Origin of the sequence: Paenibacillus sp. UASWS1643, assembly GCF_008693195.1 — a bacterium.
Taxonomy (GTDB): Bacteria; Bacillota; Bacilli; order Paenibacillales; family Paenibacillaceae; genus Paenibacillus; species Paenibacillus amylolyticus_B.
This window is the reverse complement of the sequence record NZ_VXKZ01000089.1, coordinates 1-57,671: the sequence shown is the minus strand read 5'-3', so window position 1 is coordinate 57,671 and position 57,671 is coordinate 1. Positions and strand designations below refer to the sequence as shown.

Here is a 57,671-nt window from a genome sequence, read left to right as displayed (position 1 = left end):
AATACACTGGATGAGTCGATTATGATTCGTGAAGGCGATTTGCGAGAACTGGTGAAGGAAACAGGACATGCTGTATACGATGCAATAACGGTTAATCCTCCATACATGCCTCTGAATGGCAGTGATCTTAAAATGAACACACATCAGGCAATGGCACGTCATGAGATCGGATGTACTCTGGAAGAAGTGATACAAGCTTGCAGTCGACTTGTACGTAATGGCGGCAAAGTATCGATGGTTCATCGTCCACAGCGCCTTGCAGAGATTATCTCGCTCATGCGCGAATATAAGCTGGAACCTAAACGGATTCGGATGGTACATCCCCGTGCTCATCTGGAAGCCAACATGGTGTTAATTGAAGGAATGAAAGATGGTAAACCGGAAGTAAGGATGCTTCCTCCACTCATTGTCTACAATGAGGAGGGGAAATACTGCGAAGAGATTATGGATATTTACTATGGTCAGCAACATGCTGAGCGTACTACGAAAGGAGGGCTTTAGATGACTTTGCATATTCAGAAAAGCTATGCGGAGCAGCCTGAAGGATCAGGCAAGCTATATCTGGTTGGAACACCCATTGGTAATCTGGAGGATATGACCTTCCGAGCCATCAAGACATTGCAGAGTTGTGACATCATTGCAGCAGAAGATACACGCCAGACCCGAAAGCTGCTTACCCATTTTGAAATTACACCTTCGATTCTGTTTAGTTATCATGAGCATAATAAGGGGGCGAGTGGACCTGAACTGATACGCTATATAATAGAAGGAAAAAATTTGGCACTTGTCAGCGATGCCGGTTTGCCAGCTATTTCGGACCCTGGTTCGGACCTTGTACAGCTTGCACTGGAGGCCGGAATAACGGTCATTCCCATCCCTGGACCCAACGCTGCGTTGTCTGCTCTGATCGTGTCCGGATTACCGACCGAGCGTTTTACATTCGGCGGTTTTTTGCCGCGGGAGAAAAAGGATATGCGAAAAGTGCTGGAGGCTTTTGACGAATCCAACGGGACTTTGTTATTTTATGAATCGCCTCACCGTATTCGGAAAACATTAGTCCACCTCGAAGAAATTCTGGGTGATCGCTCGATTGTCCTGGCTCGTGAACTAACCAAGCGTCATGAGGAATTCGCAAGGGGCACCGTGAAGGAATGTATAGACTGGCTTGAAGAACATCCGCCTCTTGGCGAGTACTGTTTGCTGGTAGAAGGCATTAAGGAAGAGGAGCGTAAGGCTGAGCGCGAAGCATGGTGGCAGCTCATGTCACTCGCGGATCATGTCAGCCATTATGAGAGTGAAGGACATAACCGCAAAGATGCAATGAAAAAAACGGCTACCGATCGCGGTCTGACGAAACGGGATGTATATAATGCATTAATCGAGTAGTAATCTAACCAAATATCTTCTGTTGTGGGGAACATAACCTGAAAAGAAGCTTATATCCAACCTTAGTGGAATATTAAAAAGAGCAGAGTGGCTCAAAAAAAATTCCAAACAAATTTCATTCTCTTCTAGGCAAAAAAAATACCTTCCGCGGTGGGGTTCACACCGGGAAGGTCATTAAGGAATATTAAAAAGGTTAGAAATAACAATTTAGATAAGTCCAGTATACCTGGTTTTTCTTATTTTGTCACAGGTGCAGGGATTTCGGAAATACATTCGTTACAAACAATTTTACCTTTGAAGTAAGTAACGTTCTCTGCATTACCACAGAAGATACAAGCAGGCTCGTATTTTTTCAACATGATGCGCTCGCCGTCAACGTAGATTTCCAGAGCATCTTTTTCACCAATACCAAGCGTACGGCGCAATTCGATTGGAATAACTACCCGTCCCAGTTCGTCCACTTTTCTTACAATACCTGTTGATTTCATCATTATAATCAGTGCTCCTCTCAGCTAACTATCATTGTCATTATTCGACATTATTTTATGTTTTATGATACTCATCATACCAACGATTCCCAAATCAGTCAACCTTAAAATTAGCTTAAAATTAAGGCTGTTTTTCACAAGGTTACTGGTGGTAAGGGATTGGAAGCTGTTTTTCGCATTTAAACCTCAATGTCAGCTTTGTCGATTTGGAAAACGACAAAACTACTTAATTCGACAAAGTTCGTCATATAGTGTCGAATCTTAGGTGAATCGTAGAACTCAAAGCATTAATATAAAAGAAATTAAAGGAGTGAGTCGACATGGAACAACGTTTAACGGAAGAGAAAGTATTCAAAGATCCGGTACATAATTATATCCACGTGCAAGATCCGGTTATATGGCAGTTAATTAACACCCCGGAATTTCAGCGTTTACGCCGGATTCGTCAGCTGGGTACTTCTTACCTTACATTTCACGGAGCAGAGCATAGTCGGTTCTCACATTCACTAGGTGTTTATGAAATCACACGCAAGATCATATCTCAATTTGAAAGAAGTCATTATTCGGATTGGCCGAAGGAAGAAAAGATTGTAGCTCTGTGTGCAGCTCTACTTCATGATCTCGGGCATGGGCCATTCTCTCACTCCATTGAGGAGGCTTTTGACATGAATCACGAAGATTGGACTTGTCGCATTATTACAGGTGATACCGAAGTAGGGGCGATCTTAAGACGGTATGCTCCTGATTTTCCTGAGAAAGTAGCGTCTGTCATTCAAAAAACGTATGAAAAGCCGATTGTGGTGAACTTGGTGACCAGTCCGCTTGATGCAGACCGAATGGACTATTTGCTCAGGGATGCCTATTTTACAGGTGTAAATTACGGCACGATTGACCTTGATCGTATCCTTCGGATGCTGCGTCCTTATCATGGGCGGATTGTAGTCAAGGAGTCAGGCATGCATGCTGTGGAGGATTACCTCATGTCTCGGTATCAGATGTATTGGCAGATTTACTTCCATCCGGTAACTCGTAGTTCTGAAATTATATTGCGGCAAATATTCAAGCGAGCAAAAACACTCATACAGCATGGTTTTCAATTTCGCTTCATGATTGATCCACTCCCTCAATTATTTGCAGGAGAATTATCTGTAGATGAATATTTGCAGTTGGATGAAGCATTAATCCAGACGGCATTTACGCAGTGGCGCAAGGAGGACGATACTGTTCTGAGTGAGTTATGCGAACGTTTTATGGATCGCAAGTTATATAAGTATGTAGAGCTCGAACAGGTCGACTTGACAATGATGGAAGAGATTCGGGAAGCTTTTGCACAGGCAGGCCTTGATCCCGAATATGATCTTGAAATTGATTTTCCTTCGGATAATCCGTATGATGTGTTTCGTCCGGATGAATCCACAGATAAGCAGATTCTTCTTCTGGATCGACAGGACAATTTACGTGAGTTGTCAGAAGTATCTGACATTGTCCGTTCTATCAGTGGGCTTCACCGAGGGAAACATCATTTGTATTACCCGCAAAACAAGGTGGATGCGATTATTCACGAATTACCGTCACATATACGCCCCTATTTCTTGTAATCGTGTGGATATAATCCGATGAAGAATTTCGATATCAAAACACTTTCTAAAAGAGCTATTTTTCATGATACAGTAATCTGCTTTAATGGGGAGTATATGTAGATCGACATAATTATGTAAATGCAAGTAGGCAAAAATAGCACAATCAGCAATATATAGATCAGAATATCCGTATATCTTCTATATATTGTAGTTGTGAAGAAACAAACGTAATGATGTAATACACAGATACCCAAAATCTTTTATGTATGAGTCATTGAATTATTGAATTTTACAAATTGGATTTTGAAAAAGAAGATAGTCGATATTTCGACATGAAGGGAGATACAGACATGATGCTGTTCGACACACATACACATCTGGATGCACCACAATTCGACGAGGACCGCGAGGACATGATTCAGCGTGCTGTGGATGCAGGAGTTGGTCGCATGATCAACATTGGTTTTAACCGGGAGACGATTCCAACCACAATGAAACTCGCTGAAACATATGACTTTATATATGCAGCTGTAGGGTGGCATCCCGTAGATGCGATCACAATGCAGGAGGGCGATTTGGAGTGGATTGCATCTTTATGCAAGCATGAAAAAGTGGTTGCGATCGGTGAGATTGGTTTGGATTATCACTGGGATACTTCACCAAAGGAAATACAGCATCGCGTATTACGACAACAAATTGCTTTGGCGCGTGAAGTAAACATGCCGATTGTCATCCATAATCGGGATGCACATGAGGATATCATAAGAATTTTGCGTGAAGAGAAAGCGGGTGAGGTTGGCGGTGTGATGCACTCGTTCTCGGGCAGCTGGGAAACAGCCAAAAGTTGTCTCGATATGGGCTTCCATCTCTCCTTCGGAGGACCGATCACATTCAAAAATGCAAAGCAGCCAAAAGAGGTGCTGGCAAAGGTTCCTATGGACCGGTTTTTCATTGAAACAGATGCTCCATATTTGACACCTCACCCTTATCGTGGAAAGCGAAATGAGACAGCGCATGTACGTCTGGTTGCAGAGGCAGCTGCGGAAATTAAAGGCATTTCGGTGGAGGAAATTGCTGCAATAACAACCAAAAATGCCATGGAACGATTTGGAATTCGTTAAAAAAACGAGCAAATGGGGCGAAAAAGGCAGGTAAGCGGAGGTAATTTGCCCTTTGATCCAAATAAATCAAGAATATTACAATATTTTAACCAAATATTCAGAAAAACGTACTTGATCAACGCTTTACAACATGCATCAAAACAGGATATCATCTTTTCAGTGAATTGTTGTGCGGAAAATTGGACAGATGTTCGGGGGATGAACAAAGGGACACTTTCCGATGAAACAACATTACTTTCATGAATCAGTCTCGCTGAGTCTCCGTTAACGGAGAGCGGGGGAACCAATAGGGCTTAAACATCGGTGTATTTGGCCGATGCGCAACGTTCGCTGACCCAAAAGCAGCGAAGGGAACTGCGAAGCCGTATTTGATTTCTTCTTTGGGTCTCGGGGTGAATTCAAGGGCGTCCGCCATGAGCGGGTGACCCAAGATAGGGCGGCTCTCTTTCGCCCGAACCCGACAGCTAACCTCGCAAGCGGAAAAAGAGAGGCAACCTCGTGCATGAATTTCCGATATTCAAAATCATTCGGAAGCCACGAAAGAGTTCCTCTTACACTCTTTCTTTGGCTTTTTTGTTTTTGAATAAAAGAAATATTGTCATCATACGGTAGGTATTCAGGAGGATGACATCATGTTGCGAAGATTGATTCATGGTGCAGAACCGGATTATGTTGGTCCAATCTGTGTTCTGTAGAAAATTTGGTATAGTCACGTCAAAGACATCATGCATTACTTTAGACGGCGAGGCTATGAAGGAGGACGGAGAAGTGGGCACATTCCAACCAGAAGAGACCCATGAGTCACGATCATCCAGTAAGTCTTTCGCGTTGCGGTGGAAGCATGAGAACATGCGTCAAATGGCATTGATCGCGATTTTCTCAATTGCGCTTACAATCATGATCTTGTTAGTCGTTTACGGTCAGGCCGGGAAACAAATTTCACTGGTTATTGATGGCAAAGCTCAGGTGGTAGAGACTCGTACAGGAATGCTTCAGGAAATGCTGGAGGAGCAGTCGATCACAGTCAGCCCTCACGATAAGGTATCCATGTCCATGAATGGAGCGATTACAGATGGAGACCGAATCGTTATTGAGCGGGCCGTTCCAGTTAACATTACGGCAGACGGAGACACCAAGACTCTGTATACAACGGATTCATCGGTAGAAGATGCAATTCAAAAATCAGGTATTCAAGTTGAAAGTAATGATAAAGTATATCCGGCGCTTGGAACTTCGATCAAAGCGGATATGAAGATTCGTGTAGTGCGCGTAACAAAGCGTACAGTGGATGTAGAACATCCGATCGCTTACAAAGTCATTAAAACGGCTGACCCTAGCTTGTACAAAGGAGATAACCGTGTCGTTGTGAACGGCAAAGAAGGCAAACTTGTACAGCACATCGAAAAGGTATTTCAGGATGGAGAATTGGTCTCCAAAAAAATGGTCGGCAAATCTGTCGCGAATAATCGTGTAGATAAAGTGATTGCTGTCGGCACCAAAGCAAAACCGGTCGTGAAAGAACCAGAGATTCAGACCGTATCAGCTCAGACTTCAACAACCAAAAAGGCTACAACAACGAACTCGAAGAAAACATCTGCCTCGGGCAGCAAAGTGATTACCGTATCCGGGACTTCTTTTAAATACTCCAAAGTACTTAAAAATGTATCCATGACTGCCTACTCTTCCGAAGAGCCTGGCATTGGAACTAAAACAGCTTCCGGTACTCGTGTAACGGAAGGACGCACCATTGCGGTTGATCCCAAAGTCATTCCAATTGGCTGGTGGGTATATATCGAAGGTCTGGGATTCCGTCGTGCGGAAGATACAGGCGGTGCCATTAAAGGCAACAAAATTGATGTGTATTATGACAGTGTGAAGCATGCCCTGAATTTTGGACGCAAGAAAGGCAAGACGGTCTACGTGATCGGTCCGGTGAAGCCGGAAGCGAACTAAAATCGTTTTACTTTGAAATGGGAATGCTATAAAATAGTTGCATGAATGATTCATGCGGAATATGCGGCGGAGGAGTCTGAATTTAGTCTCCCCCGCCGTTTGGCAGAGAAGAGGATATTCCTCTTCTTTTTGCGTTAGAAAGGAAGAAATGGAACATGATAAAAGAAGTCATTGTGGTGGAAGGCCGTGACGATACGGTAGCCATCCGTCGGGCCGTGGAAGCCGATACCATAGAAACAGGTGGATCAGCCATCAACCAACGCATTCTGAAGCGGATTGCGCTTGCTCAGGAGAGACGGGGAGTCATTGTACTGACAGATCCGGATCATGCTGGCGAGCGCATTCGTAAAATCATTGCGAATAAGGTGCCTGGCTGCAAACATGCTTTCATTCCGGAAGCCGATGCCACACGCAAAGGGGATATTGGGGTGGAGAATGCCTCACCGGAGGCGATCCGTCATGCTCTGGCACGCGTACATACTTCATACGAAGGCGCTCCTAGCCTGATCGATTGGGAGGACCTGATCGCGGCAGGACTTATTGTGCATCCGCAGGCTGCTGCACGTCGCATGGAGATGGGCAATCTGCTGGGTATCGGATATTGTAACGGTAAGCAGTTCCACAAACGTCTCGGTGTATTTCAGATTACACGGGAAGAGTTCTCTACAGCATTAGCGCAAATTGAACGTGAAGGATTGTGAGCATATGAAGGACATGGAAGAGACGATAGAAATTGCAACCCCCAAGCGAACCAAAGAAATTATTCAAAGACACGGATTCTCATTTAAGAAAAGTCTGGGTCAGAACTTTCTGATCGATCAAAATATACTGAACAAAATCGTTAATGCAGCCGATTTAGACGAGTCCAAGGGTGCACTGGAGATCGGTCCGGGTATTGGAGCCCTTACGGAACGACTCGCTCGGGTAGCTGGTCCTGTCACAGCCGTAGAGATTGATCAGCGCTTGATCCCAATCCTGGGAGAAGTGATGCAGCCTTATTCGAATGTACGTGTTCATCATGGGGACGTGCTGAAGCTTGATCTGGCTGAGTTGTTTAATACGGATTTTGCATCCGTGGACAAAGTCAGTGTCGTGGCTAATCTGCCTTATTATGTAACGACTCCAATCATGATGAAACTGTTGGAAGAGAAGCTGCCGGTAGACAGCATTGTTGTCATGATCCAAAAAGAAGTGGCTGAACGCATGGCTGCTGCACCGGGATCAAAAGACTACGGCAGTCTGAGCATTGCAGTTCAGTACTACAGTATGCCGGAGCTTGTGTGTATTGTGCCTCCTACAGTCTTCATTCCGCAACCTAATGTGGAATCAGCTGTTATTAAGCTGAAAGTGCGTGAGCAACCGCCAGTGGAGATTCCGGATGAAGCACACTACTTCGAAGTGGTACAGGCTTCTTTTGCCCAGCGGAGAAAAACAATCTCAAACAACTTGAAGGCACGCTTCTTCACAAAGGAGAACCGGGAACAGGCAGACATTCTGCTGGAGCAGGCAGGTATTCAACCGTCCCGACGCGGAGAGACATTGAGTCTGCAGGAGTACGCTACACTCAGCACCGTAATGTGGGAAGCAGGGGTACGTGCAGCGCTGTAAAATTTGAATGAACCAAACCGGGTCTCTGCCCATACGATGGGGTAGAGGTGATTACGTTGATGAATATCGGAGACTTGGTCGTTCGGAAGTCATACGGTGGCGATGTGACTTTTCGGGTGGAAGGCCTCCAGTTGGATGCTGCGGTCATTAAAGGGACTGAGTTCCGGCTGCTTGCCGATTCCCCAGTGGACGATTTGATACAGGTTCCCTATGAACCGCAAAGCGCCAAGACCAGACAGGCGCATGTTAAAGCACATCAGACCCTGTCCCGCCTGCAGCAGAATCGTATGGAACAGGCTGAGCGGAATCGCGAAGGTCTGGTACAGGATTGGTCTGCTCAGCAGGAACCGGCTTATTTTGAGATGCCTGGGAAGGTGCTTCATCTGGATGGAGATCCGAACTATTTGAAAAAAAGTATGGATCTCTATGAGCAACTTCGTGTTCCCGCAGAGGGACAATATGTTCATGAATCGGCAATGGCAGATACCTTATACCGTTTATTACCCAAAGTACGTCCAGATATCGTGGTCATTACGGGTCATGATGGGGTGCTAAAGACACGTCAGCCCTATGACTTATATAGTCTTGGTAGCTACAAGAACTCGCAAAATTTTGTGTCGGCCATTCAGGTGGCCAGACAATATGAACGCCATCTGGATGCACTCACTATTGTGGCAGGGGCCTGTCAGTCCCATTTTGAGGCCCTGTTGCGCGCTGGAGCAAACTTTGCCAGTTCTCCAGGCAGAATTCTCATTCATGCACTTGATCCGGTCTATGTGGCAGCCAAGGCCTCCTTCACATCTGTGCGTGATACGGTCAATATGAGTGATGTTCTGCACAATACCATCAGTGGTAGCCAGGGTGTGGGTGGTGTCGAGACACGGGGGAGTTACCGGGTAGGTCTGCCTGGGCTGAATGATTTATCTACGTTAAAAGTGAACCCGTCGGCAGTCTGATGTAGGCCATTTAAAGTCCCAATTTGGGGCTTTTTTTGTTTGCAAAAAAATTCATTGACAACAACTTTTTGATGCTGATATAATAATTAGTTTTGATTTGACAATGACTGTAAAATCCGGTATAATGGACAAGAAAAGAGGTGGTCGTCGACAATGGCTAAAAACACGCTGTTGGATATCAAACGCAATCTCGATGCACATATTGGTCAGAAAATTATGTTGCGGGCTAATGGTGGCCGCCGTAAGACCATTGAGCGTACGGGTGTATTGGAAGAAACGTACCCTTCTGTTTTTATTGTTAAGCTTGATGAGGAGCAAGAAACCTTCAAGCGAGTATCTTATAGTTATGCGGATATACTTACGGAGTCGGTGGAAGTCATGGTTTATGACCCGGGCAGCCAGACGCATAGCTCCTATATGGAGACGTAAGTATCGATTTACAGGCGATTCGCCCCACAAGGCGGATTGCTTTTTTGTTTTTTTAAACACCAATTCGTCCTCTAACGTAACCCATACATACTCAGGAATGAGCGAGGAACAGTCGCGGCATACTATATGGACAGGTGAAGGGACAGTTTCTTAAAGCAATGCAGGAAACTGAATATAGCCTGATGACAAGATGTCCAAAACGTGAACGAACTCATCACATTATGAAGGATACTTTGGAGGAGGATGGTTCATGAGTCGCAGAAGAAGAAGTGTCATGTCAGAGGATCTGAAGAATGAGCTTGCGAAAGACCTTGGCTTCTATGATACGGTCCAACAGGAAGGCTGGGGTGGAATCAAAGCCAAGGATGCAGGAAACATGGTGAAAAGAGCCATTCAACTTGCTGAGCAGGCTGCCCGCAAATCTTAATTCGGTTCAAACAGACTGAAAAGCGGGGAAATCCGTCAGGAACAACCCCGCTTTTTCCCCTTAGATGCGGAATAGAAATGACTTGACAGCCCCATTTTGATATAATATGTTAAGTTGTCTTAGGGAAAAGGTGAGGACGGGTGAACGCCTTGAAAATTTACGAAAAAGCGCCTGCTAAAATTAATTTGATGCTGGACGTTTTACATAAAAGAAGCGATGGATTCCATGAAGTTGAAATGATCATGACCATGGTCGATCTGGCTGATCGGCTGGAAATGTCGGAGCTGCCGCGAGATACCATTTTCATCTCCAGTCAGGCGGGTTATATTCCGCTGGACGAGAAGAATCTGGCTTTCCAAGCAGCCAGACTCATTAAGGAGCGCTATAACGTGCGTACGGGCGTCCATATTCATCTGGATAAAAAGATTCCAGTAGCAGCTGGACTTGCCGGGGGCAGCAGTGATGCAGCAGCAGCGCTGCGTGGATTGAACCGTCTGTGGCGGTTGAATATACCGGATCACGAGCTGCAGGAGCTTGGAGCTGAACTTGGGTCGGATGTTCCATTCTGTATCACAGGAGGGACTGCACTTGCTACAGGCCGTGGTGAGAAGTTAACTCCCATTCCTACTCCGCCGCAATGCTGGGTGATTCTGGCCAAACCTCCGATCAATGTGTCTACAGCCGATGTGTACGGACGGTTCCGCAGTGACAAGATTGTTCGTCATCCGAGTGCGGCTAAAATGGAGCAGGCTATTCGTAACCAATCATTTACGGAAGTATGTAACCAGATGGGCAATGTACTTGAAGATGTAACGTTGAAACTGTATCCGGAAGTTCAGCATCTGAAGGATGCCATGATTCGATTGGGTGCAGACGGCGTGTTAATGTCCGGTAGCGGTCCAACGGTATTTGGTCTGGTCTCCAAAGAATCAAAGGTTGCCCGGATATACAATGGTCTGCGTGGTTTCTGTAAAGAAGTGTACGCTGTACGTATGTTGACGTGAAATTCGCTTTTATAATGTACAAACACGTATAAAGGTGGTATATTTTTAAATAATTATTCGGATTTGGATGTTTCCGTGATCGTGAGGATGGATCTCTGTGAAGAAGTTAAAACGAAGCGCAAGGCTGGTTGAAATGACGCAATACTTATTGTCCAGACCGCATACGGTTATTCCGCTGACCACTTTTGCCGAACGTTATGGTGCCGCAAAGTCTTCAATTAGTGAAGATTTGGCTATTATCAAGGAAGTGTTCGAAGAAGGTGGGTCAGGAGAACTGCATACACTGGCTGGAGCAGCCGGGGGAGTAAGATGGATTCCGAAGGTATCCCGAGAACTGGCACTGGCATTTGCGGAGCGGCTCTCGACCCAGCTCGCGCAACCTGATCGGATCTTGCCTGGAGAATACCTGTACATGTCCGATTTGCTTGGTCAGCCCGCATTGATGAATGAAGCCGGCAAGATTTTTGCAACAGCCTTTGGCAATATGAATATTGATGTGGTTATGACGGTAGAAACCAAAGGAATTCCACTGGCTTATGCGACCGGAGCCCAGCTCAACCTGCCTGTCGTGCTCGTACGCAGGGACCATCAGGCTACAGAAGGATCGGCCGTAAGTATCAATTATGTATCCGGGTCCCATAAAAGTCTGCATACCATGTCCCTGTCTCGTAGGGCGATGCGTGAGCATTCCAGAGTACTTATTGTGGATGACTTCATGAAGGCCGGGGGTACGGTGCAAGGAATGATCGATCTTTTGGCCGAGTTTAATGCTACAGTTGCGGGGGTAGGGGTACTGGTGGAATCTGGTTCTGTAGATTCAGAAGAACGTCTGCTAACAGATTACGTATCTCTGGCGAAACTTACAGCGGTTGATGCCAAGAGCAGACAGATTTCCGTCAAGCCTGGCAACTATTTTGACCTGTAGAAAGATGACGAATGTTATGTCGTTAAAGGGTCTTTTCCATCGACCTGGCATGAACGTTGTCGAATTGTGTATTAAATAAAAAAATTCCTGAAATTAGGAAATTTTTGTGGTTATAAAAAGAAGGAGTTCGTATATGCTGTGTGGAATTATACACCAAGTTCTGATGGAAAAAGGTGGTGAACACACACATGCAAATTACGGATGTCAGACTCCGCCGTGTTAACTCGGAGGGGAGAATGAAGGCTATCGCATCCATTACCATCGATAACGAATTCGTCGTTCATGACATTCGTGTCATTGATGGTAACAACGGAATGTTTGTTGCAATGCCGAGCAAGCGTACTCCTGATGGAGAGTTCCGTGATATCGCCCACCCGATCTCTTCCGGTACGCGTGAGAAGATTCAGGCAGCAGTTTTGACTGAATACGATCGTGCGGCAACTGAGGAAGAAGTCATTGAAGAAGGTGCCTGAGAACATTATTGGGGTTCGAAGGAAAAGAGAGCCATGTCTTATGGCTCTCTTTTCTTTTTGACCGGAATAAGATATATTCAGTATTGAGTTTATTAGCAGAGAACAAAAAGCGCATCGTGCGCTTGGTGGCAGGGCGGCATCTTAGGAATCATTGGGATTCGGTTAAGCTCGCAGGTACACGGCGTATACATATAGGTCACGATTCGTTGGTGTCCGCGTTGTTACGTGTGATTACAGAGACAGCAGGCGATGAACAGGACCGGCTTGAAGCCGGCTGAACGATACTCATTGGATATAGATCAGCAATGCATTTCAATGGGATTTTCAGAACAGGAGGTCGTTAATTTTGAAACGAATGGCAATCGTTCTTGCCGCAGGGCAAGGAAAACGAATGAAATCAAAATTGTACAAAGTACTGCATCCCGTATGCGGTAAACCTATGGTTGGACATGTGCTGGATGCAGCACTCAGCGCAGGCGTTGAACGCAGTGTAGTTGTCGTCGGTCATGGTGCCGAAGCGGTGCAGTCATTTTTGGGTTCCAGAGCGGAGTATGCACTTCAGGCGGAACAACTGGGTACAGGTCATGCAGTGAAGCAGGTTAAATCTTTGCTTGGCGGAGAGACAGGTTCTACAATTGTGGTCTGTGGAGATACACCGCTTGTGACCAGTGAGACGTTGGAAGGTCTGATGAAGTTGCATGAGAGCAGCGGAGCAGCAGCAACAGTTCTTACGGCTCAGTTGGACAATCCCAAAGGTTATGGCCGCGTTATTCGCGGAGAAGATGGATCTGTACAACGGATTGTGGAACAAAAGGATTGCACAGAGCAGGAAGATGCTGTGAAAGAGATTAACACGGGCACATACTGTTTCGATAATGCAAAATTGTTCGCTGCCCTGGGAAAAGTGACGAACCAGAACGCTCAGGGAGAGTATTATCTCACAGACGTGGTTGGCATTTTCCGCAATGATGGAGAAGTGGTTGAAGCTTACATGTCGGATGACATCGCAGAATCCATCGGGGTTAACGACCGACTTGCACTTTCGCAAGCCGAAGCCTTCATGCGTGAGCGTCTTGCCGTACGCCATATGTTGAATGGTGTGACAATCATTGATCCGTCATCGACATATATCGGAGCGGATGTTACGATTGGATCAGATACAGTTTTGTATCCGGGGACGATCCTCAAAGGCACAACTTCCATCGGTGAAGCATGTCATATTGGTCCTCAGGCAGATGTGGAAGACAGCGTTATTCAGGACGGAGTTACAATTAAACATTCGGTAGTATCCAATGCCGAGGTTGGTTCTGATGCAACGGTAGGTCCATTTGCTAACTTGCGTCCAGGGACTAAGCTGGGTCGCAACGTAAAAATCGGTGACTTTGTTGAAGTGAAAAATGCTACAATTGATGAAGGTTCCAAAGTATCTCATCTCAGCTATATTGGAGATGCCATAGTAGGGAAAAACGTAAATGTTGGATGTGGGGCAATAACTGTCAATTATGATGGTTATAATAAAGCTGTGACAACGATTGAAGATGATGCTTTTGTAGGCAGCAACGTCAATCTGATTGCACCGATTACGGTAGGAAAAGGCGCTTATGTGGTTGCTGGTTCCACCGTTACCCATTCCGTTCCCGAGAATGATCTGGCCATTGCTCGTCCACGTCAGGAGAATAAACCTGGTTATGCGGAGAAGATTCGCGGACGTGCCAAAGCCAAGAAACAAAATGCCAAACCCCAATAAGGGGTTTTGATAACAAGATTGCCTCCCGAAGATCGGGGAGGTGCCGACATGTCGCAGACGCTTATTGATTCCAATGAACCAGCACGGAGGGTTTTTATTTTATGACTTATTTTGATTCGAAATTAAAAATATTTACTTGCAATTCTAACCCCAAGCTTGCCCATCAAATTGCTGATTATATCGGGATCCCTATGGGTGAATCTCACACAACCAGCTTTAGTGATGGCGAGATTCAAGTGAAACTCTCCGAGAGTGTTCGGGGTTGTCACGTTTATATCGTGCAGTCCACTTGCTTGCCGGTTAATGATAACCTGATGGAAATGCTCGTGATGATTGATGCACTCAAACGGGCATCTGCCAAGACGATTAACGTCGTTATTCCTTATTATGGCTATGCAAGACAGGATCGCAAGGCACGTTCGCGTGACCCGATTACAGCGAAACTGGTTGCTAACCTTATTGAAAAAGCGGGTGCAACCCGTGTCATCGCGATGGACCTGCATGCAATGCAAATTCAGGGATTCTTCGACATTCCGGTTGACCATTTGCTCGGCGTGCCGATTCTGGCTCAATATTTCCGGTCGAAACAGATCGAAAATCCAGTTGTCGTGTCGCCTGACCACGGTGGCGTAGTACGCGCACGTAAACTGGCTGATTTCCTGAATGCACCCTTGGCAATTATTGATAAACGTCGTCCTGAGCCAAATGTGAGCGAAGTGATGAACATTATCGGTAACATCGAGGGTAAAACAGCCATCCTGATCGATGACATTATTGACACGGCGGGAACGATTGTACTGGGAGCGAATGCTCTGATGGAAGGCGGCGTAAAAGAAGTATACGCGTGCTGTACTCACCCGGTATTGTCCGGACCTGCGATGGAACGTTTGGAGAATGCACCATTGAAGGAAGTCATCGTAACGGATACCATTCCAATTACGCATGCTAATCCGACAAGCAAACTCAAAGTGTTGTCTGTAGCGCCTTTGCTCGGAGAAGCGATTATCCGGGTTCATGAGGAATTGTCAATCAGCAAGCTGTTTGAAATTGAATAAGGATGTCTGCATAAAGTAGTAGAGGGGTTACGTTTTCCGGTTCAATGGAAAATGTAACCCCTGTCGGCGTGCCGTTTTATTAAAAGTGAAACAGACGCTGGTCAGTCCATATAAGTTTGAACTACTAATTTACACCGGAAGATGTTTCTGCAAGCGCAGTGATCCAGTGTAAAATGGTTCGTTCATCTTATATGGTTAATACCCGGGGCGGGAGATAAATCGGAAACGACGCCGATGAAAAAGCGTGTCGGCAATTTCGACGAATTGATTATCGAAACGTGTGATTAGACCAATCTCAATATGGGTGTCGCGGTCGTATACCTGTACAGGTACGTGATATTCGAGATGATAGATAAAATCGCTATGTTGAGTCAGTTGTCCATTGTCTTCGCGCAAAACCCGCTCACCTTCCTGGGTCGATAAAATATGAACTGTAAATACTACAGTAAATCGATCTTTACTTTCCTGATATTATATGAAATATAAGATTCGAAGTCTATGCCTCACCTCAGGCTAATCCGAAGGAGGGAACAAGATGAAGTGGATTGTCGGACTTGGAAATCCAGGCTCGAACTATGCCAAAACCCGTCATAATATCGGTTTTATGGCACTGGATCGGTTGGCTGATCGTCATCATATCTCCATTACACAGAATAAATGTAAAGCGTTGATTGGAGAAGGCAATATTGGCGGTGTGAAAACCGTACTGATCAAACCAATGACCTATATGAACTTGTCTGGTGAATCGGTTCGAGCATATATGGATTTTTATAAAGTTAGTCTTGAAGATCTGATTGTTGTGTATGACGACATGGATACAGAGATTGGCAAAGTCAGATTGCGTTACCAAGGTAGTGCAGGCGGACATAATGGAATCAAGTCCATTATTCAGCATACCGGTACACAGAAGTTTAACCGGGTACGCATGGGAATATCCCGGCCTGAACCAGGACATGCCATTGTTGATTATGTACTGTCGACATTCATGAAGAAAGAAAAGGAATCCCTGGATCAGACTATTGAGCAAACGTGTGATGCCCTGGAGCATAGCTTGACGCATACGTTTGAACAAACAATGGCGAAGTTTAACGGGTAAATCTATAAGACTTACTGGTAAAATGATCAAAAAAGACGGGTTCGATTCAGCCATACTGGACATACTGGATGTATAAACCATGTTCAGGAGGCATAAACATGTCAGTGAATTACGTATGTCGGCATTGCCGTACCTTTATTGGACGAATCGATTCTGCCCGGATAACGGAAGTAGAGCTCGGCTTTCATTTCTTGACCCCCGACGAGCGGAGGGATATAATAGCGTATAATTCCGGTGGTGACATTACCGTTCGGATTACATGTGATTACTGTAAGGAAGCCCTGGAGCACAATCCGGAGCTCAGCCTGCTCGCGAGTCCGCTTCAGTAGACATCGCCTGTACAGGATCGAATGACAGTTGAGGGCGGTTGCGTAATAACGCTCCACCTTTTATAGCCTTGGCAGCCTGCTGAGGCTTCTTTTCAGTTGGCATGAAAGCCATGGCTATCTCGAATATCAGGCTCGCCGCATCAACAGATGTGGCAATGTTGCGAGTAATCCGATATGATGAAACAGGACAAAAAGGAATTTGTATCCATTTTAATAGTGATGCTACGCATATGCGTGAGATAATCAAGTAAGTTATAAGAGAGGTGCCCCTTTTGTTACAAGCACTTATACAGGCTTTTTCCAAAGATCCGGACTTCGGGTCCATTACAGCCGGAATCAAGTCCGGCATGAAGGAACAATTGGTTTCGGGTCTATCCGGCTCGGCGCGTCAGATTATGCTGGCTGCCTTGCATCAGGAAATGAACCGACCATTGCTCGTAGTAACACATAATATGTTTTCAGCTCAAAAAATTGCAGAAGATTTACAGGAAGCGCTTTCACCCGATCAGGTGTTGATCTATCCTGCCAACGAACTTGTCGCTGCGGAAGCTGCTGTTTCCAGCCCGGAAACATTGGGTCAGCGTATTGATGTGTTGGTCCGCTGCGCCCAGGGATTCAGGGGCGTTGTTGTTATTCCTTTTTCCGGGGTAAGACGTTATGTTCCACTTCCGGAAGTGATGGCCAATGCTCGGATTTTGATTAAACAGGGCAACACACTTCAACTGGACTCCTTCCTGCTGGAGATGGTAAAGCTCGGATATGAGCGTGTGGAACGCGTGGAATCTCGTGGTGAGATGAGTGTACGCGGAGGTATCATCGACTTCTATCCGGTTACTTCATCGATCGCATATCGGGTGGAGTTATTTGATGATGAGATCGACTCCATTCGGACATTTGACCCCGCGGATCAGCGTTCGATTGAACGGATTGAGGAAATTACGGTTTTACCATGCAAGGAGTTAATTGCAGATCGTGAACGTATGGAAAAGGCTGCCGATGCGGCTGTTCTTTTGCTGGAGCAACAGCTGGAGAAAATGACGGATCGGCAGGCGAAGTTGCGTCTTCGTGAAGAAATTCACCGGGAGATCGAGCTTTTGCGGGAGCACGTGTATTTCTCCGAAATGTATAAATATATTTCTCCGCTCTATCCGGAGAACAAAACGATCTACGACTATATGCCAGAAGATACCCTGCTGGTTCTTGATGAGCCTGCCAGACTGTCGGAGACATCGAAACAGCTTGACCGTGATGAATCGGAGTGGAATCTGCATTTGATGCAAAACGGAAAAACACTTCCGGATCTTCCTTTATCCGCAGATGGTGATGAACTCTTGTATGAGCGTCCATTCCAGACGCTGTTTATGTCGATCTTTTTGCGCCAAGTTCCACACACCCAACCACAGAACATTCTGAACTTCATCAGTCGTGGCATGCAGGATTTCCATGGACAGATGAACGTACTGAAGGCAGAGATGGAGCGTTGGCATAAGGCCGGAGTCCAAGTGCTCATGCTGGCGAACGGTGAGGAACGACTCGAGCGGATGCGCCGGGTATTGATGGACTATGATATTCCAGAGCCAGAGATGATGATCGGTAACTTGCAAACGGGCTTTGAAATGCCGTCCATTCATTTGGCTGTCGTGACCGAGGGCGAGATGTTCTCGCAAAAACAGCGTAAAGTACGCAAACCGATTCGGAATGTAGACAACGCGGAACGAATCAAATCCTACAGTGAGCTAAAAGTGGGCGATTATGTCGTTCACCAGAACCACGGGATTGGTAAGTACCTTGGGATCGGCACCCTCGAGGTTGGCGGTATTCATAAGGACTACATGCATATTCTCTATGCCGGTGGAGACAAACTGTCTGTACCTATTGAGCAGATCGATCTGATTCAGAAATATGTGGGTTCCGAAGAAAAAGAACCGAAAATATACAAGCTGGGCGGCAATGAGTGGACACGGGTTAAAAATAAAGTCCGCACATCCGTACAGGATATTGCTGATGATCTAATTAAGCTGTATGCAGAGCGTCAGACCTCCAAAGGGTTTGGATTCGACAAGGATTCCGCGGAGCAGCAGGAATTTGAGGACATGTTCCCTTACGATGAGACACGTGATCAGGTGCGTGCGATCGAAGAAATCAAGAAGGACATGGAACAAAACCGTCCAATGGATCGTTTATTGTGTGGGGATGTGGGTTACGGCAAAACCGAGGTGGCTATTCGGGCTGCATTTAAAGCAGCTATTGAAGGCAAACAGGTGGCTGTACTCGTGCCAACAACCATTTTGGCACAGCAGCATTTTGAGACGTTCCGTGAGCGCTTCTCCGGTTATCCGTTCAACATTCATGTGCTTAGCCGGTTCCGCTCCCGTAAAGAGCAGAATGAAACAGCCAAAGGCATCAAGGCAGGCACAGTGGATATTGTCATCGGGACGCATCGATTGCTGTCGCAGGACCTGGTGTTTAAGGACCTGGGACTGCTGATTGTTGATGAAGAACAGCGCTTCGGTGTAACCCATAAGGAAAAACTGAAGAAGCTGAAAACCAATGTGGACGTGCTGACGCTGACGGCAACGCCGATTCCGCGTACGCTTCATATGTCCATGCTGGGTGTGCGTGATCTGTCCGTTATCGAGACTCCACCAGAAAATCGTTTCCCGGTGCAGACCTATGTGGTTGAACACAGCCAGGCGCTTGTTCGTGAAGCCATTGAGCGTGAGCTTGCCCGTGGTGGGCAAGTATATTACCTCTACAACCGTGTTCAGGGAATTCAGGAGATGGCTGCCGAAATTTCTGAGCTTGTGCCTGAAGCCAAAGTTGGTGTGGGACATGGTCAGATGTCGGAAACAGAGCTGGAGAAAACCATTCTGGACTTCCTGGATGGTGAATATGACGTGCTTGTGAGCACAAGTATCATCGAGACCGGGGTAGATATTCCGAACGTAAATACACTGATCGTACATGATGCGGATAAAATGGGACTTTCCCAGCTGTATCAGCTGCGCGGACGTGTGGGTCGTTCCAACCGTATTGCGTATGCCTATTTTACGTACCAACGGGATAAAGTGCTTACGGAGGTTGCTGAGAAACGTCTGCAATCCATCAAAGAATTCACCGAACTGGGTTCAGGATTCAAAATCGCCATGCGTGACTTGTCGATTCGTGGTGCGGGAAATCTGCTAGGAGCGGAGCAGCATGGTTTCATCGCTTCCGTCGGGTTTGATCTGTATTCCCAGATGCTCGCAGAGGAGATCAACAAACGCAAAGTTACGATGCTTGGCGAAGAGCCGGTACCTTCAGACCAGTGGAACACAACCCTGGATCTCAGTATCGACGCCTACTTGCCGTCCGATTATATCTATGACAGTATTCAGAAGATTGAGATCTACAAAAAAGTGGCGGTCATTGCATCCTTCGACGATGCGATGGAGTTGGAAGACGAATTGGTTGACCGATTCGGTGATCTTCCGGAAGCCGTCATTAACTTGCTGGCTGTTGCGCGGATGAAAGTATACGGCAAAATCTACGGTATTGAGTCCATCTCCCAACGTGGTGAGGACATTACTGTGAAGTTCTATGAAGGGCGTGAACATGCCTTTGAACTCTCGAAAATCGCGCACATTGGAAATCAGTTCGAAAGACGTGTACAATTTGAACAAGGACCCCATATGCTGATTCACGCTAAAGGCAAGGGGCTTGGGGATAAGCAACTGATGGAGCTGGTAGAGAAAATTCTGGAGTCCATGAAGACGGCTTTTAAATCAAAGGGGGAACTAAAGGATGTTACCAAAGTATAAAAAAGTAGGAAAAGTACTGTCTGTGAGCATGGTCGCAGTACTATCCTTATCACTGCTTGCTGCATGTGGCAAGAAGGAAGAAGCAAAAACACCGGAATCGACGGATACAAGTGCTGTAGTCGCTACGTATGATGGTGGTACTATTACAGCCAATGAATTTGACATGGAGCAACGTGTCATGAAATTCCTCTATCCGGAGTATGCACAAATGATGGATATGGACGATTTCAAAGAGTATCTGGTGAAACAGGAAGTTGCTTATGAATATCTGAGTGGCAAAGCAAGCGAAGATGCCAAAACAGCCGGTACAAAAGCGGCAACTGAGCAATTCGATAAAATGAAAGCTTCTGTTCAGGCAGATCAGTGGACAGAAATGCTGAAAGCTCAGAACCTGACTGACGATAACATTAAAGGCTACATGACTCGAATCATGACAGTTATCAAAGATAAAGAAACAGGCGTTACGGACGATGCAATCAAGGCTGAGTTTGAGAAAAACAAAGATCAGTTCACAACAGCTTCTGTTCGTCACGTGCTGATTAACTTCACAGATCCAAAAACGCAAAAAGAGCGTAAAAAAGAAGATGCACTGAAGATTGCAAAAGAAGTAAAAACCAAGTTGGATGGCGGAGCTGATTTTGCTGAAATTGCAAAAAAATATTCCGAAGATCCAGGTTCTGCTGAAAAGGGTGGACTGTATGAAAATACACCTGTAGGCAGCTGGGTAGAGGCATTTAAGGAAGCTGCAAAAACATTGCCACTGAACAAAATCAGTGATCCAGTAGAGACAGAGTACGGTTACCACGTCATGAAAGTGGAAGCTCGTACAGAAGCTGACTTTGCCAAATTGACGGCTGAACAAAAAGAAAGCCTGAAGAGCCAATTGGCAGCTGCTGAGATCGATACGTTCATGCAAAATGAGTTGGACAAAATCGTAAAAGAAGTTAAGTTGCCAAAAACAGAAAAAGCTGAAGAAGGCAAAACTGAAGGAACAACGGGTACAGGAACTGAAGGAGAGAAAACAACCGAACCAAAAACGGATGACTCCACAGGTACGGATACCAAGACTGACCAAGGTACGACTGGAACAGACAAAGATGCAACTACAGATGAAGGTACAAGCAGCAAGTAAGCTAGTAAAATTGCTGTGTTAGCATACGTCCAGGGTTGAATTCGCCCGAAATGAATGCCTTGTACTATGTAAATATGGACAACCATACAGAGAAGCAAGGGGAGGACTTAGGACCTCCTTCTTGCTTCTTCTTTTATATATTCAAGCCGTATGGGTACATGGTCGCCTTCTTCAAAAGTTACACAACTATATTCTCCGAAGCATGTATAAGGAAATGGGAACAGATGAATACTATGGTCAAGATATCACACTAAACGTTCTGGGACTTTCCTCTACCCATTAAGGAACAGTAGTTGAAAAATCTTCTCGAGAAAGTGGGGCAACATGTGAAATGAAAGCTACTGGTATTGTCCGCCGTATAGATGACCTTGGTCGTGTGGTCATTCCAAAAGAAATCCGCCGTACGTTACGTATTCGTGAAGGTGATCCACTGGAAATTTTCGTGGATCGTGATGGAGAAGTTATCCTTAAAAAATATTCGCCAATTGGCGAACTTGGTGATTTTGCCAAAGAATATGCAGAATCCCTGTATGAGAGTACAGGACATGTAACAATGATTTCTGACCGGGATACCATTATCACGGTGGCAGGCGGCTCCAAGAAAGAATATTTGGACAAGCAGGTGGGTCAACTGTTGGAAGGTTGTATGGAAAACAGAAAGACCATTTTGGAAACAAACAATGGTTCTTATGAACTTAGCAAAGATCATGACGAGACGTTATCCTCTTTTGTTATTGCGCCGATTATTTCAGGTGGTGACCCCATCGGAACGGTTATCCTGTTCAATAAGGATGAATCGGTGAAGATGTCTCAGATGGAAGTGAAGATGTCTGAGACGGCTGCTGGTTTCCTTGGCAAGCAAATGGAACAATAGACCGCAGATCAACTCCTGGTGCCCTGTCTTGGGCATACGGGAGTTTTTTCATTCTAAGGGACAACGAAGTTAATCCGGATGATTGTGATGGGGGAGGGTTAGTCTGTGTGCCTTCGGGCAGTTATAATAGCAAGGTATGCTTAAAAGGATTACGCGGGAGGGACTTATGAAACAGCCGTCTACAGGCTCAAGGCTGCTACAGGGTGCATTTGTTCTTGGGCTTGCCGCCATTATTTCCAAAATCATTGGTGCTTTTCAAAAGATTCCGTTGCAGAATCTGGGGGGAGACGGTGTTTTTGGTATTTACAATACGGTGTATCCATTATATATGCTCATTGTTACGCTTGCTGCTGCCGGGCTGCCCCTGGCTGTATCCAAGTTCGTAGCAGAGCAAAATGCACTTGGGAGACCGGACGAGAGCAGAAAGATTATCCGGTTATCTTCCGTGCTGCTTGGAGGAATTGGACTGATCATGGCGCTCTTGATGTATGCAGGTGCGCCGCTAATCGCTGACATGATTGGTAATCGACATGTGGTTCCATCGATTCGTGCAGCATCGTGGGCGTTGTTATTCGTTCCGGTGATGACAGGGCTGCGTGGATATTTTCAGGGATTACAGCAGATGGTCCCAACAGCGGTATCGCAAGTGGTGGAGCAGACGATACGTGTCACCGTCATGATTGTTCTGCTTTTATGGTTGATGAGACGAGACGCTTCGCTTGAGACGATTGCCGCTGGAGCCATGATGGGCTCCGTTGCCGGCGGAATGGTCGGGCTGTTAACGATGTTAGGGTACATGGTACGTCATCGGCGGAAACATAGGGAAATGGGACCTGGATCATTGGATTTGGGAAGGAGCAGTAACGGCAAAGAGGTTGGATCAGATTCTCATGAGCGTCAAGAGCATCAGGAGAATAGATCGGTTACACCACAGATGAAAACGGTGAGTTCCATTAACCCCGCTCTGGCAGAACGATCACGATCCAATGGTGAGTGGATCAAGACGCTGCTCATGTACGCCATTCCCGTCTGTCTCGGGTCGCTGGCTGTACCGCTGATGAATCTGGTAGATACCTTCACCGTGCCCCGATTGCTGCGGGGAGAAGGAATGGATGAGGTTCAGTCTATGGTTTCCTTCGGCATCTATAACCGTGGATTACCGCTGGTTCAACTGGTGACGATGCTGGCTACGTCACTGTCTGTACTGTTTATTCCGGCGATGGCGGAAGCCCGGTTAAAGGGCGGGCCAGAAGCCGTCCGGCAGCAAGCAGGCCTCGCGCTGCGCTGGTTCTGGTTGATCGGCCTGGCGGCATCCGCGGGTCTTGCGGTGCTGGCGGAGCCGATTAACCGCATGCTGTACGGAGATGCCGCAGGCACCGAAGCACTGCGGTACATGGCGCTGACGGCTGCGGGCAGCACAGTCAGCATTATTGCGGCGGCGCTGCTGCAAGGCCTCGGCGCCGTGCGCGCACCCGCGTTCAACATGCTGGCCGCCGCAGGCGTCAAGGTGCTGCTGAACGTCATGCTTGTGCCGGCGCTGGGCATCAGCGGTGCGGCTCTGGCAGGCGCAGTCGCCTACATGCTGGCGGCTGGCCTGAATGTGGCGCTGCTGGCGCGACTTGTCGCCCTGCGCCCTGCCCCTGGCGCCGTCCTGGCGAAGCCGGCGCTGGTGATCGCCGCCATGAGTCTGGCGGCGGTAGGCATGGCCTGGGCCGCCGAAGCGGTACTCGGCGGCATGGGTGTCGCGGCCGATCGCAGGCTGGCAGCGATGGGCGTGAGCCTGCTGGGCATTGCCGCAGGCTCGGCCGTGTTCTTGCTGGCGGCGGCCCGGACAGGACTACTGACCGCCGCGGAGCTGGCGGCCGTGCCCAAGTTAGGGCCTCGCCTTGCCAAGCTGCTACGCAGACTGCGTGTGCTGCGCTAGCTCCATGCTCACGGTGCTTCTACACCCAGCACAGCTAATATGCAATTATAGGATATCGAATGATTCTGGTATAATACATGTAATTAGTCCTGTTCAGACACGATGATTATGAGCCTGGACAGGGTAGTCCGGATGGAGGTTTATGTAATGAGTGCAGCTTTAACCGTAGTGGGTCTTGGATCTGGAGATGCAGACCAACTGACCGTAGGTATTATCAAAAAAATGAAACAGGCAGCTACGCTGTATGTACGTACCATGGATCATCCCGTATTGAATGATCTGAAGCAAGAGGGACTAGAGATGACATCATTTGATGGCATCTATGAGGCAAAGTCCTCCTTCCCCGAGGTGTATGATGAGATCGCGAATCAACTGATAGAAGCCGCTCGCAAGGGTGAGGCCGGAACGGAGATTGTGTATGCCGTACCCGGTCATCCGATGGTAGCAGAAGCAAGTGTACGCCTGCTCAAAGAACGTTGTCCGCAGATGGGTATCTCATTGCGTGTCATGGGCGGGGAGAGCTTCCTGGATGAAGCTTTTATACGACTTGGATTTGATCCAATCGAAGGGTTTCAACTCCTGGATGCCAGCAGCCTGAACACAGAACTGGTACAACCACAGCTACATACGTTGATAGGACAAGTCTACGATGTGTTCACTGCTTCGGATGTGAAGCTATGCCTGATGGAGGTTTACCCGGATGATTATCCGGTATTTGTTGGGCACGCGTTGGGTGTACAGGACCAGGAGGTTATTCACAAGATTCCATTACACGAACTGGACCGGATCGAAGGGTACGGCAATCTGTCACTGATCTATGTGCCGAAGAACACTGATGATGCCCTGCGTCGCAGATCCTTTGCGCGTTTACATGAGATCGTCAATATTCTTCGCAGTCCGGGTGGCTGTCCATGGGATCAGGAGCAGACACATCAGTCCATTCGCAAAAACCTGATTGAAGAGACCTATGAGGTCATTGAGACGATCGATGAGGATGACCCCGACCATATGAAAGAAGAGCTGGGTGATCTGCTGCTGCAGATTTTATTGCACTCCCAGATGGAAGAAGAAGTGGGCACATTTAATGTGTATGATGTCATCGAAGGTTTGAATGATAAGCTAATCTTCCGCCATCCACATGTTTTTGGAGATAATCAGGCAGAGGATGCGAATGAAGCTCTTCAGAACTGGGAACAGATGAAGGCAGAGGAGAAGAAGCGCAAAGGCCAGGATCAGCAGAAGGTTTCCGTGTTGGATGGTATACCGCGTGACTTGCCTGCATTGATGAAGGGATACAAGTTACAGAAGAAAGCAGCCAAAGTAGGCTTTGACTGGGATGATGTTGAAGGCGTGTTTGCCAAGATCGAGGAAGAACTGGCGGAGTTGAAAGAAGCGGTGCAACAAGGCCAGTCTGCGGAAGAACGGAAGCTCGAACTGGGTGATTTATTATTCGCAGCCGCGAACGTTGCAAGATTCATCGATACGGACCCGGAAGAGGCGCTTGCTGCGACCAACCGCAAGTTCGTCGGGCGGTTCCAGTACATCGAGGAGCGTTTGCGTGAACAGGGAAGAACACCAGCAGATAGCAATGTAGAAGAGATGGAGCAATTCTGGCAGGATGCGAAAAAGGCAGGATTATAACGGGTTCAATTTTCTGGGAAAAGCCAGATAACTTTATTCCATTCATGCTATGCAGTGTGTTATGATAATACGAACATGTGTTCATCTGTGTAAACTGGAGTTGGTGTTTAGCGACAGATGGTTTCGGGTACTGGTCTTAGACTGTTGCCTGCGGACCATCGACAAAAAGCTAAAAAAAGTCGCGGACCAAGGCAGGATTTCAGATACCAAGCCAGAATACATGTGTAGTGACCTAACGCGAATCAGCGGCAATCGATGCATTGTCAGGAATCGCAGATACTTTTTTTTCAATTTGGGAGGCTTTTAAAAATGAACAAAACAGATCTGATTAACAACATTTCAACCAAAAGTGGTTTGACTAAAAAAGACGTTGAGTCCGTATTGAACGGCTTTTTGGGAGAAATTACAGATGCACTTGCCAGCGGAGACAAAGTACAATTGATCGGCTTTGGCACTTTTGAGACCCGCAAACGTTCCGGTCGTACCGGACGTAACCCACAAACAGGGAATGAAATCGTGATTCCTGAGTCCACTGTTCCTGCATTCAAAGCAGGCAACAAACTTAAAGAAGCCGTAAAATAATGCGTCTTGATAAATTCCTGAAGGTCTCCCGGCTAATCAAACGCCGCACTGTGGCCAAGGACGTCTCCGAACAGGGACGTGTTCTGGTAAACGGACGTGAAGCGAAGCCCAGCGCCAATGTCAAAGTGGGCGATGAGCTGACGGTTCAGTTCGGTCAGAAACTGGTCACCGTGAAGGTGGAACGAATTGCCGAGAGTACCAAGAAGGATGAGGCGAGCAGCCTCTACACCTTGGTGAAGGAAGAGCCGATCGCCAAGGATAACGGAATGAACTGGTAACAGTACATCTGGTATTGAATATTCATTCAATGCAAGTTGAATCGAAACGTCCTCCTGTAACAGGGAAGGGCGTTTTTGTTTTGGATACCGGATTATTTGTTCAACAACGCTGGTTCTATTCCAACCTCCTCATCCATAAGCTAGGTGTAAGAAGGAGGGGTACATGCCATGGTTGAGCACGGTAAGGCCAAACAGCATCATCTGAGCATGCAGAATCGGAAACTGCTGGATCTGACGGGTGTCTCCAACGTGGAGAGCTTCGACAGTGAGGAATTTTTGCTGCAGACTGAACTTGGGCATCTGACCATCCGGGGGCACAATTTACATATCAAAAACCTGAGCCTGGAGGAAGGTCTGTTATCCATTGAAGGCACTGTCAGTTCTCTGCAATATCTGGACCCCGGTTCCCAGAACAAGAATAGTAAAGGCCTGTTCGGCAAGATGTTCCGATGAGTCCGGATACTCAATGGATCACATTGATGTGGATGCTTACTTCGGGGGTCGTGATGGGAATGGCCTACGACAGTTACCGGGTACTGTCCGGACAGCTGCGGTTTCCGAGATGGAGTATACACACGCTCGATCTGTTGTACTGGGTTGCTTCCGCGCTGTTCGTTTTTCGGATGCTATACGCCGGAAACCACGGACAGTTGCGGTTTTATGTCTTTTTGGGGCTGATTATAGGGGTTTGCTTCTATTTTTGGCTTTTAAGTGTTACAACCCAGCGTTTTGTGGTAATGTTAATTAAACTCGCAAGAACGCTGATTCATTGGTGTGGACATATCCTTAACATCCTGATCGTTATGCCGGTTAAAGGGATTTATAAGTTCATTCGCGTATTATTCGGTTTTGTAATTGCGATACTATTATTCCTGGGCAGGCTGGTACTGCAAGGTTTGGTACCTTTCGGCAAGTTGTTCCGCTGGATGTTTAGGCCGCTCCTGAAATATTGGGTAACGCCACGCTTCATGATCCGTGTGGGTACAAGAATTGCAGCGATATGGAAACGCTGGTTTTAAGGAGGTCCGTAATGGGTAAAACACCTGTGGGCAGATCAAAGGCTCCAACTAACCAAGGAAAATCTGCCGGTGCAAAAAGGCGCCTCATGCTTTGGATGACGTTTATGATTGTGTTTGTAATATGGGCAGGATATACATTCCTTGTGCAGACTGCACAAATTTCGGACAAGAGTTCTCATCTGGCCACTCAGCAAGCTTCAAAGGAAGATACGTTGAAGAAGCTGGAACAGTTGAAGTACGAAGTCAGCCGGTTGAATGACCCTGAATACATAGGACAGCTGGCGCGGAAAAAAGGATATTATCTTCCTGAGGAAACGCCGATCCAGGTTGAAGAGTCAGGGAACTGATGGAATTCGGTCCATTATCGAGCTAGGTTTGTTATCCGTATGTCTGAAGCCGTTAAACCGGAAAAAATAGGCTCTCTGATGGGGTAGTGTTCAGTTGACCTTGGTTTACGGCATAAGGTATAATTACATTAGCGCAGCATTGATTTTGGCATTCAAAAAATCGGGTTGTATATTTTTAAGGGAGGATCATTTTATTCTATGGCAATTGAAGTGGGCACCAAGTTAGAGGGCAAGGTGACAGGAATCACGCATTTTGGAGCATTTGTGGATCTGTCAGGAGGTGTCACGGGTCTCGTTCACATCTCGGAAATCGCCGACAATTACGTCAAAGATGTCAACGACCACCTGAAGCTGAATGACCTCGTTACAGTGAAGGTTATCAACGTTGACAAGGATGGCAAGATCGGACTTTCCATTAAGCAAGCTGTTGACAAACCGGTTGAGCAACAAACCCAATCTAGACCCCCGAGAGCTCCTAGACCGGAACGCAGTGGAGGAGATCGCGAACGATTCAGCGGCGGAGGCCCAAGTGGTGGCCAAGGTCGTGGTGGTGGCGGCGGTGGATTTAACCGTGGTGACCGCGGAGGCCGTTCTTTCAAGCCCGCAGCAGGCAAACCTTCATTTGAGGATAAAATGTCACGCTTCCTGAAAGATAGTGAAGAGCGGATCTCTTCGCTTAAGAAGAACACAGAAGGCAAACGCGGAGGCCGTGGAGCCAAGCGTGTGTAATCTGTCACAACCTGATCTAAACATATAAGTAAAACCGTTAGCCTATGGGCTAACGGTTTTTTTGCGTTTCCTTCACAGATAGTAGTTGAATAGCTTTTTTTGTAAGGTGAAGCTCCATATCCCCAGTTTTTCTGCACGGCAAAATGGAACCATAAGAACATTTGTCGTCTACCATTTTTTACCGACAGGTTTCCGTGGCATTCCACAGTTATCCTGCTCAAATGGTGGCGAGACCAAACCATCCCCGGTTCAAAATCAGACATTCCGATTGTCGGAATCAAGTAGGAGAATGAATGAAACTACAATAAGGCCGGGGGTTTCGCTCCACCGCGCCAGGCTTGTTTCTTTTGTCGTAAACTTTTTGGACCATGCCCACCTATTCTGACAAACTACGTCTTCTAATCTATCTATAATCAGAACCATCGAGAACGAAACACGAAAATTCAAATTAATCGAATGGGGTGCCTTGAGGATGATGGAAAAGTGGAATGTCATTCAATTTCCGGGAATGAAAGCAGGTAAAGGAGGTACGGAAGCTCGGGAGGAGCTGTCGGTACGTCTGAAACATTGGCTTGGCTCCCGTAAGGCTGTCCAGATGGTTGCTTCCCGCAAATGGGTACTGCTGCTTACGTTTATGGGATTTTTGCTCGGAAAGGCAATGATCCTGAATGAGTTATCTCCCTTTGCCATTGCTTACTTCGCCGTAATTGCTTTCATGCGCAGGGATTACATCATTCCGGTAGGCGCCGCTCTACTCGCAGGGAGTCTCTTTGCACCGTTTCCGGTACCACTTATTGTTGCATCGGAGATCGCCATCTTTTATCTGCTCTTCCGTGGTCTGGAGTCATATGATCGTGCTGAATTATCTTATGCGCCAACGATGGTGTTTACGACTACATTTATGGTCAAATTATTCGCGGTTGTGATCGGGCCATCCTTCAGTTGGTACGCCATGCTGATGCTCACGATGGATTCCGTACTAAGCTTTGTGCTCACCCTTGTTTTTATACAAGCCATACCGATCTTCACTTACCGCAAAAAAAGTTCAGCCTAAAGAACGAGGAGATCCTCTGCCTGATCATATTGCTCGCTTCCGTTATGACGGGAGCCGTAGGGTGGACCATTCAGTCCTTATCCGTGGAGCATATGCTCTCCCGTTATCTCATATTAATCTTTGCGCTGGTGGGCGGAGCCCCCCTCGGAGCCTCAGTTGGGGTCATTACCGGCTTGATTCTGAGTCTGGCTGACATGTCAGCAGTGTATCAGATGAGCCTGCTTGCTTTTGCCGGGATGCTGGCGGGTATGCTTCGAGAGGGCAAACGTGCGGCGGTTGCACTGGGCATGCTGCTGGGTTCGTCCATTCTATCCATATATCTGGGCGGACCGGGCGATGTTATGAACTCGTTATGGGAGACGTGTGCAGCTATCGTACTATTCATGTTGACACCTAAAAGCCTGATGACGGCGATATCCAAATATGTACCGGGTACGCAGGATCATACGAAATCCCAGCATGAGTATGCCAAACGGATACGGGATATCACGGCAGAACGGGTAACCCGGTTCTCGCAGGTATTCCGTCAATTGTCACGCAGCTTTGATCAGATGTCCGGTGCAGGGGAGCAGGTACAGAAAGAAGGTGGAATGGACCATTTCATGAATGCGGTTGCCGAGGGCACATGTGCCAGCTGCTTCAAGCGCACACAATGCTGGGATGCGAAGTTTATTCAAACCTACAAATATATGACGGACGTGATGAGTACAATTGAAGGAAACCCGGAGATCTCAGGCAAGCAGATTCCAGTGGACTGGAACAGGGTGTGTGCGAAACCGGAAGAGGTCCTTGAAGTCATGCGTGCCCAGTATGGACTGCATCAACATAACATGCAATGGAAGCGCCAAATTATCGATAGTCGGCAGCTGGTTGCAGAGCAATTGTCCGGTGTATCTCAGGTCATGGAGGACCTGGCCAAAGAAATTCAGCGGGAAAGTGAGGAGATGGTACAGCAGGAGGAGCAGATTAGGGACGCACTGGAGTCACTGGGCTTGTCCATTCACTCCATTGAGATCATCAATCTGGAAGCAGGCAACGTAGAGATTGAAATTGTACATGCATATACACGTGGATTCGATGAGTGCCGGAAAATGATAGCTCCGCTGATCTCGGATGTACTGGACGAGCATATTGCCGTCTTGCATGAGACCATGACCGATCCTCGTCAGGGACTGGCAACCGTCACGTTTGGTTCAGCCAAAACTTTCGAGGTTACCACGGGTGTTGCCGCCGCCGCCAAAGGAGGAGATGTGATGTCAGGCGACAGCTTCAGTACGGTTGAGTTAGGCAACGGTACATTTGCTGTGGCGCTCAGTGATGGAATGGGCAATGGAGAACGGGCACGGATGGAGAGCAGCGCAGCGCTGAACATACTGGAACAGTTGCTACAGTCCGGCATGGACGAGAAACTGGCGATCAAATCCGTGAACTCCGTTCTGATGCTGCGCTCCCCTGAAGAGATGTATGCCACAGTGGATATGGCACTGATTGATGAATATACGGCAGAGACAACGTTTATGAAAATCGGATCGACGCCAAGTTTTATCAAACGAGGACAGGAGGTTATTCAGGTTTCGGCCAGCAATTTGCCAATCGGTATTATTAAAGATATTGAAGTGGATCTGGTGACGGTACAGCTTCAGCCGGGGGATATCCTCATTATGATGACGGATGGCATCTATGATGCACCGGGGTATGCGGTGAACAAAGAGTTATGGATGAAACGGCTCATTCAAGAGATTGATACAGATGATCCGCAAGATTTGGCCGATTGCCTGCTTGAAAGTGTCATAAGATATCAGCAGCATGAGATATTGGATGATATGACCGTCGTTGTTGGAAAAGTAGAGCATTTCCGCCCTGAATGGGCCACACTGCGTGTGCCTGGCATCAACCGAATGGAGCGTCCACGGACCGTCAGTTAATTGCATATTCTTCTGTTTGAAGTCTCTTCATTCTGGCAATGCTAGTCATAGAGTTGGAGAGTAACGAATAACGGAGGGATATCGGATGAAGCAAATCTTATTGATCACCGACGGTTGTTCCAATGTAGGACCAAGTCCGGTGCTGGCAGCGGCCGAAGCACAGGAAGAGGGGATTACGGTTAATGTGGTTGGCGTGATTGATTATGGAACCATTGGTGAGCTGGGCAGCCGGGAGATTGAGGATATTGCCAGAGCCGGAGGTGGAATCAGCCAAATTGTAGGTACACGGCAGCTTGCCCATACCATGCAGATGATGACAAGGAAAACGGTGGTTCAGACCATTCAGCAGGCGGTTAATAGAGAGTTAACACAAATTTTGGGAGAGAAGGAGCCCAAAACGGTAACCGATCTGGAGCCTGCACAACGCGCCCGGGTCGTGGAAGTGATGGATGATATGGCTGAAACTACAGCCTTACAGGTTATATTGCTAATAGACGTCAGTGCCAGCATGAAGCCCAAACTGGCTGCGGTGGAAGAAGGCATTCGTGATTTAATGTTAAGTTTGCAGGCGCGTATAGGTCAGAGCAAGCTTTCCGTATTTCATTTTCCGGGGCGACACAGTGGAGAAGATGCGGTAATGGATATTGACTGGACAACGGATCCAGGCCGTGTTCGGTCCCTGTTTGGAAGGTTGCAGATGAAGGGTGCAACGCCGACAGGTCCTGCAATTCAGAAGGTGATTGATTTTTACCGTTATGGTACACTGGAGAAACAGCAGGAAATAGAAGGGAACTATCGCATTGAAAGAGAAGGGATGCTCGGTGACAACGTTGTCTGACGCTTCTTTCCCGCCAGGAACCGTGGTTACAGGGAAATGGAATCGCAGTCGTTACACGATTCGGAAGCTACTGGGCAAAGGAGCTAATGGCATCGTTTTTCTTGTCCAACGGGGTGAAAATGGCAAACACTACGCGCTAAAAATGGGATTTGATCCGGTTGATCTGCAATCGGAAGTCAATGTACTCAAATCTTTTCAACTACAGCGTAATCATGAGGCCCTTCGGCAGAGCGGCATTCCTTCCTATCTTAAAGATGTGGATGATTATGCCGTTCGTGGCCGGGATATTCCCTTTTATGTGATGCGTTACGTTAGAGGTGAGGCACTTCATCACTTCATTCGGCGTCAGGGGACAGACTGGACACTTCTGGTGGGACTTAGACTCTTGCAGAAGCTGGCACAATTGCATCAGGCGGGATGGGTGTTTGGTGATCTCAAACCTCAGAATGTGTTGGTATCCGACTATGGGCAGGTGGAATTGATCGACTATGGCGGAGTTACGTCTATTGGTCGAAGCGTCAAACAGTTCACCGAATGGTATGATCGGGGCTTCTGGAATGCAGGCAGCCGTACGGCAGATGGTACCTATGATGTATTTGCATTTGCACTATTGTTGATTCATGTACTTGAAGCAGACGCGCTCAAGGCACTGGCAGCCGAAGGATTACCGCAACTGCGAAGTGTGAATCAGCTTGTAGCGCTGGTGGAACGCAGTGAACGACTGGGTCCTTTTCGCAATTGGACGAATCAGGCTTTACGAGGTCAGTTTCGTGATGCAGGTCATGCGGCACAAGGGTGGAAGGAAATGATGGCACGCCCCACGCCTCTCCGCCGTCGTTCCAAAAGTACAACACCGCGCTGGCTTAAAAACGCATTTGCTGTATCTGTGATATTACTTATTGGAGTGCTCATCTATGCACTACTTTTTTGATCTGTGAGAGTGCATATACATAACGCAAGGAATGAGGAACAGGTATGGAGGCTTTACGCTGGAACATGCTGGTGAAGAACGTGCTGGATGCAGCGGAAGAGCATCAGTTATGGGTTCCCGGGGATCGGATTGTCGTCGCAGTATCGGGCGGGCCGGACTCGGTAGCTTTTTTGCATATCATGCACGAGATCAGCATGCGGCATGTACCACTTGAATTGATCTGTGCCCACGTGCATCACGGCTTCCGGAGTGAATCTGATGACGAAGCGGAGAAAATGATGGAACTGGCACAGCAGCTTGGTATTACATTTGAATGGACCAAGGCCGATGTACCTTCATATATGGAGCTTACGGGTCAAGGACCACAGGAAGCAGCCCGCAACAAGCGATATGCCTTTTTGCACGAAGTCGCTTCCAAATATAATGCGGCAAGCATCGCTTTGGCACATCATGCCGATGATCAGGCGGAGACGGTCATGCTTCATTTGCTTCGTGGAACCGGCTTGTCGGGACTCTCAGGAATGAAGTTTAAAAGACGAGAAAAAAATGTGGAACTTATTCGTCCATGCCTTCGTATAAACAAGACAGACCTTGTAGAAGCTTGTAATACCCAGGGTTTTATGTATTTCAATGATGAGAGCAACGCCCTGCGTAAATATCGGCGTAATGCCATTCGCTTGGATGTGCTTCCTTTTTTGGGGCAGTATAATGGACAACTCACGCCGTCATTGAATCGGCTTGCCGAAATTGTGGGTGATGAAGACGATTTCATGGAGCAGAGTGCATATGACACATACAGGTGTCTAGTGCAGGTGAACGGCGGAAGGCAAACCTTTGAGGTGCCTTCCTTCTTGAAGTTACATGTCGCTTTACAACGAAGGTTGATTAAACTAATATTGAATTATCTGCCTTTGGACAGTGATTTTGTCGACTTTACCCGTATAGAAACCATTCGGCACAAGGTCATGGAGACCCATGTGACGACCTGGAGCCTGGATATAGGACAGACACTCGCCTGCACTCGGGAGTATAATCTGATTTCTTTTGGCATACGGACGGACGTACAGGATCAATCTTACGAGTATCGTCTTGCGCAATGGAGTGGAACTTATGAGCTTTCACTCACCCCAATTAACCGGTATATTCGGTTGATGACGGTGAGTCCCGAGGACTATCATGTACCGGAATCGGCGGATCAAGCCGCGTTTGATGCGGATCAACTGCTTATGCCGCTGGTTGTGCGTTCACGGTTACCTGGAGATACCATGAAAGTGATGGGATTAAACGGAAGCAAAAAGGTGAAAAATATTTTCATCGATGAGAAAATCCCCCCATCTGTCCGTCCACGTATTCCTGTGGTATGTGATGGAGCAGGTCATATTATCTGGTTACCGGGTGTTCGACGGTCCAATGTGGCTCCTGTCAGGGAGGGCACTTCCGCAATCCTGTACATGACTGTAGGCGATTCAGCGATTCAGGGGTAGTGGTTATGGTTCAGGTAAGGCTTTCATAGTATAACTTAGGAGGTTCGCACAGTTGCAGAACGACATTCAGGAAGTATTGATCAGTGAAGAAGAAATTCAGAGTAAAGTCAAGGAATTAGGCGCAACACTAAGTGCCGAATATGCAAATCGCAATCCTTTGGTCATTTGTGTGCTCAAGGGTGCGTTTATATTTATGGCTGATTTGGTTAAAAACATAACGGTACCTGTTGAAATGGATTTTATGGCGGTATCCAGTTACGGCGCTTCCACCAAGTCATCAGGTGTTGTCAAAATCATTAAGGATCTGGATGTATCCGTTGAAGGACGGGAAGTTCTGATTGTCGAAGATATTATCGACAGCGGACTTACTCTCAGCTATCTGATTGAACTGCTAGAAAACCGCGGTGCCGAGTCGGTGCGTGTGGTTACGCTGTTCGACAAGCCTTCAGGCCGTAAAGTTGAGTTGGAAGCTCATTACACAGGCTTTGACATTCCTGACGCGTTCATCGTTGGTTACGGTTTGGATTTTGCGGAGAAGTACCGGAACCTGCCCTATATCGGGATTTTGAAGCCGGAAGTCTATAGTAGCTAATATCCTGCCCGACCCAAGCCTTGAGCTGTTCTTGGCTTCTGTTGAGAAGCCATGTCGGGCTATGTTAAAATAATTAAAGTGTCTCGAGAGGAGGTAGGGGATGAATCGGTTCATCCGGAATTCTGGTTTTTATTTGATTCTTTTTTTAGTTGTGGTGGGGATAGTCCAGTTCGTCAGCAATGGCGGCGAAGCCACCGATAATCCTAGATATGATCAGTTGCGTGCAGCGATCAAAGCCAACAATGTCTCTGAATTGACGGTTCAATTCAACGGTCAAACGTATCTCGTGACCGGTCAATACAAGAAGGCACCTGATGGCGCCAAATCAGAAAATTTCTCAACGTATATTCCTCCTACGGATGAGGCAATTAGTGAGCTTGTAGCTGCAAGTGAAACTAACAATTTCCAATATCATCAGGAGCCAATGAAAGGTGACAGCATCTGGTTGACGTTGCTGACTTCCTTTATTCCTTTGATCATTATGTTCCTGCTGTTCTTCTTCCTGTTTAATCAGGCTCAAGGCGGCGGCGGTAAAGTAATGAACTTTGGTAAAAGCCGTGCTCGTCTCTACAACGAAGAGAAGAAGCGGGTTACATTTGAAGATGTTGCGGGTGCTGACGAAGAGAAACAGGAACTTGTTGAGGTTGTAGACTTCCTCAAGGACCCTCGTAAATTCGCAGCAGTAGGTGCACGGATTCCTAAGGGCGTATTGCTCGTAGGGCCTCCAGGTACCGGTAAAACATTGCTCGCTCGTGCCGTAGCTGGTGAAGCGGGTGTACCATTCTTCACTATTTCAGGTTCCGACTTCGTGGAAATGTTTGTCGGTGTCGGTGCATCACGTGTACGTGATTTGTTTGAAAATGCGAAGAAAAATGCCCCATGTATCATCTTTATCGATGAGATTGATGCTGTAGGACGTCAGCGTGGTGCTGGTCTCGGTGGTGGTCACGATGAACGTGAACAGACACTCAACCAGTTGCTCGTTGAGATGGACGGATTCGGAGTTAATGAAGGTATTATCATCATAGCCGCAACGAACCGTGCAGATATTTTGGACCCTGCCTTGCTGCGTCCTGGACGTTTTGACCGTCAAATTACGGTTGACCGCCCTGACGTAAGAGGTCGTGAAGCTGTCCTGAAAGTACATTCCCGTAATAAACCACTGACCAAAGATGTGAAGATGGATATTATCGCGAAGCGTACAACAGGTTTCTCTGGTGCGGATTTGGAGAATCTCTTGAACGAAGCGGCATTGCTTGCAGCCCGTCGTAACCGTAAAGATATTTCCATGAAGGAAGTTGACGAAGCGATTGACCGTGTCATCGTTGGTACGGAGAAGAAAAGCCGTGTCATCAGTGATCGCGAGAAACGAATCGTTGCTTATCACGAAGCAGGTCATACCATTGTAGGATACTTCCTTGAACATGCTGATATGGTACATAAAGTGACCATTATTCCGCGCGGACGTGCGGGTGGATATGTAATCATGTTGCCAAAAGAAGACCGTATGCTGGTTACCAAGCAGGAATTGCTGGATAAAGTAACCGGACTCCTCGGAGGTCGTGTAGCTGAGGAATTGTTCATCGGAGAAATTGGTACTGGTGCATACAGTGACTTCCAGCAAGCGACAGGTATTGTTCGCAGCATGGTTATGGAATACGGTATGAGTGAGAAATTGGGACCTATGCAATTCGGAAGTTCACAAGGACAGGTATTCCTTGGTCGGGATATCGGCCATGAACAGAATTACTCGGATTCCATTGCTTACGAGATTGATCAGGAAATGCAGCGCTTTATCAATGACTGTTATGAGAAGTGTAAGGACTTGCTTGTTAAACATTCAAAAGAGATGCACCTGATCGCTCAAACTTTGCTTGAGGTAGAGACTTTGGAAATGGATCAGATCAAGCAATTGATCGAAACAGGTTCTTTGACTCCAAAAGCAGAGAATGACAATGATGGTGAAGGCACACCAACTGAAGGCGGAGAGCCAATCATCGACACCATCGGTGATGTGCGTGTTCGTATTCAAGGTAAAGATGAAACGCCTGAGCCACCAGCCGGAGATATTCCAAACGAAGCTCCGAATCTGGAAAAAGGTAATAATAATAACCCGGATGATGGCGGAACTAAGCCAACGTCTTAATGCACAATACATCTGGCTATGATAGCAGGTGAAATCAAGAGAGCCCTCGAGGCTCTCTTTTTTTATCCATTATTTTAAAAGAGGATAGATAAAGATAAACGGGAGTTAGATGGCGAACCAGTTAGTAAACAGGTGGTTACAGCGCTGTTCCGGGCCTTTTTCATTTATTGACAGAGTCGTGAACGTTGTGTAAATTAGTTGTTAAACCGCTTGTGATTCGTTTCTCAAGCGAAGATAACGACTTAGGTTAGCCCACGAAACAGCGCATGACGCTGTCCCGATAAAGGAGAGGATCACAGGTGGAAGCTCTGGCTTTAGAGCGCAAGGCTGAGATGAACCGCGAGCTGCGTGAGCGGCTTATGGAGTTGAAGAAGGAACGTAATGCCATTATTCTTGCCCATTATTATCAACGTGACGAAGTACAGGAGGTTGCCGACTTCCGTGGAGATTCGTTTCTGTTAGCCCAGAAGGCAGCACAAACCGATGCGGATGTGATCGTTTTCTGTGGTGTTCATTTTATGGGTGAAAGCGCTAAAATTCTGGCGCCAAACAAAACAGTTATTATCCCGGATGAACGTGCCGGCTGCCCAATGGCAGATATGGTGAATGTGGACGGACTACGCAAATTAAAAGCACAACATCCTAATGCCAAGGTGGTTACGTATATCAATTCCTCGGCTGAGATCAAAGCAGAGACTGACATCTGTTGTACATCGGCCAACGCAGTCCGGGTTATTCAATCGGTGGATTCCGACGAAATTATCTGGGTACCGGATAAAAACCTGGGACATTATGTGCAGCAGCATACAGACAAGAAAATGATTATCTGGGAAGGTTACTGCAACACTCACGATATGCTTACAGTCAAAGATGTGGTAGAGATGAGAGCCAAGCATCCAAATGCAGAGTTTGTTGTCCATCCAGAGTGTCGCCCTGAGGTTGTAGAAATGGGTGATTTTGTAGGCAGCACAACAGCTATTCTGGAGTATTGCAAAAATTCATCAGCGAAGGAATTTATCGTAGGTACCGAAGATGGTACAGGATATCAGCTTCGTCTGGATAGTCCGGATAAACAGTTCCACTTTGCTACCAAGTTCCTCGTATGTCCCAACATGAAGGTGAACAACTTGAAGAAACTGGTGAAATGCCTGGAAACGATGAAGCCTCAAATATACGTGCCCCCAGCCGTTGCCGACAAAGCCAGAGAATCACTAGAGCGCATGTTGTTGGTAAAGTAGGATGCGCTACTCTTGCTCCAAGACAGGTGAATAACATGATACCGCAATATTTAGTTGATTTTGATCTGTCTGCGCTACCCATGGTAGAGACGGATGTACTGGTTATAGGCTCAGGGATTGCTGGTTTGTTTACTGCCATTAAGGCAAGTGAACAACAACGTGTATTAATGATCACGAAGAAGTCATTACTTGAAAGTAACACCAGATATGCGCAGGGAGGCATCGCTGCGGTTATTGCAGAGGATGATTCACCTGCTTACCACTTGCAGGACACACTTGTAGCAGGAGCGGGCTTATGCCGCTCCGAAGCGGTAGAGGTATTGGTGAATGAGGGTCCGGACGGAGTGAAGGAACTGATTCGTTTGGGTACTTTATTTGATCTGGAGAACGGCGAGTTGGCGTTGACGCAGGAAGGTGCGCATAGCCACCGCCGTATTTTGCATGCCAACGGAGATGCGACGGGATATGAGATTGTACGTGCGCTTGCTGTTGAAGTGAATGAACATCCCGGGATTGAAGTATGGGATGAGCATTTTGTTGTTGACCTGATTACAGATCGAGATCGAGGGCAATGCATTGGCGCTCTGGTTCAGAAGGATGACGGATCGCAAGTGTTCGTGAAGGCACGGGCAACTGTTCTTTGCTCTGGTGGGGCAGGACAACTGTACCGATACACGACGAATCCGGATGTAGCTACTGCCGATGGTGTAGCCATGGCCTATCGGGCTGGGGCTATTGTTCGTGACATGGAATTTATCCAATTCCACCCCACCTCTCTTTGTTACCCGGGGGCCCCGCGGTTCCTTGTGTCAGAAGCCGTACGCGGCGAAGGAGCATATTTGCGCAATGTGATGGGCGAGCGCTTTATGGATCGTTATCATGCCCAGCTTGAACTGGCCCCACGCGATATCGTGGCACGAGCGATTGTTAGTGAGATGGAGTCCACCAACAGTACCTTTGTGTACTTGGACATTACACATGAACAGCCAGAGATGATCAAGCATCGGTTCCCTACCATATATGAGACTTGTATGCGTTATGGATTAGACATGACAACGGACTGGATTCCCGTTGCACCTGCTGCCCATTACATGATGGGTGGAGTGAAAACGGATTTAAGTGGAGAGAGCAGCATCTCCCGATTATTTGCTTGTGGCGAGGTGTCTTCTACAGGAGTGCATGGAGCAAACCGCCTGGCAAGCAATTCTTTATCAGAAGCGATTGTATTTGGGCGGAGAATTGTTGATCGTATTCAATCTCTCCCTCCGCTTGGTTTATTACAAGTAAGAGGGGCTGCGCCTTCATCTGTGGACATAAATAACAAGATCAACAAGATCATGGAAGAGCAAAAGCCGATATCCGAAAGACGCTTACGGTTACAGAAAATGATGGTTCGTCAGGTAGGGTTGCGCCGGAATGGTGAGGACCTGCAGAAGGCCATGGACAAGCTGCAACAGGAATTGCAATTTTTTGATCAGACACTCACTCATAAGGAAGAGCTGGAGTATGCCAACCTTCTGACCTGTGCCTGGTTAGTTACCAGCGGGGCATTACACCGCGAGGAGAGTCGGGGGGCTCACTATCGTGAGGATTTCCCGGCGCGTGATGATATCGTGTGGCAGAAGCATAGTCTGCAGCAGCGAGAACAAGCGATTGTGGAGGAATTGATGTCATGATACTGAATGGATATAATGAAGGGCTTATCGAATCAATCAAAAACTGGCTTCGTGAAGATGTTGGTGCAGGTGACGTTACAACAAGTGTGACGATCCCGGCAGGCAACCAATCCAAGGCCATTATACACGCCAAAGACAATGGTATTATTGCAGGCATGACCGTAGCTGAACTTGTATTTCAAGTTGTTGATCCTGATCTTGTATTTACACCTAAGGTAACAGACGGAGACAAGGTTACTCATGGCACGATTTTGGCCGAGGTAGAGGGAAGCACCCATTCACTGCTTACGGGGGAACGACTGGCACTTAACTTGCTGCAACGTATGTCCGGAATAGCTACGCGTACGCGTAGCTACGTGGATGTGCTGGATGGTCTTGAGACCAGACTCGTGGATACACGTAAGACAACGCCGGGCCACCGATTACTTGAGAAATATGCAGTGCGCGTAGGTGGCGGAGCGAATCATCGATTTGGACTGTACGATGCCGTTATGATTAAGGATAACCACATTAAGGGTGCAGGCGGAATCACCGAGGCGGTACAGCGTGCGCGAACCGTTATTCCACATACGATGACGATTGAAGTGGAGACTGAAAATCTGGAGCAGGTGAGAGAAGCCTTGCAAGCCGGGGCAGATATCATTATGCTGGATAACATGCATCCAGAGCGGATGCGTGAAGCAGTTGAACTTATTCGTGAACAGGCTCCTCATGTGAAGGTTGAAGCATCCGGTAACGTGTCCCTTCAGACCATTCGTGGTATTGCAGAGAGTGGTGTGGATGTAATTTCGGTTGGCAGGTTAACCTATTCCTTTGAGAGCCTGGATATTAGTCTGGATTTAAATGAAAAGAAAGAGGGGTGAACCTCTTTGATTCTAGTTGTAGACGTGGGGAACAGCAATATGGTGCTCGGCGTATATCAAGGCCGGGAATTGCTGCACCACTTTCGTCTGAGTACATCACGTCAGTCAACAGTGGATGAATACGGCGTATTGATTTATAATTTATTTCATATGTCCGGCATCAGGGCAAGTGACATCGAAGGTGTCATCATCTCATCTGTGGTTCCGCCACTGGTGAATGTAATTGAAGCGATGTGTGAGAAGTATGTAGGCAAAAAAGCTTTGCTCGTTGGGCCTGGTATCAAAACTGGCTTGAACCTGCGATACGAGAACCCTCGTGAAGTGGGTGCAGATCGTATTGTTAATGCAGTGGCAGCCGTTGAGAAGTATGGCGGCCCTCTCGTCGTGGTCGATTTCGGTACCGCAACGACCTTTGACTGTATTGACGAGAAAGGCCACTACCTGGGGGGAGCTATTGTACCTGGCATTCAGATCGCCACTGAAGCGCTCTATGAGCGGGCATCCAAGTTGCCTCGTATAGAGCTGGAGAAACCTAAAAAGGTCATTGGCCGTAATACTATTCATGCCATGCAAGCGGGTATTATATTTGGCTATGCAGGCCAGGTTGATGGTATTGTAGAACGTATTCGCGAGGAGATGGGAGCGAAGCCCCGAGTTATCGCAACGGGTGGTCTCGCTACACTTATCGCAGAAGAAACCCGTAGTATAGAGGAAGTTGATCCGCTGCTTACGCTTGAAGGGCTGCGTATTATATATGAGCGGAACCGGGAAAGGTGAGCATAGAGACGGCATACAGCGGGCTGAGATTACAGCTTAAGTGTTGTGCCGTTTTTTCTGTGTTACAACTATTATGGCGATACGCCAAAGGAGGCTGAATGACTTGGAAAACAACAACAAGCATGACCGGTTAATTCGTGGTACAGCAATGAATGGAAAGGTAAGAGCCTTTGCTATCCAGACTACGGAACTGGTTGATGAACTACGCAGAAGACACGATACGTTTCCCACGGCTACAGCTGCCATGGGGCGTACGGTTACAACAGCAGCCATTATGGGTGCAATGCTCAAAGGTGAAGAGAAGTTAACGGTACAAGTCAACGGTGATGGGCCCATTGGACAGATTGTAGCTGATGCCAATGCGAAAGGCGAAGTACGGGGATATGTTTCTAATCCGCATGTACATTTGCCAAGTAATAGCGTGGGGAAACTGGACGTTGCAGGCGCAGTTGGAACCGAAGGCTTCATCAATATAACGAAGGATTTGGGACTGAAAGAACCATATCGTGGCAGTGTGCCTATTATTTCAGGAGAACTGGGCGAAGACTTCACGTATTACTTTGCGCAATCGGAGCAAACACCTTCTGCTGTAGGCGTTGGTGTGCTCGTTGATACGGATAATTCCGTTATTGTCGCAGGTGGATTCATTATGCAGTTGTTGCCGGGATTGACAGATCCAGAGATCACGGCGATCGAAAACGCCATTAGTACGTTGCCACCAGTGACGACGTTGCTGGAGCAGGGGCTTGAATTGGAAGAGTTGCTTCGCCGATTGTTGCCAGATGTACAAGTGATGGAAGGATTGGATATTCATTTTAGCTGTGAGTGTTCACGTGAGCGGGTAGAGAAGACACTAATCAGCCTGGGCCAAACGGAGATGGAGCAATTAATTGAAGAAGAGGGCCGAGCTGAAGTGGTCTGCCAATTCTGTAATGAAGCCTATGATTTTAACAAAGAACAACTTGAGACCATCCTAGAGCAAGCCAAGAACTGATCTATGCGGGGACGGGATGCGGAATGACAAGACAGGAAAAAGGGTTGTGGACGGCTGTAATTGTCTTGACGCTGGGCATGCTGGTCATGGGTACAGTGATGGCTATGCATGGTCTCAGACAGGGCAAAGACGAGGCAGATGCATCCCATGATGCCAACACGGAAGAAGGAAGCACCGTAGCGACGATCAACGGAGAAGTCATCACGGACAAAGAGTGGACCGATGCGCTAAAAAGACGTTACGGCAGTGAGTTATTACTCCAGATGTTAAACCGTAAAGCAGTATATGCCGAAGCAATTGAACGCAAGCTGATCGTCACTCCCCAAGAGATTGCAAGAGAACTAGCGGCCGCGATGGATGGGTACGATTCAGAGAAATCATATTTTGACGAAATGAAGTCCCAGTTGGGTCTGTCCAAACAGGAACTTGAATTGGAAGCCGGCTACAGGCTGCTGCTTGAGAAAATCGCAACGATCGGCATACAGATCAAGGATGCAGATATTGAGCATTACTGGACTGAACACCGTGAGGATTACGTCTCCCCCGAGAAATATGACTTGTCCATCATCGTAGTGAAGGAAGAAGAGGAAGCCGATTCCTTACTGGATGCGTTGGAGAAGGGGGAAGACTTTGAAGAAGCTGCTCGCAAGCAATCGACAGACAGCTTCTCTCGTGATGCTGGTGGCAGGCTGGGATGGATTGAGCGGAATGATCCATTCCAGTCAGAAGAAATCCTTCAACTTGCTGCCGGGCTGGATGTAGGCGATATTGCCGGACCGGTTCGAGTGGAGGAAGGCTATGTTATTATCAGACTTAATGATAAAGAAGAACGCCAGGTCAAGTCGGCCGAAGAGGTCCGTGAGGAGATTCGAATGCAACTGGCTCTAAGTCAGGCTGATCCGTTGCCGCAGGTAGAGCAAATGCTGCGTAACAAGTATGAAGCCGTAATCCTGTCCGAGATTCCTGCCTCCTGAATTCAATGGAGAAGATTGTATCGTACTGCTGCATCTTGATAAAAATACTCTGTCTGTGGTCTTAGGGCCAAAGGCAGAGTATTTTTTTTGAGTACTCATATTGACAATAAGGGTTAACGTTGATAAGATGAAAATAATAAATACCTACTCGTTTACTCGGATATAAAAGATTAACTTATGAACAAAGAAACTTTCGGAAACCTCCGCCCTGTCTAGAAATGTTAGCAGTAAGGGATAGGATCAACAGGATTTCCGCAGTTCTTCTATAACAGCTAGAGGCTACCGGCCGCACAGTATAGGTTAACAGGACTCAAGTTTTATTCATCCACTAAGGAGGGCATTCATATGGCTAAAGTAGTTAATAACGTAACAGAACTCATCGGAGGTACTCCGCTTGTTCGTCTGAACCGTATCGTACCTGAAGGCAGTGCTGAAATATTCGTGAAGCTGGAGTACCAGAATCCAGGTTCAAGCGTGAAAGACCGTATCGCAATTAGCATTGTGGAAGAAGCGGAAAAAGAAGGCAAGCTGAAACCGGGTGATACCATTATCGAAGCAACAAGTGGTAACACGGGAATTGGACTCGCGATGGTGGCTGCAGCCAAAGGCTACAAGTCCGTTATTGTAATGCCTGAGACGATGAGCTTGGAGCGTCGTAACTTGCTTCGTGCGTATGGTGCTGAGCTTGTGCTTACACCTGGAGCTGAAGGTATGAATGGTGCTGTTAAAAAAGCGGAAGAGCTGCTGAAAGAAAATCCATCCTATTTCATGGCTGAGCAATTTAAAAATAAAGCCAATGTGAAGATCCACCGTGAAACGACTGGCCCTGAGATTGTGGACGCGATCCAATCTGTGGGCGGTACGTTGGATGCTTTCGTTGCGGGAATTGGCACAGGCGGAACAATTACAGGTACAGGCGAAGTGCTGAAAGAAGCTTTCGCTGGTATTAAAATTGTTGCCGTTGAGCCAGCAGCTTCGCCAATTTTGGCGGGCGGCAAACCAGGACCACATAAGATCCAGGGGATTGGTGCCAACTTTATCCCTGAGATTCTGGATCAGGAAATCTATGATGAGATCATCCACATTGAGAATGATGATGCATTCGAGACGGCTCGTCAGGTAGCGAAGGAAGAGGGCATCCTGTCTGGTATTTCTTCCGGTGCAGCGATCCGTGCAGGTCTCCAGGTTGCCAAACAGCTGGGTGCAGGCAAACGCGTTGTTGTAATCGTGCCAAGTAACGGTGAACGTTACCTCAGCACACCGCTTTACAACTTCGAAGGCTAAACCTACAAATGACAAAACCAATCCTCCTTGCCCGTATGACGGGTATGGAGGATTTTTGGCGTAATGCTTTTAAAAGGGGCGGCGCTTTAGTATACTATCAGACAATAGAACTAGCGACAGATGGAGGGCGGCACACCGCAATGACACACCTGATGACAACATACGCCGACTGGATGGAGTGGGCTGAACAAGGCTGGACCATGATGCCCTATATCACCAAGTCGGATGAGGGGCCGTATCATGGCGGTTTACCGTTATCGTGGGAGGCAGCCTGGGAGCAGGCGTCACCATACGCAATTGTGCTGGAGAATGGCAAAGGCGGGAGATATACATTTCTGGGTTTAGACCCCGTATCCGTAATTTCCGGGAAAGGTCAACAAGCAGTTATTCATGATGTGACGCAAGGAACGACCTCGACGGACAGCGGCAAGCCGCTTGATGTATTGAAGAGATGGACAGCCCCTTATCGTGCGCCTAAGGTTACTGGGGCTCCAGACTTTGGGGGTGGATACGCAGGTTATCTCAGCTATGATGTAGCGAGATCGTTGGAGAAGCTTCCAGCCTTGGCTGAAGATAACCCGGATCTGCCGGATTACTGGTGGATGCGTTTTGAAGAAATATGGGCGTATGATCATCAGCAACAGGCACTTTTCTGCATGGTTCATCTGGCTATAGAGCCTAATCCGAACGAAACCGATATTCGTGGTCTATATGCAGTGGCCGAAGCACGAGCGATAGCGATGCAGCAACGATGGCTTCATATTATGGGGGTTGCGCAGGCCGAGGAACAAGTGCAGGCACTGGAACGCCGCAACAAGCAGGTCAATCGTACACCGCAGCCTGAAGATGCGAACAGGGAATCCGAAGGGTGGGTAACCTCCTTCCCACAGGAGGACTTTGAACAGGCTGTACGCACAGTACAGGAATATATCAGACAGGGCGATGTGTTCCAGGTGAATCTGTCCTTGAGACAGGAAAAACGGCTTCATTCGAGCGCTGAGCATATTTATGAATGGTTGCGCCTCGTGAATCCATCACCGTATATGGGTATGCTACGTAGTCCAGACTTTCAACTGGTAAGCGGATCTCCCGAGCTGCTGGTCAAAGTGGAGAACGGGAAAGTCAGTGCTCGTCCCATCGCAGGAACCCGAAGAAGGGGCCGTGATGAGGCAGAGGATAAGGCTATGGCGGATGAATTGCTGGGTAGTGAGAAGGAACGGGCGGAGCATATTATGCTCGTCGATCTGGAACGTAATGATATCGGACGGATTGCAGCCTACGGTTCGGTTCATGTGCCTGAATTGATGACCATCGAGAAGTATTCCCATGTCATGCATCTCGTTTCCCAGGTGGAAGGCAGACTGGCAGAAGGGTTATCCGTATTTGATGTGATTGCTGCGACATTCCCGGGCGGAACGATTACCGGAGCGCCCAAAGTCCGCACCATGGAGATTATCGAGGAGCTTGAGCCTGTGCGTCGTGGACCTTATACGGGATCCATCGGGTGGATGGATTACAGTGGAAATATGGAATTGAACATCGTCATTCGTACACTTGCCATTAAGGATGGTATTGGTTATGTACAGGCCGGTGCAGGCATTGTCATTGATTCCGATCCATATCGGGAATACAAGGAATGTCGCAACAAGGCAAGAGCGATGATGAGAGCTGTGAATTACAGCGAAGAGGCAGAAGCAAGCAGAGCTATGGAACAGGAACAAGTGGAGCGAGCCGAAGCCATTAAAAAATAAAACGAAGCAACCGTCATCATTTGATTGACGGAAGATGAGGAGGAGCAGGCATATGATACTGGTTATCGATAATTACGATTCCTTCACGTACAACCTGGTTCAATATCTTGGTGAACTGGGCGAGACGGTGGAAGTTCGCCGCAACGACGAGATTGATTTGGCAGGCATAGAGGCACTGGCACCTGATCATATTCTGATCTCTCCGGGTCCTTGTACACCGAATGAAGCAGGTATTAGCCTGGCAGTCATCGAACATTTCAAGGGAAGCATTCCGATCTTTGGTGTATGTCTGGGGCATCAGTCCATTGGACAAGCGTTTGGTGGCAATGTCATTCGTGCAGAGCGCATGATGCACGGCAAAACATCCGAGATGCACCATAATGGAACATCCGTATTTGCCGGATTGCCATCCCCATTTACAGCTACCCGTTATCACTCCCTCATTGTAGAGCGCAGCAGTCTGCCCGACTGCCTGGAGATTACAGCGGAGACAGCTGAAGGTGAAATTATGGGTTTGCGTCACAAAGAATATGCGATTGAAGGGGTTCAATTCCACCCGGAATCCATTATTACAGACCATGGGCATCAGATGCTTCGCAACTTCCTGTCCCAACAGGTGAAGGTATAATATGCAATATGCCGCGATAAACGGAGAGTTGGTCAATATGGCGGCAGCCGTGGTTCCTGTAACGGATCACGGCTTTTTGTACGGACTTGGATTGTTCGAGACGTTTCGGACCTATCGGGGTGTCCCATATCTTTTGGAACGGCATATGGAGCGCATGGCCTCGGGGTGTAAGGAACTTGGTATCCCTTTTACAACGACCGCGGCAGAGGTGACAGATTGGATTCAACGTTTAATGCAGGCGAACGGACTTCAGGATGCGTACGTGAGATATACGGTATCCGCGGGTGAAGCGCCGCTAGGTTTACCTTCTGGTGATTATTCGAAACCAAATCATATTTTACTGGCAAAAGCATTACCTGAACCCACTCCCTCTTTATATGAAAGTGGCAAAATGCTTCAAAGGTTGTCTACACCACGCAACACGCCCGAAGGCGAAGTCCGATTCAAGTCACTGCATTATATGAACAGCATTCTGGCGAAACGGGAGCTGAATGCGTATGGGCAGGATGCACAGGGTGCAGAAGGTCTACAATTGACCCGTGATGGGCATGTCGCTGAGGGGATTGTCAGCAATGTATTTTGGATACGGGAAAATGCGCTCTACACGTCAGCACTCTCAACCGGCATTCTGCCTGGCATCACGAGAGCCGTGGTGCTTGAGATCGCCACGGAGCAAGGCATTCCTTGCATAGAAACGTTAGCTGCCTGGGAGGAACTCCTGCAAGCAGATGAAATATTTCTAACAGGCTCGGTTGCCGAACTGGTTCCGGTTACGACTCTGCGGGATCAGGACGGAGTCGAAACGATAATCAGCAACGGACATATAGGCCCGGTTACAACAGTCCTTCTGGGTATGTACCGGCAGAAAGCGGGGTATACTTCATGACACTTACACCTGTCATCTATGAACGGAACTATGCATGGGGGCCAGCGGAGTTGAAGCTGGGTGCAAGAACACAGATCATGGGCATTCTCAACGTCACGCCTGACTCATTCTCGGATGGTGGTCGGTATACCAATGTGGAGCGGGCGGTTGCTCATGCCATGCAAATGATGGAGGACGGGGCGGACCTGATTGATATCGGCGGGGAGTCCACACGGCCAGGTTCAAATGTAGTGGGCGCCGATGAGGAGCTGAGCCGGATCATTCCGGTTATTGAAGTATTGCATCAGCAAGCCCCGCACATTCCGATATCGGTAGACACGTATAAGGCCGATGTTGCGCGTCAAGCTATTCTGGCCGGTGCCCATATCATTAATGATGTTTGGGGTGCCAAAGCAGATCCAGATATGGCACGCACGGCAGCAGAGCTGGGGTGTCCCATCGTTCTGATGCATAATCGGCAGGAGCGAAACTATACCGATTATCTGAGTAATGTCGTCAGCGATTTGCAGGAGAGCATACAGATTGCGTTAACAGCCGGCGTGAAAGCAGATCAAATTATCTTGGACCCGGGTATTGGTTTTGTGAAGGATCTTGGAGAAAATCTGAAGCTCATGTCATCGCTCGGTTTGCTCAATGAAATGGGATATCCCGTTCTGCTAGCCACCTCACGTAAAAGATTCATCCAGAACACCCTGGATGTTGGGGCGGATGATGCGCTGGAAGGAACCGCTGCGACCGTGGCATTTGGCATTGCCCAAGGCTGCCAGATGGTTCGTGTTCATGATGTGAAGCCGATTCGGCGGACGGCAGACATGTGTGATGCCATGTTATATGCTTCTCCGGGTCTACGGAGGAAATAATTCTGGCGGGTCAGAGAGACTCGTCCAGTGGAAGCACAGCATTTTTTAAAAGGCGATGCTAAGGGATATCTTCAAATAGATTAGGATTTCAATATATATAGAGGGCAGGCGGATCGTATGGATAGAATGGTTATGCATCGAATGGAGTATTACGGATATCACGGTGTATTTGCCGAGGAGCGGAAGCTAGGGGCACGTTATTATATTGATCTGGAGATTGACATGGACCTGGGTGAGGCTGGGCGTAACGATGATCTGACCAAAACGATCAATTATGCCGAGATCCATGAGCTGGTAAAACAGATTGTTGAGAATAAATCGTTCCAGTTAATTGAAGCTTTGGGCGAACATATTGCATCTTCTTTACTAGACACTTATACTATTATCAATGCATTGACAGTCAAGGTGACGAAGCCACATCCGCCATTCGATATTCATTTTGAGGGCGTAACGGTAGAGCTTCGCCGCACAAGAAAGTGAGAACCGATCATGATTGCACATTCGACCTCTGAATCTTCAGAGGCTTATATTGCTTTAGGGGCCAATTTGGGTGACCGGGAACAGACGCTGCTTGAAGCATTGTCTTTGCTGGATGAACACCCTCATATATCCGTTCTGCGTTGTTCTGCACTATATGAGACGGAGCCTGTAGGATATGTAGATCAGCCTGCATTTCTGAATATGGCAGTCGCCGTACAGGTGATGCTGACACCGGAGCAGTTGCTCACGGAATTACTGGATATCGAGAACCGGCTTGGACGTGTTCGTGATATTCGCTGGGGACCGCGCACCGTTGATCTGGATCTGCTCTGGATGCACGGTGAGACGCGAGATACCGAATTGCTTCAATTGCCTCATCCTCGTATGGGAGAACGGGCTTTTGTACTGGTGCCACTGTCGGATATCGTACCGGAGGGCGAGATTTCAGGTTTGTATACCTTTGTACAATCATCGTTGTCTGTACTGGATGGAAAGGATGGAATACAGCTTTGGAAAACATGCAATTGGCCAATCGAATCCGGGCATTCCGGAAGCTGAAAGGTTTAACACAACATGAACTTGCGGCCGAGACCGGCATCTCGCTGGCCATTCTGGGAACCATTGAACGGGGAAACCGTAAGGTATCACAGCAAGAGCTTGATCGAATTGCTGGTGTGCTGGCAATCAGTATCGAGGAGTTGCGGGGCAACTAGGACTGTTTCGGTTTCGTCATGTTACAACAACCAAGATATCGATCGAACTTAATATCGTGATATATACAGAATTAAAAAAGGAGTGGAACGACTACCGTGCTTAACATTGGTGGCATTGAAATAAAAAACCAGGTCGTACTTGCGCCGATGGCTGGCGTATGTAATCCGGCTTTTCGTTTGATCGCAAAAGAATTCGGAACAGGCCTCGTATGCGCGGAGATGGTGAGTGGCAAAGCCATTATCCATGGCAACCAGCGTACACGTGAGATGTTATTTGTAGATGAGCGTGAGAAACCGCTGAGCCTTCAAATTTTTGGGGGAGATCGTGATTCCCTCGTAGAAGCAGCCAAAATCGTGGATCAAGAAACCAATGCAGATATTATCGACATTAACATGGGATGCCCTGTGCCTAAGGTAACGAAATGTGATGCAGGGGCACGTTGGTTGCTAGATCCGAACAAGATCTATGAGATGGTATCCGCTGTAGTAGATGCGGTTGAGAAGCCGGTAACGGTCAAGATGCGTATTGGCTGGGATAACGAGCATATCTTCGCGGTGGAGAATGCGCTCGCGGTTGAACGTGCGGGTGGACAGGCGGTAAGTGTGCACGGCCGTACGCGTGAGCAACTCTACACAGGCACAGCTGACTGGTCACACATCAAAGATGTAAAAGAGGCTGTCTCTATTCCAGTGATCGGCAATGGTGATGTCCATACACCAGAGGATGCTCGCCGTATGCTGGATGAAACGGGTTGTGACGGAGTTATGATCGGTCGTGCTGCCCTGGGTAACCCATGGATGCTGTATCGTACCATTCAATACTTAAGCACGGGGGAATTGCTTCCTGACCCGAATGGCGAAGAGAAGATCCGTGTTGCCATCCTGCATATGGATCGCCTGATCGCATTGAAGAATGAGACGGTTGCTGTACGCGAGATGCGTAAACATCTGGCTTGGTATTTGAAAGGCTTGAAAGGATCTGCTCGCATCAAGGACGTTATTATGGAAGGTACCAAGCGTGATGAGATGGTACAGATTCTGGAGAACTTTGTGAGTCAGCTGAAACGCGAAGGCAATTTGGAGTCAGAACCGGTAATTGCCGGAACTGCATCGTAATTAAGACTGTAAAACGTTTACAGCTATAGAGGACGTAACATTGACTTTTCGAGATCGTTCCCCTATACTTTCACAGTATAAATTCGCCATGTGCGTTAATTAAAGGCTAGTCATCAGGAGGAATATTCTATTTCTCTGGAGAACTTCATATAGTTTTGAAGATGTATGCGGGCGGAGCTATGTAATTAGCACTGATTCCGTTGCCGTACAATCCAAATTATTCCCATGACAGGAGAATCGGTTGAGATGAGCGACAAGGAAGTTATCCTTACACCAGAGGGACTTAAGAAGCTGGAAGAAGAACTGGAAACATTGAAATCAGTGAAGCGCCGCGAAGTGGCTGAACGGATTAAGGTAGCCATCGGGTATGGAGATATCAGTGAGAACTCTGAATACGAAGATGCCAAGAACGAACAGGCTTTCATTGAAGGTCGTATTATTACTTTGGAGAAAATGCTTCGGAACGCACGCATTATTAACAGTGATGAGATTGACACCGATGTTGTGAGTGTAGGTGCAACAGTCACTGTGGAAGATTTGGAATTCGGCGACATCACAGAGTATACAATTGTAGGTTCTGCTGAATCAAACCCGCTTCAGAACAAGATTTCTAACGAAAGCCCTGTCGGTAAAGCGATCTTGGGCAAGAAAAATGGTACAGTTGTTGATGTAAGTGTGCCTGCTGGCGTAATTCAATATAAAATTGTAGATATTAAAAAGCTATAGTAACGAAGCAGTTGGGCACGGTAAACAAAAGCTTCCTTAGGGAAGCTTTTTCAACATTGAGGAAGTGTCCTCAAGCGATGCCTGCAATGTAAATAAGGAGATGAATAAAGATCATGACGGATGAAGTCTTGAATCAGGAAACCGAACTTAGCGAGCTTTTACAAATTCGCCGTGACAAATTGGACGAGCTCCGCAAATTGGGAATCGACCCTTTTGGCCAAAAATACGTACGTACCGAAGAAGCCGGCTCCATTCTGAAGAAGTATGAAGAACTGACCAAGGAAGAGCTGGAAGAGAAGCACATCGAAGTCAGTATTGCCGGACGGATTATGGCGAAGCGGGGAATGGGTAAAGCAAGCTTCGCACATATTCAGGACCTGAGCGGCAGAATCCAGATCTATGTTCGTCAGGATAGCGTGCCTGAAGACAAGTATGCGGCATTTAGCCTGCTGGACCTTGGCGATATCGTTGGGGTAACAGGCGTGATCTTTAAGACCAAAACAGGTGAAACTTCTGTCAAAGTAAAAGATCTTGAAGTGCTGTCCAAATCGCTCTATCCGCTTCCGGATAAATTCCATGGTCTCACCGACGTAGAGCTGCGTTACCGCCAGCGTTATGTTGACCTGATTATGAGCCCGGATGTACAACAAACCTTTATCGCACGTTCCAAAATCATTCAATCGATGCGCCGTTACCTGGATTCCCTTGGATATCTGGAAGTGGAAACACCTACGTTGCATACGATCGCAGGAGGAGCTGCAGCACGTCCGTTTATTACGCATCACAATGCGCTGGATATGGAACTGTACATGCGGATTGCGATTGAACTTCACCTGAAACGTCTGATTGTTGGCGGACTGGAGAAGGTATATGAGATCGGCCGTGTATATCGGAACGAAGGTATGTCCACACGTCACAATCCGGAATTCACAATGATTGAGTTGTATGAGGCATATGCCGACTACAAGGACATTATGCAATTGACGGAGAACCTGGTAGCTCATATTGCACAGGAAGTACTGGGTACGCAAGTAATCCAGTATGGGGACTATGAAGTAGATCTTACGCCGCAGTGGCGTCGTGTTACGATGGTGGATGCAGTTAAGGAAGTTGTGGGCGTAGACTTCTCCGTACATATGACGGACGAGGAAGCACATAACTTGGCGAAGGAACATAAGGTTCCGGTTGAAAAACATATGACATTTGGTCATATTCTGAATGCGTTCTTTGAAGAATTCGTAGAAGAGACGTTGATTCAACCGACATTCATCATGGGACATCCTCTTGAAATCTCACCGCTGGCGAAGAAAAATGATGTAGATCCGCGCTTCACGGATCGCTTCGAATTGTTCATCGTTGGACGCGAGCATGCCAATGCCTTCACAGAGCTGAATGATCCAATCGATCAACGTCAGCGCTTTGAAGCACAGATGCTGGAGAAAGAACATGGGAACGACGAAGCTCATGAGATGGATGACGACTTCATCCGTGCGCTCGAATATGGTATGCCACCAACAGGCGGATTGGGAATCGGGGTTGATCGTCTGATCATGCTGCTTACCAACTCCCCGTCGATTCGTGATGTACTGCTCTTCCCGCACATGCGTCCTCGTACGCAAGATTAAATAAGGAACGTAGGATACGTTCATAATAGAAGAGGAACCTGCCATTCAGTATCATGCTGGGGCAAGTTCCTCTTTAGGTTTACATAGACGCTAAAAATAAAGTTTTTCAGAAGGCCCTTGCTCGCAGCGCACCATTAGGGTAGCACCGCGTCTTGAATTTGTTAGATTAACCTGTTCGTATTTTTGTTAAAAGAGGTGCCCTTCATGAAGTTCAGGCTTCACTTTGCCAAATTCTTATCTCCTCCGTTAATTCTGGTCGGTGGTTTTCTGCTTATCATTGCGATTGGAACCGTGCTTCTCATGTTGCCAATCTCCAACCAAAGCGGTAAACATTTGGCGTTTATTGACGCGCTCTTTACATCAACCTCTGCCGCATGTGTGACTGGATTGGTTGTTGTGGATGTAGGGACAACGTTTAATTTGTTTGGTCAGATCGTCATTATGGTATTAATGCAGCTTGGTGGACTCGGCTTCATGACCATGGCTACCCTCTTTGCGCTTGTATTGGGCAAGCGAATCTCCCTCAAGGACAGGCTATTACTCAAAGAAGCCATTAATGCAGACAGCATGGAAGGGATAGTACGCATTATCCGCAAGGTGTTGATTTTCTCCTTTACCATTGAAGGGGTGGCTGCTGTCATACTGGCGCTGCGCTGGGCAACGGAGATGCCATTGGGTCAGGCTGTATACTATGGAATATTTCATTCCGTTTCATTGTTTAATAATGGCGGATTTGATCTGTTTGGCAACAGCTTTCAATACTACACCGGAGACTGGATATTCAATGTGACCGCTTCTGTACTCGTTGTCTCTGGTGGACTTGGATTTGTTGTATTGAATGACCTGTTTGAGTATCGCAAACGCCGCCGTCTATCTCTTCAGTCCAAACTGGTGCTGTCTGTATCTGGAGCGTTGATCGGTATAGGAGCGATTGTGTTGTTTGTTTTCGAATTCACCAATGGACATACACTGGCTTCGCTCACCTGGAGCGAGAAGATCTATGCGTCCTTCTTCCAGTCTGTCTCTACACGTTCGTCGGGAACAAGTACAATCGATATCACGGAGATGAGGCAGGCTACCCAATTCTTCTTCATTCTGCTGATGTTTATCGGGGCTTCCCCGGGATCGACCGGGGGCGGGATCAAGACAACTACATTCCTGATCATGATTGGTGCAGTGTATGCCATGATTCGGGGAAATAAGGATATTGTATTTTTCCGCCAGCGTGTTCCGAAAGAACTGCTGATGAGGGCGTTGACCATTATTATGGTTTCTCTGATCATATTCATGATCGTGGTGATGCTTCTGCTTACGACAGAGGATGCGCCATTCCTTTCACTGATGTTTGAAGCTGCATCCGCAATCGGTACCGTGGGTCTTTCTGTGGGAGTGACTGATGAGTTGACCAATTGGGGAAAAATCATTATTACCTTTACCATGTTTGTAGGTCGGATTGGGCCATTAACCATCGCGTATGCCCTTCGTCCGCGCAAAGAGAAGAAACTGTATCGTCATCCGGAAGGCCGGATCATTATCGGATAAAAAGAAAAACCGTCAGACATTCAGAACTAACTCCTGTTATCGTAACGGGCCTTAGTCACACGAATGTGCTGCGGTTTTTTTGGTTTAACGGCACAAGGAAGCAAGATGCAAAGTGAGAACATCGTCCATAAGTTTGGCATTCATCTGATCCGGTCTAAGCACGGTATGTATGCCTAAGCCATCCACGAGTGCATACAATCTTTCAATCTCTAGTTCTTTGTCCAGATCGGTTCTGGAGAGGTCGAGCTTTATCAGGTAGGTGATAACAGAGCCTACAGCTTGTCTGAGTTCATCATATACGGTATTAGCAAGTTCTTTGAGTGTAGGATCGGTTTTCGATCTGGCTGTAAAAGCGTACCACACCTCCATTTCGGCCAGTTTTTCTTCCGTGTTTGGTAAGAATTCGAGCAATAGGCATTTCATATTGTCCATGGGAGAACCGTTAAAGGACATTTTTTGGACTCTATGAGACACCCGTTCAGATACCAGATTCATGGCATATAGTAGTAGTTCCGATTGAGTAGAAAAGTAGTGGCGCATTGAGCCAACCGAAACTCCAGCTTCTTCAGCGATATTCCGAACAGAGGCTTGCTCCATGCCATCTCTTCGTATAATACGCCAAGCTGCCTCGGCCACGAGCACGCGCTGTTTATCATGATCAACAATTTTAGGCATAGGCATATTATATCACTGTTGATTATTATAGTACATACGTGCTAAATTATATTTAATACATATGTATCAAAAAAGGAGGGGCTGAAATGATTGGTTATTTCATTATAGGTTGTGAGATTGCCTTTTGGGTGTTTGTGTTCACGGGTCTGAGTGTCAGGTATCTCCTTGGCATGAAGCGGTTAGGCATCGGTTTGTTAATGGCAACGCCGGTTATCGATCTGTTATTGCTGGTAGCTACAGTCATGGATCTACAGCGAGGAGCTACAGCAAGTATGATTCATGGTATAGCTGCGGTGTATATAGGAGCAAGTATTGCTTATGGTCATCAGATGATCGCTTGGGCGGATCGATATTTCCTATATTGGTTCAAGGGTGGAGAGAATCCTCGCAGCAACAAGTTATATGGCAGAGAACATGCGAGTCGTGAACGTAGTGGATGGTTTAGACATCTATTGGCTTGGGCTATAGGAAGTGCTTTTTTATTCGCCATGATATGGTGGATTGGAGATGCTGAACGTACAGCTGCCTTCAATAATCTGATCAGAGTGTGGGGAATGATACTCGGAATCGATTTTCTGATAAGTTTTAGTTACAGTTTATGGCCAAGAAAGGTTCCTGCTAGGAATGTTAAACATTAAAGTGAAAATGGACGTGCGTATGAACTTGCTAAGTTGGGAGAGTACCATATGTACGTCTGTATTAGATCAAACCGATTGTTAATATAGTTTCAAAAAAAGACTTGCATTCAAAATCTGTACATGGTATATTCTAAGTCCGGCCAAGAAAACACGGTTTACACGGTGCGGCAAGCAAAGGAAATAAGCTTCGAAAGAAACTTAAAAAAAGAGCTTGCAAAGTTGGTTCGGATGTGATAAGATATAAAAGTTGCTGAAGAGAACGACATTCGGTAACAAAATAAGTTTGATCTTTGAAAACTGAACAACGAGTGAGTAAACATTCTGCTTGCAGAATGAACGCGAAAGTTTGAAA

56 protein-coding genes, 1 pseudogene and 1 riboswitch (1 of these 58 running past the window's edge) are annotated in these 57,671 nt (G+C 47.3%); of the genes and pseudogenes, 54 read left to right on the top strand and 3 right to left on the bottom strand.

What is annotated here, in order from left to right:
- Both FE296_RS02730 and rsmI read left to right on the top strand, forming a co-directional pair.
- Positions 1-501, top strand: partial view of a tRNA1(Val) (adenine(37)-N6)-methyltransferase gene (locus tag FE296_RS02730; protein ID WP_124118795.1) — the 3' portion only. It extends 279 nt beyond the left edge of the window; 501 of the gene's 780 nt are visible here — the last part of the coding sequence; the start codon falls outside the window, past its left edge; the stop codon is at positions 499-501.
- Positions 502-1,386 (top strand): 16S rRNA (cytidine(1402)-2'-O)-methyltransferase, encoded by an 885-nt coding sequence (gene rsmI, locus FE296_RS02725; RefSeq protein ID WP_150364163.1) that lies wholly within the window; start codon positions 502-504, stop codon positions 1,384-1,386.
- 236 nt (positions 1,387-1,622) lie between these two features.
- On the opposite strand, the gene FE296_RS02720 is transcribed toward rsmI, so the two are convergent.
- Positions 1,623-1,877 carry an AbrB/MazE/SpoVT family DNA-binding domain-containing protein gene (locus tag FE296_RS02720; RefSeq protein WP_024633700.1) on the bottom strand — a complete coding sequence of 85 codons (255 nt, stop codon included), beginning with the start codon at positions 1,875-1,877 and terminating at the stop codon, positions 1,623-1,625.
- Between the two features lie 317 nt (positions 1,878-2,194).
- Here FE296_RS02720 and FE296_RS02715 point away from each other — a divergent pair, with 317 nt between their 5' ends.
- The 14 genes from FE296_RS02715 to FE296_RS02650 all read left to right on the top strand — a co-directional run bounded on the left by FE296_RS02715 (position 2,195) and on the right by FE296_RS02650 (position 15,152).
- On the top strand, positions 2,195-3,472 hold the full coding sequence (locus FE296_RS02715; protein ID WP_124118797.1) for an HD domain-containing protein: 1,278 nt from the start codon (positions 2,195-2,197) through the stop codon (positions 3,470-3,472).
- Positions 3,473-3,804: 332 nt separating this feature from the next.
- The gene (locus FE296_RS02710; RefSeq protein WP_190945000.1) at positions 3,805-4,575 is read left to right on the top strand and encodes a TatD family hydrolase; all 771 of its coding nucleotides are present in this window, start codon (positions 3,805-3,807) and stop codon (positions 4,573-4,575) included.
- Between the two features lie 241 nt (positions 4,576-4,816).
- Positions 4,817-5,070, top strand: a riboswitch (cyclic di-AMP (ydaO/yuaA leader).
- Between the two features lie 273 nt (positions 5,071-5,343).
- Positions 5,344-6,528, top strand: a complete 1,185-nt coding sequence (locus FE296_RS02705) for a resuscitation-promoting factor (protein WP_124118798.1) — start codon at positions 5,344-5,346, stop codon at positions 6,526-6,528.
- A gap of 155 nt (positions 6,529-6,683) precedes the next feature.
- Entirely contained in the window at positions 6,684-7,229 is a 546-nt protein-coding gene (rnmV, locus tag FE296_RS02700; RefSeq protein WP_150364162.1) for a ribonuclease M5, read from the top strand.
- A 4-nt stretch (positions 7,230-7,233) separates the two neighbouring features.
- Positions 7,234-8,136, top strand: coding sequence for a 16S rRNA (adenine(1518)-N(6)/adenine(1519)-N(6))-dimethyltransferase RsmA (rsmA, locus tag FE296_RS02695; RefSeq protein WP_272907837.1), 903 nt, complete (start codon positions 7,234-7,236; stop codon positions 8,134-8,136).
- A gap of 59 nt (positions 8,137-8,195) precedes the next feature.
- A complete protein-coding gene (gene yabG / locus FE296_RS02690) occupies positions 8,196-9,092 on the top strand; it encodes a sporulation peptidase YabG (RefSeq protein WP_091018332.1) in 897 nt (298 codons plus the stop codon).
- Positions 9,093-9,245: 153 nt separating this feature from the next.
- Positions 9,246-9,521 (top strand): biofilm formation stimulator Veg, encoded by a 276-nt coding sequence (veg, locus tag FE296_RS02685; protein WP_017691376.1) that lies wholly within the window; start codon positions 9,246-9,248, stop codon positions 9,519-9,521.
- A gap of 250 nt (positions 9,522-9,771) precedes the next feature.
- Positions 9,772-9,948, top strand: coding sequence for a small, acid-soluble spore protein, alpha/beta type (locus tag FE296_RS02680; protein WP_017691375.1), 177 nt, complete (start codon positions 9,772-9,774; stop codon positions 9,946-9,948).
- A gap of 149 nt (positions 9,949-10,097) precedes the next feature.
- Entirely contained in the window at positions 10,098-10,952 is an 855-nt protein-coding gene (gene ispE / locus FE296_RS02675; RefSeq protein WP_150364161.1) for a 4-(cytidine 5'-diphospho)-2-C-methyl-D-erythritol kinase, read from the top strand.
- Between the two features lie 97 nt (positions 10,953-11,049).
- Complete coding sequence (gene purR, locus FE296_RS02670; protein ID WP_017691373.1) at positions 11,050-11,877, top strand: pur operon repressor; 828 nt, start codon at positions 11,050-11,052, stop codon at positions 11,875-11,877.
- A 188-nt stretch (positions 11,878-12,065) separates the two neighbouring features.
- Complete coding sequence (gene spoVG, locus FE296_RS02665) at positions 12,066-12,350, top strand: septation regulator SpoVG (protein ID WP_017691372.1); 285 nt, start codon at positions 12,066-12,068, stop codon at positions 12,348-12,350.
- Between the two features lie 83 nt (positions 12,351-12,433).
- Positions 12,434-12,628: a hypothetical protein gene (locus FE296_RS02660; RefSeq protein ID WP_124118801.1), complete on the top strand. Its 195-nt coding sequence runs from the start codon at positions 12,434-12,436 to the stop codon at positions 12,626-12,628.
- Positions 12,629-12,705: 77 nt separating this feature from the next.
- A complete protein-coding gene (gene glmU / locus FE296_RS02655; protein WP_411860554.1) occupies positions 12,706-14,097 on the top strand; it encodes a bifunctional UDP-N-acetylglucosamine diphosphorylase/glucosamine-1-phosphate N-acetyltransferase GlmU in 1,392 nt (463 codons plus the stop codon).
- Positions 14,098-14,198: 101 nt separating this feature from the next.
- Positions 14,199-15,152 carry a ribose-phosphate diphosphokinase gene (locus FE296_RS02650; RefSeq protein ID WP_017691370.1) on the top strand — a complete coding sequence of 318 codons (954 nt, stop codon included), beginning with the start codon at positions 14,199-14,201 and terminating at the stop codon, positions 15,150-15,152.
- 195 nt (positions 15,153-15,347) lie between these two features.
- Here FE296_RS02650 and FE296_RS02645 read toward each other — a convergent pair whose 3' ends face one another.
- Entirely contained in the window at positions 15,348-15,548 is a 201-nt protein-coding gene (locus tag FE296_RS02645; RefSeq protein WP_024633712.1) for a hypothetical protein, read from the bottom strand.
- A 139-nt stretch (positions 15,549-15,687) separates the two neighbouring features.
- Here FE296_RS02645 and pth point away from each other — a divergent pair, with 139 nt between their 5' ends.
- The 37 genes and pseudogenes from pth (at position 15,688) to FE296_RS02460 (ending at position 56,006) form a co-directional block, all read left to right on the top strand.
- Positions 15,688-16,248, top strand: coding sequence for an aminoacyl-tRNA hydrolase (pth, locus tag FE296_RS02640; RefSeq protein ID WP_150364159.1), 561 nt, complete (start codon positions 15,688-15,690; stop codon positions 16,246-16,248).
- A gap of 98 nt (positions 16,249-16,346) precedes the next feature.
- A complete protein-coding gene (gene fin / locus FE296_RS02635; RefSeq protein ID WP_017691368.1) occupies positions 16,347-16,577 on the top strand; it encodes an anti-sigma-F factor Fin in 231 nt (76 codons plus the stop codon).
- A 272-nt stretch (positions 16,578-16,849) separates the two neighbouring features.
- Positions 16,850-20,377 (top strand): transcription-repair coupling factor, encoded by a 3,528-nt coding sequence (mfd, locus tag FE296_RS02630; protein WP_150364158.1) that lies wholly within the window; start codon positions 16,850-16,852, stop codon positions 20,375-20,377.
- On the top strand, positions 20,361-21,509 hold the full coding sequence (locus FE296_RS02625; RefSeq protein WP_124118805.1) for a peptidylprolyl isomerase: 1,149 nt from the start codon (positions 20,361-20,363) through the stop codon (positions 21,507-21,509). The genes mfd and FE296_RS02625 overlap by 17 nt, the downstream gene beginning before the upstream one ends.
- A gap of 331 nt (positions 21,510-21,840) precedes the next feature.
- Positions 21,841-22,383, top strand: a complete 543-nt coding sequence (gene spoVT, locus FE296_RS02620) for a stage V sporulation protein T (RefSeq protein WP_036606123.1) — start codon at positions 21,841-21,843, stop codon at positions 22,381-22,383.
- A gap of 166 nt (positions 22,384-22,549) precedes the next feature.
- Complete coding sequence (locus FE296_RS02615; protein ID WP_150364157.1) at positions 22,550-24,307, top strand: putative polysaccharide biosynthesis protein; 1,758 nt, start codon at positions 22,550-22,552, stop codon at positions 24,305-24,307.
- 147 nt (positions 24,308-24,454) lie between these two features.
- Positions 24,455-25,948 (top strand): bifunctional methyltransferase/pyrophosphohydrolase YabN, encoded by a 1,494-nt coding sequence (gene yabN / locus FE296_RS02610; RefSeq protein WP_150364156.1) that lies wholly within the window; start codon positions 24,455-24,457, stop codon positions 25,946-25,948.
- Positions 25,949-26,257: 309 nt separating this feature from the next.
- Positions 26,258-26,530 carry an HU family DNA-binding protein gene (locus FE296_RS02605; RefSeq protein WP_017691362.1) on the top strand — a complete coding sequence of 91 codons (273 nt, stop codon included), beginning with the start codon at positions 26,258-26,260 and terminating at the stop codon, positions 26,528-26,530.
- The gene (locus FE296_RS02600) at positions 26,530-26,808 is read left to right on the top strand and encodes an RNA-binding S4 domain-containing protein (protein ID WP_124118808.1); all 279 of its coding nucleotides are present in this window, start codon (positions 26,530-26,532) and stop codon (positions 26,806-26,808) included. The genes FE296_RS02605 and FE296_RS02600 overlap by 1 nt, the downstream gene beginning before the upstream one ends.
- Before the next feature lie 168 nt (positions 26,809-26,976).
- On the top strand, positions 26,977-27,261 hold the full coding sequence (gene yabP / locus FE296_RS02595) for a sporulation protein YabP (protein WP_105602444.1): 285 nt from the start codon (positions 26,977-26,979) through the stop codon (positions 27,259-27,261).
- Complete coding sequence (yabQ, locus tag FE296_RS02590) at positions 27,258-27,827, top strand: spore cortex biosynthesis protein YabQ (RefSeq protein WP_150364155.1); 570 nt, start codon at positions 27,258-27,260, stop codon at positions 27,825-27,827. Before yabP ends, yabQ begins: the two co-directional genes overlap by 4 nt.
- An 11-nt stretch (positions 27,828-27,838) precedes the next feature.
- Positions 27,839-28,174, top strand: a complete 336-nt coding sequence (locus FE296_RS02585; protein ID WP_017691358.1) for an FtsB family cell division protein — start codon at positions 27,839-27,841, stop codon at positions 28,172-28,174.
- A 198-nt stretch (positions 28,175-28,372) separates the two neighbouring features.
- Positions 28,373-28,903, top strand: coding sequence for a S1 domain-containing RNA-binding protein (locus FE296_RS02580; protein ID WP_017691357.1), 531 nt, complete (start codon positions 28,373-28,375; stop codon positions 28,901-28,903).
- A gap of 472 nt (positions 28,904-29,375) precedes the next feature.
- Positions 29,376-31,882: pseudogene (gene spoIIE, locus FE296_RS02575) on the top strand (stage II sporulation protein E).
- An 85-nt stretch (positions 31,883-31,967) separates the two neighbouring features.
- Complete coding sequence (locus tag FE296_RS02570; RefSeq protein ID WP_091018321.1) at positions 31,968-32,720, top strand: VWA domain-containing protein; 753 nt, start codon at positions 31,968-31,970, stop codon at positions 32,718-32,720.
- Positions 32,704-33,651, top strand: coding sequence for a serine/threonine protein kinase (locus FE296_RS02565; RefSeq protein ID WP_091018319.1), 948 nt, complete (start codon positions 32,704-32,706; stop codon positions 33,649-33,651). Before FE296_RS02570 ends, FE296_RS02565 begins: the two co-directional genes overlap by 17 nt.
- A 44-nt stretch (positions 33,652-33,695) precedes the next feature.
- A complete protein-coding gene (tilS, locus tag FE296_RS02560; RefSeq protein WP_124118810.1) occupies positions 33,696-35,135 on the top strand; it encodes a tRNA lysidine(34) synthetase TilS in 1,440 nt (479 codons plus the stop codon).
- Between the two features lie 52 nt (positions 35,136-35,187).
- Entirely contained in the window at positions 35,188-35,727 is a 540-nt protein-coding gene (gene hpt / locus FE296_RS02555) for a hypoxanthine phosphoribosyltransferase (RefSeq protein ID WP_017691352.1), read from the top strand.
- 100 nt (positions 35,728-35,827) lie between these two features.
- Positions 35,828-37,873 carry an ATP-dependent zinc metalloprotease FtsH gene (ftsH, locus tag FE296_RS02550; RefSeq protein ID WP_036606115.1) on the top strand — a complete coding sequence of 682 codons (2,046 nt, stop codon included), beginning with the start codon at positions 35,828-35,830 and terminating at the stop codon, positions 37,871-37,873.
- Positions 37,874-38,172: 299 nt separating this feature from the next.
- Positions 38,173-39,111: a quinolinate synthase NadA gene (gene nadA, locus FE296_RS02545; RefSeq protein WP_017691350.1), complete on the top strand. Its 939-nt coding sequence runs from the start codon at positions 38,173-38,175 to the stop codon at positions 39,109-39,111.
- Positions 39,112-39,146: 35 nt separating this feature from the next.
- Positions 39,147-40,787, top strand: coding sequence for an L-aspartate oxidase (nadB, locus tag FE296_RS02540; protein WP_150364154.1), 1,641 nt, complete (start codon positions 39,147-39,149; stop codon positions 40,785-40,787).
- Entirely contained in the window at positions 40,784-41,650 is an 867-nt protein-coding gene (gene nadC / locus FE296_RS02535; RefSeq protein WP_124118812.1) for a carboxylating nicotinate-nucleotide diphosphorylase, read from the top strand. Before nadB ends, nadC begins: the two co-directional genes overlap by 4 nt.
- A 6-nt stretch (positions 41,651-41,656) precedes the next feature.
- On the top strand, positions 41,657-42,427 hold the full coding sequence (locus tag FE296_RS02530) for a type III pantothenate kinase (protein WP_026081372.1): 771 nt from the start codon (positions 41,657-41,659) through the stop codon (positions 42,425-42,427).
- Between the two features lie 103 nt (positions 42,428-42,530).
- On the top strand, positions 42,531-43,421 hold the full coding sequence (gene hslO, locus FE296_RS02525; RefSeq protein WP_223868742.1) for an Hsp33 family molecular chaperone HslO: 891 nt from the start codon (positions 42,531-42,533) through the stop codon (positions 43,419-43,421).
- 23 nt (positions 43,422-43,444) lie between these two features.
- Positions 43,445-44,395, top strand: a complete 951-nt coding sequence (locus FE296_RS02520) for a peptidyl-prolyl cis-trans isomerase (protein WP_124118814.1) — start codon at positions 43,445-43,447, stop codon at positions 44,393-44,395.
- Positions 44,396-44,740: 345 nt separating this feature from the next.
- Positions 44,741-45,679, top strand: coding sequence for a cysteine synthase A (gene cysK, locus FE296_RS02515; RefSeq protein ID WP_124118815.1), 939 nt, complete (start codon positions 44,741-44,743; stop codon positions 45,677-45,679).
- A 140-nt stretch (positions 45,680-45,819) separates the two neighbouring features.
- Positions 45,820-47,430 carry an anthranilate synthase component I family protein gene (locus tag FE296_RS02510; RefSeq protein WP_150364167.1) on the top strand — a complete coding sequence of 537 codons (1,611 nt, stop codon included), beginning with the start codon at positions 45,820-45,822 and terminating at the stop codon, positions 47,428-47,430.
- Positions 47,431-47,482: 52 nt separating this feature from the next.
- Positions 47,483-48,058 carry an aminodeoxychorismate/anthranilate synthase component II gene (gene pabA / locus FE296_RS02505; RefSeq protein ID WP_124118817.1) on the top strand — a complete coding sequence of 192 codons (576 nt, stop codon included), beginning with the start codon at positions 47,483-47,485 and terminating at the stop codon, positions 48,056-48,058.
- Between the two features lies 1 nt (position 48,059).
- On the top strand, positions 48,060-48,944 hold the full coding sequence (locus FE296_RS02500; RefSeq protein WP_150364153.1) for an aminotransferase class IV: 885 nt from the start codon (positions 48,060-48,062) through the stop codon (positions 48,942-48,944).
- On the top strand, positions 48,941-49,804 hold the full coding sequence (gene folP, locus FE296_RS02495) for a dihydropteroate synthase (protein WP_150364152.1): 864 nt from the start codon (positions 48,941-48,943) through the stop codon (positions 49,802-49,804). Before FE296_RS02500 ends, folP begins: the two co-directional genes overlap by 4 nt.
- 117 nt (positions 49,805-49,921) lie before the next feature.
- Entirely contained in the window at positions 49,922-50,284 is a 363-nt protein-coding gene (folB, locus tag FE296_RS02490) for a dihydroneopterin aldolase (protein ID WP_150364151.1), read from the top strand.
- Between the two features lie 9 nt (positions 50,285-50,293).
- The gene (gene folK, locus FE296_RS02485; RefSeq protein ID WP_124118821.1) at positions 50,294-50,842 is read left to right on the top strand and encodes a 2-amino-4-hydroxy-6-hydroxymethyldihydropteridine diphosphokinase; all 549 of its coding nucleotides are present in this window, start codon (positions 50,294-50,296) and stop codon (positions 50,840-50,842) included.
- Positions 50,803-50,997: a helix-turn-helix domain-containing protein gene (locus FE296_RS02480; RefSeq protein ID WP_036668438.1), complete on the top strand. Its 195-nt coding sequence runs from the start codon at positions 50,803-50,805 to the stop codon at positions 50,995-50,997. Before folK ends, FE296_RS02480 begins: the two co-directional genes overlap by 40 nt.
- A gap of 96 nt (positions 50,998-51,093) precedes the next feature.
- Positions 51,094-52,113 (top strand): tRNA dihydrouridine synthase DusB, encoded by a 1,020-nt coding sequence (gene dusB, locus FE296_RS02475; protein WP_150364150.1) that lies wholly within the window; start codon positions 51,094-51,096, stop codon positions 52,111-52,113.
- 246 nt (positions 52,114-52,359) lie between these two features.
- The gene (gene greA, locus FE296_RS02470) at positions 52,360-52,839 is read left to right on the top strand and encodes a transcription elongation factor GreA (protein WP_076216743.1); all 480 of its coding nucleotides are present in this window, start codon (positions 52,360-52,362) and stop codon (positions 52,837-52,839) included.
- Between the two features lie 113 nt (positions 52,840-52,952).
- Entirely contained in the window at positions 52,953-54,464 is a 1,512-nt protein-coding gene (gene lysS, locus FE296_RS02465; protein WP_047844500.1) for a lysine--tRNA ligase, read from the top strand.
- Positions 54,465-54,668: 204 nt separating this feature from the next.
- Complete coding sequence (locus FE296_RS02460; protein WP_150364149.1) at positions 54,669-56,006, top strand: TrkH family potassium uptake protein; 1,338 nt, start codon at positions 54,669-54,671, stop codon at positions 56,004-56,006.
- 84 nt (positions 56,007-56,090) lie between these two features.
- Here the strand turns inward: FE296_RS02460 and FE296_RS02455 are convergent, their stop codons facing one another.
- Positions 56,091-56,681, bottom strand: coding sequence for a TetR/AcrR family transcriptional regulator (locus FE296_RS02455; protein WP_150364148.1), 591 nt, complete (start codon positions 56,679-56,681; stop codon positions 56,091-56,093).
- 86 nt (positions 56,682-56,767) lie between these two features.
- Between FE296_RS02455 and FE296_RS02450 the strand changes: the two genes are divergently transcribed.
- Entirely contained in the window at positions 56,768-57,319 is a 552-nt protein-coding gene (locus tag FE296_RS02450) for a hypothetical protein (RefSeq protein ID WP_091018299.1), read from the top strand.
- Positions 57,320-57,671 lie beyond the last annotated feature (352 nt).

Bases quoted from the DNA above. Each gene is read 5' to 3' on its own strand.
- rsmI (WP_150364163.1), top strand. From the start codon at position 502: ATGACTTTGCATATTCAGAAAAGCTATGCGGAGCAGCCTGAAGGATCA.
- FE296_RS02720 (WP_024633700.1), bottom strand. From the start codon at position 1,877: ATGATGAAATCAACAGGTATTGTAAGAAAAGTGGACGAACTGGGACGG.
- FE296_RS02715 (WP_124118797.1), top strand. From the start codon at position 2,195: ATGGAACAACGTTTAACGGAAGAGAAAGTATTCAAAGATCCGGTACAT.
- FE296_RS02710 (WP_190945000.1), top strand. From the start codon at position 3,805: ATGATGCTGTTCGACACACATACACATCTGGATGCACCACAATTCGAC.
- rnmV (WP_150364162.1), top strand. From the start codon at position 6,684: ATGATAAAAGAAGTCATTGTGGTGGAAGGCCGTGACGATACGGTAGCC.
- rsmA (WP_272907837.1), top strand. From the start codon at position 7,234: ATGAAGGACATGGAAGAGACGATAGAAATTGCAACCCCCAAGCGAACC.
- yabG (WP_091018332.1), top strand. From the start codon at position 8,196: ATGAATATCGGAGACTTGGTCGTTCGGAAGTCATACGGTGGCGATGTG.
- veg (WP_017691376.1), top strand. From the start codon at position 9,246: ATGGCTAAAAACACGCTGTTGGATATCAAACGCAATCTCGATGCACAT.
- FE296_RS02680 (WP_017691375.1), top strand. From the start codon at position 9,772: ATGAGTCGCAGAAGAAGAAGTGTCATGTCAGAGGATCTGAAGAATGAG.
- spoVG (WP_017691372.1), top strand. From the start codon at position 12,066: ATGCAAATTACGGATGTCAGACTCCGCCGTGTTAACTCGGAGGGGAGA.
- glmU (WP_411860554.1), top strand. From the start codon at position 12,706: ATGGCAATCGTTCTTGCCGCAGGGCAAGGAAAACGAATGAAATCAAAA.
- FE296_RS02650 (WP_017691370.1), top strand. From the start codon at position 14,199: ATGACTTATTTTGATTCGAAATTAAAAATATTTACTTGCAATTCTAAC.
- pth (WP_150364159.1), top strand. From the start codon at position 15,688: ATGAAGTGGATTGTCGGACTTGGAAATCCAGGCTCGAACTATGCCAAA.
- fin (WP_017691368.1), top strand. From the start codon at position 16,347: ATGTCAGTGAATTACGTATGTCGGCATTGCCGTACCTTTATTGGACGA.
- FE296_RS02625 (WP_124118805.1), top strand. From the start codon at position 20,361: ATGTTACCAAAGTATAAAAAAGTAGGAAAAGTACTGTCTGTGAGCATG.
- spoVT (WP_036606123.1), top strand. From the start codon at position 21,841: ATGAAAGCTACTGGTATTGTCCGCCGTATAGATGACCTTGGTCGTGTG.
- FE296_RS02615 (WP_150364157.1), top strand. From the start codon at position 22,550: ATGAAACAGCCGTCTACAGGCTCAAGGCTGCTACAGGGTGCATTTGTT.
- yabN (WP_150364156.1), top strand. From the start codon at position 24,455: ATGAGTGCAGCTTTAACCGTAGTGGGTCTTGGATCTGGAGATGCAGAC.
- FE296_RS02605 (WP_017691362.1), top strand. From the start codon at position 26,258: ATGAACAAAACAGATCTGATTAACAACATTTCAACCAAAAGTGGTTTG.
- FE296_RS02600 (WP_124118808.1), top strand. From the start codon at position 26,530: ATGCGTCTTGATAAATTCCTGAAGGTCTCCCGGCTAATCAAACGCCGC.
- yabP (WP_105602444.1), top strand. From the start codon at position 26,977: ATGGTTGAGCACGGTAAGGCCAAACAGCATCATCTGAGCATGCAGAAT.
- yabQ (WP_150364155.1), top strand. From the start codon at position 27,258: ATGAGTCCGGATACTCAATGGATCACATTGATGTGGATGCTTACTTCG.
- FE296_RS02585 (WP_017691358.1), top strand. From the start codon at position 27,839: ATGGGTAAAACACCTGTGGGCAGATCAAAGGCTCCAACTAACCAAGGA.
- FE296_RS02580 (WP_017691357.1), top strand. From the start codon at position 28,373: ATGGCAATTGAAGTGGGCACCAAGTTAGAGGGCAAGGTGACAGGAATC.
- FE296_RS02570 (WP_091018321.1), top strand. From the start codon at position 31,968: ATGAAGCAAATCTTATTGATCACCGACGGTTGTTCCAATGTAGGACCA.
- tilS (WP_124118810.1), top strand. From the start codon at position 33,696: ATGGAGGCTTTACGCTGGAACATGCTGGTGAAGAACGTGCTGGATGCA.
- ftsH (WP_036606115.1), top strand. From the start codon at position 35,828: ATGAATCGGTTCATCCGGAATTCTGGTTTTTATTTGATTCTTTTTTTA.
- nadB (WP_150364154.1), top strand. From the start codon at position 39,147: ATGATACCGCAATATTTAGTTGATTTTGATCTGTCTGCGCTACCCATG.
- nadC (WP_124118812.1), top strand. From the start codon at position 40,784: ATGATACTGAATGGATATAATGAAGGGCTTATCGAATCAATCAAAAAC.
- FE296_RS02520 (WP_124118814.1), top strand. From the start codon at position 43,445: ATGACAAGACAGGAAAAAGGGTTGTGGACGGCTGTAATTGTCTTGACG.
- cysK (WP_124118815.1), top strand. From the start codon at position 44,741: ATGGCTAAAGTAGTTAATAACGTAACAGAACTCATCGGAGGTACTCCG.
- FE296_RS02510 (WP_150364167.1), top strand. From the start codon at position 45,820: ATGACACACCTGATGACAACATACGCCGACTGGATGGAGTGGGCTGAA.
- pabA (WP_124118817.1), top strand. From the start codon at position 47,483: ATGATACTGGTTATCGATAATTACGATTCCTTCACGTACAACCTGGTT.
- FE296_RS02500 (WP_150364153.1), top strand. From the start codon at position 48,060: ATGCAATATGCCGCGATAAACGGAGAGTTGGTCAATATGGCGGCAGCC.
- folP (WP_150364152.1), top strand. From the start codon at position 48,941: ATGACACTTACACCTGTCATCTATGAACGGAACTATGCATGGGGGCCA.
- folB (WP_150364151.1), top strand. From the start codon at position 49,922: ATGGATAGAATGGTTATGCATCGAATGGAGTATTACGGATATCACGGT.
- folK (WP_124118821.1), top strand. From the start codon at position 50,294: ATGATTGCACATTCGACCTCTGAATCTTCAGAGGCTTATATTGCTTTA.
- FE296_RS02480 (WP_036668438.1), top strand. From the start codon at position 50,803: ATGCAATTGGCCAATCGAATCCGGGCATTCCGGAAGCTGAAAGGTTTA.
- greA (WP_076216743.1), top strand. From the start codon at position 52,360: ATGAGCGACAAGGAAGTTATCCTTACACCAGAGGGACTTAAGAAGCTG.
- lysS (WP_047844500.1), top strand. From the start codon at position 52,953: ATGACGGATGAAGTCTTGAATCAGGAAACCGAACTTAGCGAGCTTTTA.
- FE296_RS02460 (WP_150364149.1), top strand. From the start codon at position 54,669: ATGAAGTTCAGGCTTCACTTTGCCAAATTCTTATCTCCTCCGTTAATT.
- FE296_RS02455 (WP_150364148.1), bottom strand. From the start codon at position 56,681: ATGCCTAAAATTGTTGATCATGATAAACAGCGCGTGCTCGTGGCCGAG.
- FE296_RS02450 (WP_091018299.1), top strand. From the start codon at position 56,768: ATGATTGGTTATTTCATTATAGGTTGTGAGATTGCCTTTTGGGTGTTT.